The sequence below is a fragment of the Myroides albus genome (assembly GCF_009711045.1).
Lineage (GTDB): Bacteria > Bacteroidota > Bacteroidia > Flavobacteriales > Flavobacteriaceae > Flavobacterium > Flavobacterium album_A.
Map to the genome: position 1 here is coordinate 1 of NZ_WMJX01000015.1, position 57671 is coordinate 57671.

The 57671-nt window shown below is 34.1% G+C and carries 51 protein-coding genes (1 of these 51 running past the window's edge); 32 read left to right on the forward strand and 19 right to left on the reverse strand.

The genetic code is table 11. The annotated features are described in order from the left end of the window. Positions 1–1629: OmpA family protein (locus GJV76_RS08535; RefSeq protein ID WP_230381517.1), on the forward strand; the 1629-nt coding region annotated here is incomplete at its 5' end. Positions 1630–2391: 762 nt separating this feature from the next. Continuing rightward, the gene (locus GJV76_RS08540) at positions 2392–3972 is read left to right on the forward strand and encodes a calcineurin-like phosphoesterase C-terminal domain-containing protein (protein ID WP_155092203.1); all 1581 of its coding nucleotides are present in this window, start codon (positions 2392–2394) and stop codon (positions 3970–3972) included. A gap of 130 nt (positions 3973–4102) precedes the next feature. Here GJV76_RS08540 and GJV76_RS08545 read toward each other — a convergent pair whose 3' ends face one another. After that, on the reverse strand, positions 4103–4621 hold the full coding sequence (locus tag GJV76_RS08545; protein WP_155092204.1) for a hypothetical protein: 519 nt from the start codon (positions 4619–4621) through the stop codon (positions 4103–4105). Positions 4622–5078: 457 nt separating this feature from the next. On the opposite strand from GJV76_RS08545, the gene GJV76_RS08550 reads away from it, so the two are divergent. The 3 genes from GJV76_RS08550 to GJV76_RS16120 all read left to right on the forward strand — a co-directional run bounded on the left by GJV76_RS08550 (position 5079) and on the right by GJV76_RS16120 (position 8244). Further along, positions 5079–5735 (forward strand): hypothetical protein, encoded by a 657-nt coding sequence (locus tag GJV76_RS08550; RefSeq protein ID WP_155092205.1) that lies wholly within the window; start codon positions 5079–5081, stop codon positions 5733–5735. A 346-nt stretch (positions 5736–6081) separates the two neighbouring features. Then, entirely contained in the window at positions 6082–6216 is a 135-nt protein-coding gene (locus GJV76_RS16080) for a hypothetical protein (RefSeq protein ID WP_258204313.1), read from the forward strand. An 18-nt stretch (positions 6217–6234) separates the two neighbouring features. Next, entirely contained in the window at positions 6235–8244 is a 2010-nt protein-coding gene (locus GJV76_RS16120) for a S41 family peptidase (RefSeq protein WP_155092206.1), read from the forward strand. Between the two features lie 182 nt (positions 8245–8426). On the opposite strand, the gene GJV76_RS08560 is transcribed toward GJV76_RS16120, so the two are convergent. Next, a complete protein-coding gene (locus GJV76_RS08560) occupies positions 8427–8912 on the reverse strand; it encodes a hypothetical protein (RefSeq protein ID WP_155092207.1) in 486 nt (161 codons plus the stop codon). Positions 8913–9182: 270 nt separating this feature from the next. Between GJV76_RS08560 and GJV76_RS08565 the strand changes: the two genes are divergently transcribed. Then, a complete protein-coding gene (locus GJV76_RS08565) occupies positions 9183–9962 on the forward strand; it encodes an OmpA family protein (protein WP_155092208.1) in 780 nt (259 codons plus the stop codon). Positions 9963–10098: 136 nt separating this feature from the next. Continuing rightward, positions 10099–10782, forward strand: a complete 684-nt coding sequence (locus tag GJV76_RS08570; protein WP_155092209.1) for a phosphoribosylaminoimidazolesuccinocarboxamide synthase — start codon at positions 10099–10101, stop codon at positions 10780–10782. A 50-nt stretch (positions 10783–10832) separates the two neighbouring features. On the opposite strand, the gene GJV76_RS08575 is transcribed toward GJV76_RS08570, so the two are convergent. The 4 genes from GJV76_RS08575 to GJV76_RS08590 form a co-directional block, all read right to left on the reverse strand. Further along, complete coding sequence (locus GJV76_RS08575; RefSeq protein ID WP_155092210.1) at positions 10833–12359, reverse strand: AbgT family transporter; 1527 nt, start codon at positions 12357–12359, stop codon at positions 10833–10835. Between the two features lie 109 nt (positions 12360–12468). Further along, a complete protein-coding gene (locus GJV76_RS08580) occupies positions 12469–13134 on the reverse strand; it encodes a chloramphenicol acetyltransferase (RefSeq protein ID WP_155092211.1) in 666 nt (221 codons plus the stop codon). Between the two features lie 7 nt (positions 13135–13141). Next, positions 13142–13921 (reverse strand): enhanced serine sensitivity protein SseB C-terminal domain-containing protein, encoded by a 780-nt coding sequence (locus GJV76_RS08585; RefSeq protein ID WP_155092212.1) that lies wholly within the window; start codon positions 13919–13921, stop codon positions 13142–13144. 215 nt (positions 13922–14136) lie between these two features. Next, positions 14137–15228, reverse strand: a complete 1092-nt coding sequence (locus GJV76_RS08590) for a M42 family metallopeptidase (RefSeq protein WP_155092213.1) — start codon at positions 15226–15228, stop codon at positions 14137–14139. A 78-nt stretch (positions 15229–15306) separates the two neighbouring features. Between GJV76_RS08590 and GJV76_RS08595 the strand changes: the two genes are divergently transcribed. The 4 genes from GJV76_RS08595 to GJV76_RS08610 all read left to right on the forward strand — a co-directional run bounded on the left by GJV76_RS08595 (position 15307) and on the right by GJV76_RS08610 (position 18764). Next, positions 15307–16002, forward strand: a complete 696-nt coding sequence (locus tag GJV76_RS08595; RefSeq protein ID WP_155092214.1) for a DUF4294 domain-containing protein — start codon at positions 15307–15309, stop codon at positions 16000–16002. Positions 16003–16051: 49 nt separating this feature from the next. Further along, a complete protein-coding gene (gene dnaX, locus GJV76_RS08600; protein WP_155092258.1) occupies positions 16052–17134 on the forward strand; it encodes a DNA polymerase III subunit gamma/tau in 1083 nt (360 codons plus the stop codon). A gap of 62 nt (positions 17135–17196) precedes the next feature. Further along, the gene (locus GJV76_RS08605; protein WP_155092215.1) at positions 17197–17922 is read left to right on the forward strand and encodes a hypothetical protein; all 726 of its coding nucleotides are present in this window, start codon (positions 17197–17199) and stop codon (positions 17920–17922) included. An 11-nt stretch (positions 17923–17933) separates the two neighbouring features. Beyond that, positions 17934–18764, forward strand: coding sequence for a CvfB family protein (locus GJV76_RS08610; RefSeq protein WP_155092216.1), 831 nt, complete (start codon positions 17934–17936; stop codon positions 18762–18764). Between the two features lie 283 nt (positions 18765–19047). Here GJV76_RS08610 and GJV76_RS08615 read toward each other — a convergent pair whose 3' ends face one another. The 4 genes from GJV76_RS08615 to GJV76_RS08630 form a co-directional block, all read right to left on the reverse strand. Next, positions 19048–19932, reverse strand: a complete 885-nt coding sequence (locus GJV76_RS08615; protein WP_196216221.1) for a PepSY-like domain-containing protein — start codon at positions 19930–19932, stop codon at positions 19048–19050. A gap of 7 nt (positions 19933–19939) precedes the next feature. Beyond that, positions 19940–20392 carry a PepSY-like domain-containing protein gene (locus GJV76_RS08620; RefSeq protein ID WP_155092218.1) on the reverse strand — a complete coding sequence of 151 codons (453 nt, stop codon included), beginning with the start codon at positions 20390–20392 and terminating at the stop codon, positions 19940–19942. Between the two features lie 62 nt (positions 20393–20454). Beyond that, a complete protein-coding gene (locus GJV76_RS08625; RefSeq protein ID WP_155092219.1) occupies positions 20455–21732 on the reverse strand; it encodes a sensor histidine kinase in 1278 nt (425 codons plus the stop codon). A 2-nt stretch (positions 21733–21734) separates the two neighbouring features. Beyond that, on the reverse strand, positions 21735–22418 hold the full coding sequence (locus GJV76_RS08630) for a response regulator transcription factor (protein WP_155092220.1): 684 nt from the start codon (positions 22416–22418) through the stop codon (positions 21735–21737). Between the two features lie 405 nt (positions 22419–22823). On the opposite strand from GJV76_RS08630, the gene GJV76_RS08635 reads away from it, so the two are divergent. Then, on the forward strand, positions 22824–23711 hold the full coding sequence (locus tag GJV76_RS08635; protein WP_196216222.1) for a helix-turn-helix transcriptional regulator: 888 nt from the start codon (positions 22824–22826) through the stop codon (positions 23709–23711). 226 nt (positions 23712–23937) lie between these two features. On the opposite strand, the gene GJV76_RS08640 is transcribed toward GJV76_RS08635, so the two are convergent. From GJV76_RS08640 to GJV76_RS08655, 4 genes are all read right to left on the reverse strand, one after another. After that, entirely contained in the window at positions 23938–25227 is a 1290-nt protein-coding gene (locus GJV76_RS08640; protein WP_230381518.1) for a RagB/SusD family nutrient uptake outer membrane protein, read from the reverse strand. 97 nt (positions 25228–25324) lie between these two features. Beyond that, a complete protein-coding gene (locus GJV76_RS08645; protein WP_230381519.1) occupies positions 25325–28402 on the reverse strand; it encodes a SusC/RagA family TonB-linked outer membrane protein in 3078 nt (1025 codons plus the stop codon). Between the two features lie 79 nt (positions 28403–28481). Beyond that, positions 28482–29849, reverse strand: coding sequence for a sensor histidine kinase (locus tag GJV76_RS08650; RefSeq protein ID WP_155092223.1), 1368 nt, complete (start codon positions 29847–29849; stop codon positions 28482–28484). 2 nt (positions 29850–29851) lie between these two features. Continuing rightward, the gene (locus GJV76_RS08655; protein ID WP_155092224.1) at positions 29852–30529 is read right to left on the reverse strand and encodes a response regulator transcription factor; all 678 of its coding nucleotides are present in this window, start codon (positions 30527–30529) and stop codon (positions 29852–29854) included. Between the two features lie 671 nt (positions 30530–31200). On the opposite strand from GJV76_RS08655, the gene GJV76_RS08660 reads away from it, so the two are divergent. The 10 genes from GJV76_RS08660 (at position 31201) to GJV76_RS08705 (ending at position 41856) form a co-directional block, all read left to right on the forward strand. After that, a complete protein-coding gene (locus GJV76_RS08660) occupies positions 31201–32313 on the forward strand; it encodes a sensor histidine kinase (protein ID WP_230381520.1) in 1113 nt (370 codons plus the stop codon). Between the two features lie 11 nt (positions 32314–32324). Then, a complete protein-coding gene (locus tag GJV76_RS08665; RefSeq protein ID WP_155092225.1) occupies positions 32325–33083 on the forward strand; it encodes a LytR/AlgR family response regulator transcription factor in 759 nt (252 codons plus the stop codon). Positions 33084–33685: 602 nt separating this feature from the next. Continuing rightward, positions 33686–34249, forward strand: coding sequence for a transposase (locus tag GJV76_RS08670; RefSeq protein ID WP_230381521.1), 564 nt, complete (start codon positions 33686–33688; stop codon positions 34247–34249). Positions 34250–34545: 296 nt separating this feature from the next. Then, positions 34546–34746 (forward strand): hypothetical protein, encoded by a 201-nt coding sequence (locus GJV76_RS08675; protein WP_155092226.1) that lies wholly within the window; start codon positions 34546–34548, stop codon positions 34744–34746. Then, positions 34746–35156: a hypothetical protein gene (locus GJV76_RS08680; protein WP_155092227.1), complete on the forward strand. Its 411-nt coding sequence runs from the start codon at positions 34746–34748 to the stop codon at positions 35154–35156. Before GJV76_RS08675 ends, GJV76_RS08680 begins: the two co-directional genes overlap by 1 nt. 15 nt (positions 35157–35171) lie before the next feature. Continuing rightward, positions 35172–35876 (forward strand): putative phage abortive infection protein, encoded by a 705-nt coding sequence (locus GJV76_RS16125; RefSeq protein WP_155092228.1) that lies wholly within the window; start codon positions 35172–35174, stop codon positions 35874–35876. A gap of 341 nt (positions 35877–36217) precedes the next feature. After that, complete coding sequence (locus tag GJV76_RS08690; protein ID WP_155092229.1) at positions 36218–36736, forward strand: hypothetical protein; 519 nt, start codon at positions 36218–36220, stop codon at positions 36734–36736. A 2-nt stretch (positions 36737–36738) separates the two neighbouring features. Further along, positions 36739–37851: a PDDEXK-like family protein gene (locus tag GJV76_RS08695; protein WP_155092230.1), complete on the forward strand. Its 1113-nt coding sequence runs from the start codon at positions 36739–36741 to the stop codon at positions 37849–37851. A 6-nt stretch (positions 37852–37857) separates the two neighbouring features. Continuing rightward, positions 37858–40569, forward strand: coding sequence for an McrB family protein (locus tag GJV76_RS08700; protein WP_230381522.1), 2712 nt, complete (start codon positions 37858–37860; stop codon positions 40567–40569). Positions 40570–40575: 6 nt separating this feature from the next. Then, entirely contained in the window at positions 40576–41856 is a 1281-nt protein-coding gene (locus tag GJV76_RS08705; RefSeq protein ID WP_155092231.1) for an McrC family protein, read from the forward strand. Between the two features lie 207 nt (positions 41857–42063). Here the strand turns inward: GJV76_RS08705 and GJV76_RS08710 are convergent, their stop codons facing one another. From GJV76_RS08710 to GJV76_RS08725, 4 genes are read right to left on the reverse strand one after another with little or no spacing between them, the layout of a single operon-like run. Further along, the gene (locus tag GJV76_RS08710) at positions 42064–43128 is read right to left on the reverse strand and encodes an ankyrin repeat domain-containing protein (protein WP_155092232.1); all 1065 of its coding nucleotides are present in this window, start codon (positions 43126–43128) and stop codon (positions 42064–42066) included. Positions 43129–43162: 34 nt separating this feature from the next. Then, a complete protein-coding gene (locus GJV76_RS08715) occupies positions 43163–43555 on the reverse strand; it encodes a hypothetical protein (RefSeq protein WP_155092233.1) in 393 nt (130 codons plus the stop codon). 7 nt (positions 43556–43562) lie between these two features. Beyond that, positions 43563–44222 (reverse strand): J domain-containing protein, encoded by a 660-nt coding sequence (locus GJV76_RS08720; protein WP_155092234.1) that lies wholly within the window; start codon positions 44220–44222, stop codon positions 43563–43565. Between the two features lie 6 nt (positions 44223–44228). Further along, entirely contained in the window at positions 44229–44645 is a 417-nt protein-coding gene (locus GJV76_RS08725) for a hypothetical protein (protein WP_155092235.1), read from the reverse strand. A gap of 289 nt (positions 44646–44934) precedes the next feature. Here GJV76_RS08725 and GJV76_RS08730 point away from each other — a divergent pair, with 289 nt between their 5' ends. From GJV76_RS08730 to GJV76_RS08760, 7 genes are all read left to right on the forward strand, one after another. Beyond that, positions 44935–46392 carry a hypothetical protein gene (locus tag GJV76_RS08730; protein WP_155092236.1) on the forward strand — a complete coding sequence of 486 codons (1458 nt, stop codon included), beginning with the start codon at positions 44935–44937 and terminating at the stop codon, positions 46390–46392. 256 nt (positions 46393–46648) lie between these two features. Beyond that, positions 46649–47152 carry a hypothetical protein gene (locus tag GJV76_RS08735; protein ID WP_230381523.1) on the forward strand — a complete coding sequence of 168 codons (504 nt, stop codon included), beginning with the start codon at positions 46649–46651 and terminating at the stop codon, positions 47150–47152. Between the two features lie 9 nt (positions 47153–47161). Then, positions 47162–47743, forward strand: a complete 582-nt coding sequence (locus tag GJV76_RS08740; protein WP_155092238.1) for a DUF4303 domain-containing protein — start codon at positions 47162–47164, stop codon at positions 47741–47743. A gap of 28 nt (positions 47744–47771) precedes the next feature. Then, on the forward strand, positions 47772–48533 hold the full coding sequence (locus tag GJV76_RS08745; RefSeq protein WP_155092239.1) for a hypothetical protein: 762 nt from the start codon (positions 47772–47774) through the stop codon (positions 48531–48533). A gap of 38 nt (positions 48534–48571) precedes the next feature. Next, positions 48572–49162 carry a hypothetical protein gene (locus GJV76_RS08750; RefSeq protein ID WP_155092240.1) on the forward strand — a complete coding sequence of 197 codons (591 nt, stop codon included), beginning with the start codon at positions 48572–48574 and terminating at the stop codon, positions 49160–49162. Between the two features lie 12 nt (positions 49163–49174). After that, positions 49175–51433 carry an ATP-binding protein gene (locus GJV76_RS08755; protein WP_155092241.1) on the forward strand — a complete coding sequence of 753 codons (2259 nt, stop codon included), beginning with the start codon at positions 49175–49177 and terminating at the stop codon, positions 51431–51433. A 2-nt stretch (positions 51434–51435) separates the two neighbouring features. Then, positions 51436–52065: a response regulator transcription factor gene (locus tag GJV76_RS08760; protein WP_155092242.1), complete on the forward strand. Its 630-nt coding sequence runs from the start codon at positions 51436–51438 to the stop codon at positions 52063–52065. Between the two features lie 127 nt (positions 52066–52192). Here GJV76_RS08760 and GJV76_RS08765 read toward each other — a convergent pair whose 3' ends face one another. Next, entirely contained in the window at positions 52193–52765 is a 573-nt protein-coding gene (locus GJV76_RS08765) for a hypothetical protein (protein ID WP_155092243.1), read from the reverse strand. A 370-nt stretch (positions 52766–53135) separates the two neighbouring features. On the opposite strand from GJV76_RS08765, the gene GJV76_RS08770 reads away from it, so the two are divergent. The 3 genes in view from GJV76_RS08770 to GJV76_RS08780 are tightly spaced (at most 38 nt apart) and all read left to right on the forward strand, a layout consistent with a single transcriptional unit that may run on beyond the window. Continuing rightward, the gene (locus GJV76_RS08770) at positions 53136–54281 is read left to right on the forward strand and encodes an efflux RND transporter periplasmic adaptor subunit (RefSeq protein WP_155092244.1); all 1146 of its coding nucleotides are present in this window, start codon (positions 53136–53138) and stop codon (positions 54279–54281) included. Positions 54282–54319: 38 nt separating this feature from the next. Further along, a complete protein-coding gene (locus tag GJV76_RS08775; protein WP_155092245.1) occupies positions 54320–57475 on the forward strand; it encodes an efflux RND transporter permease subunit in 3156 nt (1051 codons plus the stop codon). A 33-nt stretch (positions 57476–57508) separates the two neighbouring features. Next, a protein-coding gene (locus GJV76_RS08780) for an efflux transporter outer membrane subunit (RefSeq protein ID WP_155092246.1) crosses the window boundary here: on the forward strand, positions 57509–57671 show its beginning. Its footprint extends 1235 nt past the window's final position; 163 of the gene's 1398 nt are visible here — the first part of the coding sequence; it begins with the start codon at positions 57509–57511; its stop codon lies beyond the right edge, outside the window.

Sequence of the window (57671 nt, forward strand, 5' to 3'; positions counted from 1 at the left end):
GACTATGAGAGTGCCGACAAGTACTTGGCTGAATTTGCTCGTATTGAGCAAGAGGATAGTCGAGGAAAGTTGTTTATAGCTGATAAGGATACTTACCTTGATGAAATAAACGCGACTATTAAGCGATATGACGTGAAGCCTTTACCAATCAATAGCGAGTACTCTGATTATGGGTCAGCATTGTTGGACAATAAGCTTGTATTTACCTCGGCAAGAGATACAGAAAGTACAAGAGAGGGAAAAAGACACAAATGGACCAATGAGGCCTTTACAAGTCTATACTTCTCCGAAGTAAACGAAAATGGTGAGTTTTCTGAACCGGAGTTATTTGACAAATCTGTCAAAACAAAGGTTAACGAAGCTTCTGCTGTTTTTACTAAAGATGGGCAAACCATGTACTTTACGCGTAATAACTTCAAAAAAGGCAAGAAAGTTCACAATGAACAGTACAGCATCTTACTCAAATTATACAAGGCAAGTAGGTTAAGTGATGGTACGTGGTCTGAAGCAGTGGAGTTGCCATTCAACTCAGATGATTTCAATACAGCTCATCCTGCGTTGTCTCCTGATGAAAAGCTCTTGTATTTTGTCTCAGATAGAAAAGAGAGCCTTGGGCAATCTGACCTTTTTAAAGTTGCAATCAACGATGACGGTTCATTTGGTGAGCCTGTTAATTTAGGAAGTCAAATAAATACAGAAGGAAGAGAAACATTCCCGTTTGTATCTCATGACAATTTCTTATACTTTTCTTCAGATGGCCGCCCTGGTCTTGGAGGATTGGATATTTATAAAGCTAAGATTAACGTAGATGGTAGCCTGTCTAAAGTTGTTAATGTTGGAGCACCAATTAATAGTCCTGGTGATGACTTCGCCTTTTTTATCAATGATAAAAACCGCAAAGGTTTCATTTCTTCTAATAGAGAAGCTGGTATGGGTGGAGATGATATTTACTTCTTTCAAGTAGTGGATTGTAAACAACAAATCAGAGGTAAGGTATTTGATAACAGTACAACTTTTGTTATCCCAACTGCCACTGTTGTTCTATATGACAATAACTACAAAGAAATCGGTCAGTATAACGTAGATGAGAATGGTGCTTATATCACTGAATCACTACCGTGTAACTTCAAGTTTAGATTAAAAGCAAGTGCACAGGGATATAACACCAATGAAGTTACAACAGTACTTGGCCGTGAATTTGACGCTTTTAATGAAGTGAATATCGGACTTGATCCGATTGTGGAGAAGATTGAAAAAGACGATGACTTGTTCAAGAAGTTGAAATTAGAGCCAATTTACTTTGATTTTGACAAGTCGAATATTCGTCCTGATGCAGCAATTGAATTAGCAAAAGTTGTGGAAGTCTTGCAAATGTACCCTCAACTTAAAATAGATGTTCGCTCGCATACCGATAGTCGTGGTAACGATGCTTATAATTTGAAACTATCAGATAGACGTGCCAAATCTACAATCAGCTGGATGGTTAAACAAGGTATTCAGAGTGATAGAATATCTGGTAAAGGATATGGTGAATCACAGTTAGTGAATAAGTGTAAGAACAATGTTCCTTGTACTAAAGCACAACATCAAGAGAACAGAAGAAGTGAATTTATTATTTTAGATATTTAACCACTTGATTATGCATAGTTAGGTCTTTGGATCTACTTTGTAAGGAAATAACCTAAAGGAGTTGCTGAATTATTTAGCAACTCCTTTTTTTGTACCCATTAGGGAGATGAAATAAGATAAAAAGTACCTAATTATCTTAATAAATATCTAAAAAGTACCAAATATGGAATATTTCGAAAAAAGAAAGCGAATTATACTTTAAAAAATTAAGGACTAACAAAAAAATATTATCAAAAAAGGCTATCATTTAAAATAGAGATTAACATCTATTTCTACATATTCGCAAAAAGACATTAGTTCATCATTTTTATAGACTTTTTAAGGAAAAAAATTAGCAGAGCCTAAGAGCTTTGTCTACTTTTGTAAAGTGATAAATGAATAAGAGGTAAATACTTAACTCTTTCGTTTATATCTATTTGAGTTTGTCTACATCTTATAAGACCTTACTCTTTTTTAATTTGAACTATTATAGAATCAATTTCTATTAAGTTATATGTTGTTTCCTTATAAAAGCTCTAAATCACTTAGAGCTTTTATTTTTTTATGATGTAATGAAGTATTGTCTTGCTCTTTTCATATCTCATCCTGATAAATCACCGTAATTTAATATACGCCCTCTAATCTTAACAATAGGGTAAAAGTCAGTTAATATTGCACATTTACTTTTGTGTATTGATTCAGTAGTGGTTTTGTACTATCTAATTTTCAGAATGCGAAGAAGGGATATACAAGCCATCATTACTCTTATAAACCAATAAAAAGATGAAAAAAAGATTTTACACTCTTGCTTTTGTATTGACTGCAGTTGTTGCAGTAGGACAAAATAGCGTAAAAGGGTATGTATTTGTAGACAAAAATCAAAATGGCAAAAAAGAAAGAAAAGAAGAAGTACTTTCGGGCGTTAGTGTATCAAACGGAGTTGATGTTGTACAAACAGATCATAAGGGGTTTTACGAATTACCTTTAACAGGCGATAACCAGATATTTGTGATTAAACCAAGTCAATATACTACAGCTGTTGATCAGTACAATTTACCGAAAACTTATGTAACTCATAAGCCGAAAGGATCGCCTAAAGGCACTCAGTACGAAGGGGTGGCTCCAACGGGTAAATTGCCAAAAGAAGTCAATTTTGCCATGATAGCACAAGAGGAGTCTGCTGAGTTTAAAGCTTTTATTTTTGGAGATCCACAACCTTATAGTTTACAAGAATTGGATTATTTTAAAAAGGCAATTGTCGATGAGGTCAAACACAAAACAAAGGGAATATCATTCGGGATTAGCTTAGGAGATTTAGTGGGAGATAAGTTAGACTTGCATACACCTTATAAGGATGTGATGAAGCAAGTGGGCTTACCGTGGTATAACGTCATGGGAAATCACGATATGAACTATGAGGCAACAGAAGATATATACTCTGACGAAACTTTCGAGAAAAACTTCGGACCGGCAAACTATGCTTTTAATTATGGAGAAGCACACTTTATCGTATTAGACGATATTCTATACCCACATCCTATCAAGAAGAAAGGATATTTAGGAGGTTTTAGAAAAGATCAAATAGCGTTTGTCAAGAATAATTTAAAGTACGTAGACAAGGATAAACTTGTCGTAATCTCTTTACATATTCCTTTGTTTATCGGAGGCGAAAAGCACTTTGATCAAGAATCAAGACAAGAGTTGTTAGATGTGTTAAGTGGTCATGAGAATATTTTGGTATTATCAGCTCATACGCATTATCAAATGCACCAATTCTATACCAAGGAGCATGGATGGTCAGGAGTTAAGCCGATTCACGAATACAATGTAGGAACTACCTCTGGAGATTGGTATTCTGGAGAGTTTAACGAGTTAGGGGTTCCTGCTTCTACCATGAGAGATGGTACGCCAAGAGGGTATGCTACTTTAGTTGTAAAGGGGAATGAGTATGCACTGGATTATAAGGTTTCTGGAGAATCTGAAGATTACAAGATGGAATTGTTCATGCCAAAGGTTATGGCAGACAAAAGAGCAGGTAACTATCGCGTTTATGCTAATGTCTTCATGGGAACAGAGCGCGATCAAGTGGAGTACAGAGTCAATGAAGGACAATGGAAGAAAATGAATAAAGAGAATGGGGTAGATCCAGCTTTTTATGCAGAAGTACAAAAATATGACTTGACAGATGAACTACTTGGAGGTAGAAAACCTTCAAATCCAATTAACTCATCACATCTATGGAGTGCTAAATTACCTTTCAATATTGGAGTTGGTGAGCATACGGTCGAAGTAAGAGTAAAAGACATGTTTGGTAGAGAGTACACAGAAAAGAAAACCTACAGAATAGAAAAGAGTAAGTATTAAATTTTTTCATAAGGTGTTATCTTTTAAAAAGTCTATTGGCTTTTAAAAGAATATGCCTACGCAAATTCGTTGTGTTAAAGTAGCCCAACAGCATCTGCTGTTGGGCTATTTGTTTAGGGTATAAAAGACTTTATTGTTTTTCGGCATTTGATTTAGCAAGTAGTTTTTGAACAAAACTGATCTTTTGTTTGCCATACATCGTACTGCTTAGGGTGTCTATCTCGGCCCACATTTCCAATTTTTCCATGCACATTAGAATATTGCACAGCAAGTAAAACCGAGTAATTTCAGTGAAGTGATTGACGTATAGTCTTGTCACTCCCTGCATGCACAGCGTTTCTAAATCTTCTCTTTCCTTGTTGTAAAAATGTTTTTCTATGTTCTCTTTACTCACCATACTCTCAGAGCTATCTCCTAGTAAATGAGCAATCGATGACAGTGCCTCTTTGAAGCAGGAAAGTGCAAGTTCATAGCCTTGGCAATAATAGTAAGCTATTCCTTTGTTGAAAAAGTTCTGTACTGAATCTTCTTCCTGTTCACAGAGTTTACACGCTTCAATGTATCTCTTTTGCAGAAGTAATAACACTATCAATTGCTCGTCAGAACTTGTAATTTGTTGCAATTCGTAACTTCTATTTTCGAGTTTCATAATTACAGTATTTAATGTTATTCTATTTTTTCTACTTTAAAGTTACTCCTTTTTTGAATTAATATCAATACCTGAACTTTGTTAAGCTTTGGTTTGAAAAGAGAGAATAATCTGTATTCAAGAAATTAGCAAGTAATGTAATAAGTGTCAAAAGGGTGTTTTCACTATATAGCTCAAAGTCGTGAGACTTTGCGCAGCAGTTTTTAGTTTTCAGTTCCCTAAATATCCACCACGCCTCCTGGCCCCTTCGCTAAAAATGTCCACCGGACATTTTCTTCACGCTTGGTCCTCCGTTCCCAGTTTTCGGTTTTCGGTTTTCAGTTCCCCGTTCCCAGTTCCCCAGACTTTGCCCGTCGGTCGCTGCGATCTTATTCAGATAATGATAGAGTTTACGGAAAACTATGAGAGCATAAAGGTATAATGTTATAAATTTGAGGTATATATTGAAGTATTGACTATGAGAAAGTTATTGTCTTTTGTTGTGATATTGTTTTTAGGAGGATCTGTTTATGCTCAAGATGTTACTTATGAACAAGTTGAGTTACCAAGTATAGGTACTATTCTGATCCCAAGTACAATGGAACTACAAAAAGGGAAGTACGAGGAGTTTAGTAAGAAGTTTGTTGAAGCAGGTACAAGAATGTTAGGAGAAGAAGTTTCTGAGAATCGCATTGTTTTCCAACCTAAGGGAATTAATGATTTTACAGAGGATGGTCTTGCTATGTATGCAAGAATTATCATAGAAACAGATATATCCGGCCCTGGAGATTATTTTAAGTTGAAGGATGTGGAAGATTTGCCTGAAAGTGAATTAGCTGAAATTAGTTCTCTTGCAGAGAATGAAATGAGGGATATGTTGTATGATACGAATTTGAAGATCGTAGAATGGTTAGGTGTTTCTATGGTGAAGATTAAAGGCTATACTATTTTCAAAATGTCTTACATCCGTCAGTTAGGCCAGAATCCCTTAGTGAAGGTTCACACATATATTTTTCAAAATTACGATAGGCAACATAGGTTGATTGTATCTTATCGCGTAAAAGATTCGGAACTATGGGAGTCATCATTTAATAAAGTGGCGAATAGTTTTCAGATCACTAACATCAGACAATAGATTATAAGTGTAAGGTCGACTAACTGTAAGTTGTCTTAATAAAGGCAAGATAGGGACGGATATAGGCGAGGTAAACATTAGGCTAAAAGCGGTCTGATGAGTATATTTACACTGAAAAAATACAAGAATTAAAATGGCAATAAAGAAGTCAGAGTTATATAGCTCAAAGTAGTGAGACTTTGGGCAGTGAAGGTTAGTGTAGTGTGCAGTTATATAGCTGAGAGTCTACAGACTTTGTACGGCGGGTTTTGTTTTTTAACTATTTGTAATTAACTTCCAAAGCTAAACCAACTTAAACACTATAGTGATGAAAAAAATAATACTTTGTATTATTACCATTTTGGCAATGATAAATTCTACTGCTCAATCTTTAGCAGACAATTTTGGGTTTGAATCTTCTAATGTAGATCTACCTACTAATTTATGGCAACAGATAGGAAGTAATAAATATACTTATACTGTTAGCGTTGATGTTGTTTAAGAAGGAAAACAGTCCCTTGTGATTAATAATCAAGACAAGCAATCATCATATGGAGATTTTGGAGGTGTGTATTTTGAGTTTCCAAATACCTATATAGGTAAGGAAATGGAACTCACTGTGTATTTAAAAACAAATGAAGTTACTGGTACAGCTGGAGTTTTTTATAAAACAGATGCTCGTATGCCTATCCAATATGCTGAGGTTAAAGGAGTCAAAGGTACTAATGATTGGCAGAAGATTAGTTTAAAGAAAGCAATTAAGCAGAGTCATATTGATCAAATAGGTATAGGCGTAATGTTGAAAGGTAGCGGTACTATTTGGGTAGATCAAGTAGAATTGAAAATTGATGGTCAAGATTATAAAAATAGTACAGTTTATACTAAACCTATCTATAAGGCAGACTTAGATAAGATGTTTGATAATGGCTCTGAAGTTGAGATACCAAGTAATTACAATGAAGAAGATTTGGATAAACTAGCTTTACTTGGACAGTTTTGGGGCTTTTTAAAGTATCATCATCCAATGATAGCTAAAGGTGAGTATAATTGGGATTATGAACTTTTTAGAATACTACCAAAGTATTTATCAGTTAAGACGAAGGAGCAAACACAGCAGATATTATTAAATTGGATTGATAGTTTGGGTACACTACCTCATTCTTCAAAAGAAATAGAAAACTCTATTGCTATGGATTGGATAAGTAAGTATGACCTGAACCATGAACTGCAAAGTAGATTAAAAACAATTGCAAATTTTCCATTAACAGAAGATCATTATTACCTTACTCAGGGTAGGTATGTTCCTATAGCAGATTATATAAATGAGCGACCATATGAGCAATTTGCATTGCCAGATACTGGTTTTAGATTACTAGCTTTATATCGTTATTGGAATATGGTAGAGTATTTCTATCCATATAAAAGTTTGATTGATAATAAGTGGTCAGAGGTATTAAGCACTCACTTAAGACCATTTATTGATGCTTCAACAGAATTAGCTTATGAATTAGCTTTAACAGCCTTGCTAACTGAATTGAATGATTCACATGCATTGTTATTAGCAGGTAATAATGCTATTGAACAATCATTAGGAGAATATCATGCACCTATACGTTTAAATAAGATAGAAGGTAAATGGATAGTCACAGAAATATACAATCCAGAATTATTGAATGGTATAGAAATTAAAGTTGGGGATGAGGTAACTCATATCAATCAAGAAACTTTAGCATCGATAGAGATTAGAAATAAGAATCGCTATCCAGCCTCTAATGATGCAGTGTATTATAGAGATTTACAACGAGACTTATTGCGCTCGCCAAAAGAGATTCTCAATATCACATACTTATCAGGAAATAAGTCTAAAAGTATTGATCTCAAATTATATAAACGCAAAGAATTAAATATATACTATACTTTCAAAGTAGATAGAACCAAAAAAGGCTATTATCTTTTAAATAATAATATAGGGTATATCACTTTAGCAAATGTAACTAATGAGGATATAGAGGAAGTAAAGAAGCAGTTTAGTGACACTAAAGGTATTATTATTGATGCTCGTAATTATCCATCTGCATTTGTACCTCATAGCCTAGGAAGCTATTTTGTCTGTAAACCGACTCCTTTTTTAAAAAATTTATTTCCTACTTTAAGCTTTCCAGGGGCTTTTGAATTTAGTAAGGAGTTAACTATAAAACCAGGAGAGACTAAGTATAAAGGAAAAGTAGTTGTTTTGATTAACGAAGTTAGTCAGAGTGCTTCAGAATACGCTATCATGGCTTTAAAAGCAGGTGATAATGTTACCTTAGTAGGAGCACATACAGCAGGAACCAATGGAGATACAGCTCAAGTAGTTTTGCCAGGTAATAGAGTGGCTCTAATAGGAGGTGCAGGAATTTATTACCCTAGTGGTAATGTTACACAACGTGAGGGGATTAAACCCGATGTAGAAGTAAATATTACTCGTAAAGGAATTATTGAGGGTAAAGATGAAGTATTAGAAAAAGCAAAAGAGCTATTGATGAGGTAGTTTTTTTATATTAAATCAACGATGAAATATTTTATCTATTGGATTTTTTCACTGTCAGAAACCTTGCTAGTATTTATTTTTATAATTTAAGGAGTCGACTTTGCGTTACAGTTTTGCTTAGCAAGTCCAGTCCTTTACCCTTTAATAATTCTTACAAATTAGAACCTCCTATTATTGATAGTTTATCTAATAGTAATATCTCTAACAAACTTTAGACAAGAGCTTTGTTTGTTGAGGCAAGTGAGCCCATCATCCTTTGGAAAACATAAACTTGTAAATGGATGTTGGTTAATGCAATGGTTCTTGCCAAGCATGAAAAAGGTTGCTTCACTACGGAGAATTGTAACAAGGTGTAATAAAGATACAATTGTATGAGTATTGGTTTGTAGAACGAGGTAATAAAGGTTTTGTTCGTTTTTTATTTCCATCTTCTTGATACTGGATAAAGTAGGAATATAGGATTGAAAGTAGGTCAGTAGCTCTTGTTTAAGCTTTCTCTCTTTCATTAGGTATTTGTAGTTATCATTACCTTCAAGAATATCGTCAATGCGAATAAGACTTTTTTCGTAGACAGGTACAATGCGATATGGTTTATTGTCATGGTTGTTCTTTTGACTGAATGCTAAAGCAACCTTGAAAAGGATAAGTAGTAGAAGTATTTGTCTCATTTTTTTTTGATAATGAATAACAATAATTGTTTGCTTTGTATAAAAACTAATTATTAAAATAAGCTTGTGTTTGTGTGGTTTTTAGTAAATATTATATTAAAGTGTTTGGTTTGTGAGTATAGTAAGGATGTTAACCTTATTTGATATTAATAATTTACACTACAGTGTATTATTTGATTAGTTGCTTTTATAAATAAAAAATGTTTCTTTATTGAAGTGTTAACTATTTTTGTATATTTGAGTGTAGTAGATTCTAGGAAAAAAGTAATTATGAAAAATTTGTATTTAATTGTATGTGGTGTATTGCTGATGGGAAGCACTACTGTCTCGGCTCAAAAAATTGAAGGAAAGATATTTGATAAGGAGCTGAATGTTCCAATTGCTGAAGGGGATATTACTTTTTATAGTAAGAAAGGAGATAGAATTGCGACTGTTTATACTAATACAAGTGGTCAATATGAGTTTGAACCTAAAGACTTGGCGTTAGTACATAAGATAGTGGGGACAGCAAAAGATTATACAAAGGCAGAAGTATTAGTTAATCAAATAGAAGATGGTGTTGTTGCTAATTTTGGTCTTTTAAAGGATAAAGGCGCTTTAAAAAATAACACGTCTTATACTGCTAAAGAAACTGAGGCGCGTGCAAGATTTAAAGAAGAGAGGGTAGATAATAGTAGGAGCTTAACAGTAAGTAGAACAGATTATAGCTTTGTGACTTTGCCTACTTTTTATTACGATTTTAATAGTTCGTATATGACGCCTGAGAATAAATCAGTTGTTGATCAAATTGTTAATTTGATGAGACAAGACAACTCTATTCGAATTCGAATTCACGTTTATAATGATACAAGAGGAAATTCGAAGTACAACGAATGGTTAACTGAACGAAGAGCAACTAGAGTGTACGACTATATGATTGCTAAGGGAATTTCAAGAGATCGATTAGGTACAAGAGTAGAAACTATTAACAGTGATATTCCAAGAAAATCAGATAGCTATGCAAGATCTTCTTCTCAAGAGAATAGAAGATGTGATTTTGAAATTATATAAAAATTTAGTTTGTTGAAATAGTATAAAGCTCCTTATTTGTAAATATTACAAATAAGGAGCTTTTTTTGTGCTTTTTAATGTGCAAGGTTGGTTGAATTATCTTATTTTTGGTCAATAATAACAACACAACAATTTTATGGAACTTAAGTACAAAGGAAAAACAAAAGATGTTTATTCAATTGGAGGTAATCAAGTATTATTAAAGTTTAAGGATGATGTAACTGGTGAGAATGGGGTGTTTGACCCTGGAGCAAATACTGTAGGACTTTCTATCGAAGGAGTTGGGAAGAGTGGACTTAGAATGACCAAACACTTTTTTGAATTATTAAAAACTAAGAAGGTACCCTCACATTATGTGTCAGCTGATATAGAAGATGTTTCAATGGTTGTCAAAGAAGCGATTCCATTTGGCAAAGGCTTAGAAGTCATTTGTCGATTTAGAGCTGTAGGGAGCTTTTATAGAAGATATGGGGCATATGTGCAAGTGGGAGATCACTTAGATAGTCTGGTTGAATTGACAATTAAAGATGATGAAAGAGGAGATCCTACTATTTCAAAAGATACTTTGAGTATGCTTGGCATTTTAACTGATGTAGAATATGAAGCATTAAAGCAATTAACAAAAACGATTTGTCGCTATATTAAAGAGGAATTAGCAACTAAAGGTTTGGAGTTATATGATATCAAGTTAGAGTTTGGACGTGATAAAGCTACAAATGATATTATCCTAATAGATGAAATATCTGGTGGGAATATGAGAGTTTATAAAGGAGATAAGTATATTGAACCATTAGAACTCGAAAAGGAGTTCTTTAAATAAAACAAAAGCCCTCACATTGTGTGAGGGCTTTTTTATATCTATAAGTAATTTTATTGTACTGCTATTTCTAATTGTGCTCCAGGACCAATTGGTATTCCAAACCATATCCAAATGATCAGCAAGATAGACCATCCAATAAAGAATACAATAGTGTATGGGAGCATAGTGGATACAATGGTTCCAATACCAGCTTTTTTATCATATCGCTGCATAAAGGCAACAATAAGAGCAAAATAACTCATCATCGGTGAGATTATATTAGTGACACTATCACCAATGCGATAAGCTACTTGTACTAACTCAGGTGAGTATCCCAATAGCATAAACATGGGTATAAAAACAGGTGCCATAATTGCCCATTTAGCAGATGCACTTCCCATAATCAAGTTAATCAATGCAGATACAATAACAAAAGCAAGCATCAATGGGATTGCACCCAAACCTGACTTTTGAAGTGTTTCAGCTCCTTCTATGGCAAATATTAAACCGAGGTTTGTCCAGTTAAAATAGGCTACGAATTGAGCAGCAAAGAAGACAAGAACAATATATGAGCCTAATGTTTGCATTGCCTTAGACATTCCCTTCATAACGTCTTCATCGTTCTTGATTGTCTTGGCACCAATTCCATAAGCAATACCTCCAATTGCTGAACCAATGAATAATAAGGCAACTATTCCTGACATAAAAGGAGATTTTAGTATTTGTCCATCTTCACTTCTTAAATATCCGTTCTCAGGAATTAAACCACCAAGAATAAAAGCAGTGAATAACAACCCGCCAATTAGCGCGTAAATAAGTCCTCTTTTTTCAAGTTTAGTTAATGGTTCAATAGATATAGCCTCTTCATCACCTTTATATTCTCCTAATCTTGGAACTACAATTCTTTCGGTAACCCAAGTACCTAAAATGGCAATAAGAAAGGTAGAGACAAATAAGAAGTAATAATTTGCAGCTGGGTTAACTACATACGTAGGATCAATAATTCGTGCCGCTTCTTCAGATAATCCAGCTAATAAAGGGTCGATAGTACCAAGTAATAAGTTAGCACTATAGCCTCCAGATACTCCCGCAAATGCTGCGGCTAACCCTGCTATTGGATGTCTTCCTGCTGCCAGGAATATAATAGCAGCTAAAGGAACAAGTAATACGTAACCAACTTCACTTGCAGTATTTGACAAAATACCAGCAAATACGATTACAAAGGTTAAAAGCTTTTTAGGTGAGGATAGAACTATTTTTTTAAGTACAGTCCCAATAAGTCCAGATCCCTCCGCAATACCGATTCCCAATAGGGAAACAAGTACTGTACCGAGTGGGGCAAAGTTGGTGAAGTTAGTCACCATCTTAGTCAGTATTAAATGAAGTCCTTCTGCACTGACAAGATTAAAAGATTGTATTTCTTCTTTTGTTCCAGGGTGTATTACCGATAAATTGAAAAAACTAGCTATCCAAGAAGCAACAATAACTAATAGTGCAAAACTTGCAAATAAGGTTGCTGGGTGGGGTAGTAGATTTCCGATTCGCTCTACCGAAGATAAAAACCGATCTACTAAACTTTTCTTTGTTTCTGTACTCATTCTATATTCTTAGTTAATTAAAAGTCGCAATATAGTACTTTTTCGTTATGTTAAGAATAATTATAATAAAACAGAAAACTTTCTTAATCGTTGCGCTAATGCCCAGTAATTAGGGAGTCATCCAATTCTCAACATTATCACATAGATTCTGGATATCTTGTAAAAACATAGATGTATGATAACCATCGGCAATAGCGTGATTGACATATATACTTAGGCTGATTTTAACTTTATTTCCTTCTGTGTAGTATTTGCCAAATCGAATAATAGGTTGAAGGAAATTAGAGTCTTGTATCGTGTCTTGGCTAATGGATTCAAAGTTTATCCAAGGTACACAAGATATGGGAATTAAGTTAGCAGGTTGATTCTCTCTTATTTTAATTCCCTTTTTATCTTTGTACGTGTTAATATCTTGAATGATTATATTATAAAACTCTTGGAAGTCTTCGTGATACTCGCTCCATAAATCCGAGAAGCTACAATCGTCTTTGTGAAATATTGTAAAAGATGGTTGCATAAAACTCCACTGTCCTAATTGTCCATTGTAAATAACAGTGCGAAAGGATTCGCTGTTATTAATGGCTCTGATAATCACATATAGGAAAATAGGGAAGAACTTGTAGTTACTATCCTTGTATTTGTGAAAAAGAGTAGTAATGTCAATTTTAATACTGACAGTATACTTTGATTTTAAATTATTGTGATAATACTCAAAGTAAGGTTTACGTGGCCAATTCTCAAGATCTATAGGGTGAAATATCGCTTTAGAGTGCATTTATAAATTATTTTTTCGAATAGAAAGGCGTGGACTGATTGTAAAAGAACTCACTAAAGTCACCTCCTTTTTCAAGTTTTACTATATCAATTACTTCATCTGCTTTTAAATGTTGTTGACAGATTGTAGAAGTGAGTTTTGCTATTTGGCTAAATGGCAATTCTCCTTCGGTTTCAATGGCAATAATATAATGAGCATTTGTATCAATTTGATCCATAAAAGTCCATCCTATATGAGCGTGGGTAATTGCAATAATGCTTTTAAACATATTTGACAAATCACTGAGTAACGCTGTAGGACTTTGTTCTGGTGCCCCAATCAGAGCATTCATTCTAGTGTGAATAACAGGACTGTGTTTTGGAGTAAATATTGATCCGTTTAGCATTTCAGAAATTTCTATCGGAATTAACTCTTTGTAGTATTTAGAGAAAGGGTTGACAATGATTTGATTCCCAATGGTCAATTCCAAGAAAGAACGGCCTCTAACCTTTATATAATCCATTTCTTGTGTAATTGCTCCTGAATCATAAATCCTGTCGGGATTTGTAAATACAGGGATTACACCATTGTCAAGGGCTATAATTGGAACATGAGGGTCAATACCAACTGTAAGTTCAGAATTAGTATAACCTTGTTCAACTAAAACATATATATAATCTTTAAGCATGCGTTCGTAGAACAATGCTCTGTATTCTGGCTTGGTTGCAGCTTCCTCAATAATTTGAGCTAAAGTCAAATTCTTATTGATTTTACCTGTGTTTTTTTTGCTTTTGTTGTAGAAAGACATTTTCTTAATTTGTTTTATTCAAAAGTACATTAATTAATTGGTTCAAGTCAAGAAATACAACGAAATTGAATGGGAATATATTGGATCAAACGCAGTAAGAAATGAGATTGACATTGATCTTATGCAGGAGTAATATTCGGTTTACTAATGGGCAATGGGCTTGATCAACTACAATTAAAAAAAGAGGCTGTTATTTAAAACAGCCTCCATATTTGTTATTTAAAGTAAGAGAAAGTATCGTTATTCTCTATCTTTAGTACTGATTCATAAATCAAGCGGATTGTATTTTCTACATCATCCTTGTGAACCATTTCAACAGTTGTATGCATATAACGCAATGCTAAGGAAATAAGTGCAGAGGCAACACCTCCATTGCTATAAGCAAAAGCATCCGTATCAGTTCCTGTAACGCGTGACATTGCATTACGCTGAAATGGAATATTGTTTGCTACAGCTGTATCTTCAATTAGCTCTCTTAGTTTATTTTGAATAGCAGGTGCATATCCGATAACAGGACCTCTACCGATTTTGTTATCTCCTTCGATGTTTTTCTCTACCATAGGAGTATTAGAATCGTGGCACACATCTGTGACTATAGCAACGTTTGGCTTAATGGTCTGGGTAATCATTTCAGCTCCGCGAAGACCAACTTCTTCTTGTACTGCATTGACGATATAAAGTCCAAAAGGCAATACTTTATTGTTCTCCTTTAAGAGTCTTGCCACTTGAGCAATCATAAAACCTCCAATTCTATTGTCAATTGCTCTACAGACAAATTTGTTGTTGTTTAACACTGTAAATGTATCAGGGTATGTGATAACACAGCCTACGTGAACACCAAGTGTTTCTACTTCAGCTTTTGTTTCACATCCTACATCGATAAAGTTTGTTTCAATTTTTGGAGCATCTTCTTTTCCAGCTCTATTTCTAATGTGGATTGCTGGCCAGCCAAATACACCTTCTACAATTCCCTTTTTAGTATGTATATGTACGCGTTTTGAAGGTGCAATCATATGATCACTACCACCGTTTCTTATCACGTGTATAAACCCATCATCAGTGATGTATTTTACATACCAAGAAATCTCATCAGCATGTCCTTCAATTACTACTTTATAAGGAGCATCAGGATTGATAACCCCGACAGCTGTTCCATAGGTATCCGTGATGAAGGTGTCTACATAAGGTTTAAGGTATTGCATCCATAACTTTTGTCCATTTACCTCGTGTCCTGTAGCAGAAGTATTGTTTAAATAAGCTTCTAAAAAAGCCATTGAATCCTCATTCAAAATCTTGTTTGTGCTCATGTTTAGTTTTTTCGCTAATTTAATTAGAAAAGTGTTATAACTCAATTAAAATAGCTAATTTTGGGTATATTTAACCTTATGAAACGATTTGTTTTGCTTATTGTTTGTTTCGCAATTTATCCATGTCTTGGACAGGAAAAAGAGCTATTGCCTACACCGGAAATTCCCTCTGAAGTGATTATTGATGGAGATACAATTCAAAGTGTATCTATGCCTGAAATATTTATTGGCGTAGACATGAAAGAAGAAAAGTATCGTAGAGATATGATAATTCTTCGCAATCGCATTCGCCGTGTTTATCCTTATGCTAAAGCTACAGCTCAGAATTTGATAATCTTGAACGAAAACCTAGAGAAGATAGAGTCAAAAAGAGATAAGAGAACCTATATCAAGCGATCTCAAAAGTATCTGGAAGGGCAGTTTAAAGAAAAACTGAAAAAGCTCTCGCGTAACGATGGTAAGATATTATTAAAACTGATTGACCGTGAAACAGGTCAAACTGCCTTTCAGCTAATCAAAGAGTTTAAAAGCGGTTGGACTGCCTTTTGGTCTAATACAACCGCGAGAACATTTAGCTTGAATCTCAAAAGTGAATATCATCCAGATATAGATTTAAACGACTTTTATCTTGAAACTCAACTCCAATATTTGTTCTATCGATATGAAATAGAATATAGTAGGGGAGCAAGAGAAATAAAGTTTAACGATTTGAGATTATTGTGGCAAGAGAAAATAACAGAAGATCAATTTTTCCCATTAGAGTTGCGCGAATAATTTTCGCAATATGAAAATTAAAATTACCTTTGCCCTAATATTTATGCTAATGGAACAATTTATCGTATCTGCCCGAAAATATAGACCACAAACATTTCAAGATGTTGTAGGCCAACAAGCTATTACCAATACTTTGCTAAATGCTATAGAGACCAATCACTTGGCTCAAGCTTTGCTTTTTACTGGTCCAAGGGGAGTTGGAAAGACTACTTGTGCCCGTATTTTAGCAAGAAAGATAAACCAACCAGGTTATGATGATCCTACAGAGGATTTTACTTTTAATGTCTTTGAGTTAGATGCCGCGTCAAACAACTCCGTTGATGATATACGTAATCTAATAGACCAAGTAAGAATACCTCCACAGACAGGAAAGTACAAAGTGTATATTATTGACGAGGTTCACATGCTATCTTCAGCAGCTTTTAACGCTTTTTTAAAGACGTTAGAAGAACCTCCAAGACATGCTATATTTATTTTAGCTACTACTGAGAAACACAAGATTATTCCTACGATTTTATCGCGTTGTCAAATTTTTGACTTCAAGAGAATCACGATTAACGATGCAGCAAATCACTTGGCACTTGTGGCAAGAAGTCAGGGAATTAATTATGAAGAAGACGCCTTGAGAATCATTGCTCAAAAGGCTGATGGAGCGATGAGAGATGCGCTTTCTATTTTTGATCGCGTAGTGTCTTATTGTGGTAGAAACCTAACTAGACAAGCAGTTGCTGAGAATTTAAACGTATTAGATTTTGAATACTATATTCGTGTAACAGACTTGATTTTATCAGGTAATATTCCGGCTTTATTGACTGCTTTTGATGACATCTTGGCAAAAGGTTTCGATGGTCATCATTTTGTTGCTGGTTTAGCTTCTCATTTTAGAAACCTGATGGTTGTTAAAACTCCTGAAACAGTATCATTACTGGAAGTAGGAGAACATGGAAAACAATTGTTTGTTCAACAGTCGCAAAGAGCACCTTTCCCTTTCTTATTGAGTGGAATTGAGTTAGCTAATGACTGTGACTTAAAGTACAAAGCCAGTCAGAATCAAAGATTATTAGTAGAGCTTTGCTTGATGCAGTTAGCTTCTTTAGCCATTGATGGCGAAAAAAAAAAGATGAATCAATAATTGTTTCTCCAGATCGATTAAAAGAAATCTTACAGCAATTACCACCCGTAAATGTTGAAGGGATGCTTTATCCTCTTAGTGCAGCTGTTGATCTGAATCAGTCATTTGACAATAATCAACTGCAGCAAGGTGGCGCTCCAATGCAAAACCAGTCATTTGATAACAACCAAATGCAGCAAGGTGGCGCTCCAATGCAGAATGGACCATTTGATAACAACCAAATTCAGCAAGGTGGTGCTTCAATTCAAAACCAGCCCGTTGATAATAATCAACTGCAGCAAGATACTACTCAACAGAATCTTCAAGGTTCATTTGCTCAAAACAATAAACGCGTAAATGCTTTATCACTTTCAAGTATCAGAAAGAAACGGGAGTTAGAGTCGTCTTTAGAAAAGAATATTGTCGATCCTGAAGATTTGCCAAGGCTGTTGTTTTCATTCGAGCAAATGATGAACGAATGGCAGTTATATATGCAGAAGTTAAGTCGAACTGGTTATATGTTGATGTCTTCGTTGATGGGAATGACTCAACCAAGGTTGGAAAAACACATAATTTATTTGGAATTGCCAAATCATGGTTCGAAACTGAGCTTTGATGAGAATAAATATGAGTTAGTAAATCACTTAAGAAAAAAACTGAGCAACTATGATATTGAAATTATCATAGAAGTGAATGAAGAAATAAAATTAGTAAAGAAAGTATTTGATAATAAGGATAAATTAGATCATTTTATTAAGTTGAATGAGAATGTTCGTTTGCTTAAAGAAACATTTGATTTAGAATTTTAATATATAAGTATATGATTAAGATAGGAGATGACAATACGCTAAAGATAGCCAGAACAACGAGTGTAGGTTTATACTTAACAGATGGAGAGAAAGATATTTTACTTCCAAATAAATATGTACCAAAGAAATTTGAGATAGGAGATGAAATTGTAGTATTTGTTTATTTAGATCAAGAGGAGCGATTAATTGCTACTACATTAGAACCGTATATCTACATCAATGAGTTTGCTCTTTTACAAGTTAGCTATATCAACGAGTATGGTGCATTTATGGATATGGGCTTAGAGAAGGATTTATTTGTTCCTTTCAGAGAACAAGCAAGACCTATGAAAGAAGGACACAGATACTTAGTATATATGTCATTAGATGAAAAGTCAAATCGCTTGGTAGGATCAAGTCGTTTGAATCAGTTCTTGGACAATTCTGAATTAACTGTAAATGAAGGTGATGAAGTTGAACTGGTAGTTTCACATATTACGGAATTAGGGATTAATGTCATTATCAATGACAAGCACAAAGGGTTAATCTATAAAAACGAGGTATTTGAAGATTTGCGTACAGGAGATCGAGTAATAGGATATATTAAATCCATCCGACCTGACGGCAAAATAGATGTAACAAGAAGTAAGGTAGGATATGACGGGGTGTTGGATAGTGCAGGTATAATCTTAGCTGAATTAGAAGGCAATAATGGCTTTTTAGGATTAACAGACAACAGTCATCCAGAAGACATTAAAACAGTGCTTAATATGAGTAAAAAGACATTTAAGAAAGCGGTTGGTACGCTGTATAAAGAAAAGAAAATAGTTATTACAGATAAGGGAATTGAACTTGTCAAGTAATAAGAATGAAAAGGCCTTGTAAAATGAATTACAAGGCCTTTTCTTTTGTATGTGTATTTGGAATAGTGTAAAAGTCGCATTTAGTATTATATGGTATTATTTTTACTCAAAAAACACGAAGGTTTAACTAATTTAATTCTCATTTTGTGAAATAAAAGAGTAGCTTGCGGGTATAATTTTTCTTTTTACACAGTGTCGACAATTGAGTCCCCAAAAACCAATTTGATTGGTTGTCAATTGTTGAAATACAAAAAGCAGGTAGTCCCAACTACCTGCTTTTCTATTAATAATCTATTCTTAAGAACTTACCACTTAAATTGAATTCAAGATCTATTTCTTGTCTTCCTTTTTCAAGTTCCACTTTGTATTTATTGTAATCTTTTTCAACAGATGCTAATTTATACTCTTTGTAATGGCTAGTTACGTACTGTACTAATTCTGCTGGTAAGAACGCTGTTGGTAAAGTTGCTTGTCTTCCTGCTTCGATTTCTCTCCAATCTCCTTGTTGGTTAAACTCAATTGATGTTCCTGAAGATAAATAGATGTCAAATTCTACTCGGTTGTCATCTATTTCTTTTTTCACGAATGTAATTTCTTCATTTGCAAAATTAGCACTTACAAAGTCTTTTGCCTTTTGTGGTAACTCATTTGCAGAAACTACTTGCTCGTTGTCGTGTTTGTCAATATCTAAGGCAATGAAGTTTTGGTTTATATCGAAGAACATCTCTAATCCATTGTTCAATTCAATCTCGTATCCTCTTTTATAATCTCTATCAATTTCAATGATGAAATTGTTTGGATAATTAGTCTTTACGTATTGGTTGATTTTAGCAACTTCTTGCTCTAAGAAAGCTTCAGGAATAGCTGTTTTATTTATTGTTTCTACTTCAGTCCAATCTCCATTTTTATTAAAGTCGATCTTTACGTTATTATCCAAAGTAGTAGTGTACTTTGAACCATAGTAGTTCTCATGATTTACTTTTCCACTTTGCTTAACCAAACTTGCAGGAAATACTCCTTTTAAAAAATTTTTGGTTGTAGCAGGTAGTTGTTCTTGATCTATTGTTTCGAATCTATTAGAATCGTTGCTGTTGTCATCTGATGAGCATGCTGTGAAGTTTAAACCTAATAAGCATACGGTTGCTAATAATAAAATTCTCTTTTTCATAGTGTTATTAATCATCAATTCTTGTAAAATTTCCTTTTAAGTTAAAAACAAGCTCTAAGCTATTAGATAGTTTTACATCGTACTTGTTGCTGTCTTTCTCAATTTTAATGATTTGAGTATTAGGAAAGTTTGTTGTAACGTACTTAGAAATAATTGGCAAGATAAAATCTGTAGGAATTCCCTTTGCTTTATTCTCAACCTCTTCCCAGTTACCATTTTTGTCAAAATCGATTTTAGTTTGATCTTCTAATACAACAGTGTAATCTGTACTGAACCACTCTTTCTCTTGAGTGATATAAGAGATCGTTTGCTTAGTAAAGTTTTTGTCTAAAAACTCAATTGCGTTCTTTGGAAGTTCTTGTTTTTGAATTTGAACTGTTTGTGCTTGCGTAGTGTTAATACTTAATAAAGCAATAGCTATAAAACTTGCACTCACGAATAATCTTTTTAATTTTCTCATAACATTGTTTTTGTTTATTTGATAGCAAAGTAAAAACAAGAATCTGTAAAGAATTGGGAATTTTAAAAAGAATAAGAAATTTTAAAACAATGATAATTTTGATGATAATAATAGTCGATAGACAATCCACTTGTTTCCTTGATAATCGTTTGAACAAGAGCAAGTCCAAGCCCAGTGGACTGTTCATTTGTAGTAGATCTATAGAATCTATTATAAATAAGGGTGGGATCTAATGCTGGTGAATAACTGGTGTTTTTAATTAAAAAATAATCTGAATTTATCTCAATCTCAATCTTTCCAGATTCAAAATTGTGGTTAATAGCATTTTTGAATAAATTATTAAATAAGGTAATTGCCAGCCCTTTATCCATAGTGATAATTAGTGGATTGGGACTAATCTTATTTACTGCGACACTTATTTCTTTGAATTCATAGATGTCTTCAAATTCTTCAATAGTTCGTTGTATTAAATCATTAAAGTTAATTGATTCAACCTGTGTGTATTGATGATTCTCAATCTTACTGAGCATCAATAGTGATCGATTTAGTTTAATCAAGCGATTTAAACTTTGGTGTACACTGACTAACTGCTCGATTTGCTTGTCTGTCAAATTTGTATCCTCAAATAGTAGCTCAAGTTTGTTAGTAGCAATTGCCAAAGGGGTTTGGGTTTCATGGGCTGCATTAGAGATAAACATCTTTTGTTGGGTAAATGTATTCTCTATGTTGTGGATCATTCGCTTAAGTTCATCTTCTAATGCTTTAAACTCTGTTATTTTATTGGTTGTTTCGGGCTTGAAGTCATTACCTACTCGGTATGCTTTTAATTTACTAAGCAAACTGTGGAAAGGCTTCCAAACTCTTCTTAAAACGATATAGTTGATTAAAAAAATACTGAGCAATAGCATAAAGTAAAGTGCTAATACAGCAAGTCCAAAATCTTGTAGTAATTCATCTGCTTCGATTGTAGAGGTTCTTATCTCTAACTTGTAATTATTCTCATTGCTATCTTGAAAAAAGGTGGTTAAAATACGCATTGGTTGTTCTTCATCGTCATAAGGGAGGAAGACCATTTTTGTAACAAAGGAATTTTTCGTTGAATATTCTCCAGGTGGAAGAGCAGTGATGCGAAAGTTATTTAGCCCAAACTGTGGCTTATTCCTAATTTCGGGGTTATCATAAGCTTTCTTGATAATTTCAATTTTGGTATTCTTTAAACCATCGTCGATATTATCGTAAACCTCATCAAGTAAAATTGTATAGAAAAGTGCTACCCAAATAGATAAGACTATGAGTATTCCTATAGTTAGATACTTTTGAGTATGGTGATGCAGTTTCATTGTTATTCCCCTTCAGTTGTTAATTTATACCCCATGCCATAAATAGATTTAATCTCTAAATCGGCTTGGTATTGCTTTAGTTTTTTGCGCAAGTTCTTTACTTGAGAATAAACAAAGTCGTAACTGTCTACTTCATCCATATAATCACCCCATATATTTTCAGCAATTGCAGCTTTGGTTAACAATCGATTCTTGTTGATTACTAAATATTGTAATAAAGCAAATTCTTTATTGTTCATCTCCATTTCTTTGCCATTGACAAGAACTGTAAATTCGTCTGGAAATAGCTCTAAATTATTTATTTTAATACTGTTGTTTCCATTTTGATTCTTTCTTCTTAAGACTGACTTTATCCTTGCGTGAAGTTCTGATAGGTGAAATGGCTTTGTCAAATAATCGTCTGCTCCCAACTCTAATCCACTTACTTTGTCGTCAATGGAGTCTTTGGCAGAAACAATAATTACTGAATCGCTTCTTTCTATTTCTTTTATTTCTTTGAGTAAGTCAATGCCATTGCCATCAGGTAACATGATGTCAAGTAAAATACAATCGTAATCAAAAGACGATATCTTGTGTAGTGCATCTTTGTAAGTATTAGCTACTTCGATTACATACATTTCCTTTTGTAGCGACTCTTGAATCGTTCTCTGTAATTCTTTTTCGTCTTCTATTATTAATACCTTCATATTTTGATGCAATTTGTTATAAAAGTAAGTTTTTTATCATTTACATAAAAATGAATAGGCTAAATAAAAGTATCAAATCAATTGTGAACTCAGGGGCAAAATTTGCCCTTATAGTGCTTAAAGTATAAGTATTCTCCAATTGCGACATAAAATAATTTAACAAATTTTGGCACGCCTCTTAAATTGTTGCGTTTTTACCTGTAAATCAAGATATTGTTACTTTTAATATGTGTAATTCTTGTCTGGTATAGTACATTTATTCGCAAAACGAACTTTTAAAAAGCGTTGTTTACTCATAAAATCGCTTACTTCACTAAATACTTTTGTTAATTCTATTCTTAAAAACTTATTTTCGCATTCCAATATAGGTTTTTAATGTTCAAACAACACAACTTAATTGGAACTATGAAAAAATTGCGCTACTACTTTCTAATTTTAAATTTCTTACAAAAAAATCAATATCCTTCGCGGGAGCAATTATTAGCACATTTACAAAAGTACGATATCGAAATTAGCGAAAGAACTTTATATCGAGCATTAAGTGAATTGAGTACTGATTTTGGTGTAGATGTCAAATTAGATAATAGACAAAAAGGATATTATATCCCAACAAAATATCAATTAGAAACTGAAATAGTTCTCAATTGTTTAAAGAATGCGGTTACGGCTGATATTTTAGCTACCACACCCAAAAAGAGAACCTCTATTACACCATATGTTGAGTTTTCTGATAGAGCAGGAACTGTTCCTATTGAGTTAATTCAGTTGCTATTTAGAGCTATGTTAAGGAATTACAAGGTTAAATTTACCTATCATACTTTGTATGAGAACAAAGAAGAAGAACATTTAGTTTCTCCTTTGTTCTTTAAGCAACATCATGGAACGTGGTTTGTGGTTACCAAAGAAGACAAAGAGTTGAAGTGTTTTGATCTTGAGAGAATGACTGATATTTCGATGACTAAGGATAGGTTTAGAGACAATGTAGAAAAGATTCGCTTACAGTACTCTGAAGTGATAGGGTTGCACCTTGTAGAAGAAGAGTTACAAAAGATTGTATTGTCATTTGATAGAAATCACAAGCACTATTTAGAATCCCTTCCATTGCACCATTCCCAAGAAGTGATAGAGGAGCAGCAGAATGGTCGACTTAGAGTGAATTTAATGGTTAGACCGAATGACGATTTAAAACAAATAATTTTAAAGTTTGGCAAAGCTGTAAAAATTGAAGAGCCAGTAGCTTTAAAGGAAGAAATTATACGTGAACTGCGCCAAGCCATTGATGTCCATGCGTAAGCACTTACAATACATTAATTGGGGAATTAATGTTTATATTACTTGTACTATGGGTGTTTTTCAATGTTAAGCAAGTAATATGGTTAGTTTGTTTCTATAAATAGCAGGCGGGGGCCTGCTATTTATTTTCACTACCACATGGGTAATCTGATTCAAAGTAACTATTCAAAAAAAGGGATTGACCATCGCTGATCAATCCCCAATCACTATATAATGAAAAATTCAATTACTTTAAATTTGGATTCGCTTGTATTTCTTTTTGCGGAATAGGCAACAGGTAGTGCTCATCACTATTGCTCAATAGGTTGGAATCCATGGGACTTACTAAGTCGTTTTGGTTGCGTTGAATATCTTTTCCCAATCTTTTTAAATCAAAGTAGCGATGCCCTTCATAGGCAAATTCAAGTAAGCGTTGTTGTTCAATTACTTGCTGATTGATTGATTCTATTTGCTTTTTACTTAGGTATCTGTTTGTCAAAATTGTGTTGACATCACTTAGCGCCTTGTCAGATTGACCAATTGCTAAATAAGCTTCGGCGCGAATAAGATAAGCTTCACTTGTTCGGAAAACCTTATAGTCGTTTATTCTATTATTGCTTTGATTTCCTCCGTATTTGACAATGTATTTGTTGTTTTCTTGTCCAAGAAAACAAGTGTTTCTCACATCATTTTGATCGTAGGATTCCCTTATTTTTTCAGAGCTGTAGAACAAGGTTTTACCTGTGGCATAGTTATACCATAAGGTATTGGGTCTGACTTTGTCCTGGGCGTTTCTCTTTAGTTTAAAGAGGACTTCATCTTCATTGCTATCTGTCCAGATGTTTGCATAGTTTTTTACAGTAGCCAAAGCTTGATGTTCAATTATCCAACTACTGTAATGTATAGCTTTTAGGTAATCTCTTTCATATAAAGCTATTCTTGCAGATAGTGCAGCAATAGCACCTTGGCTTAATCTGTTGTTGGTAGAATGGGTTAGTTGATCAGTTTGATCAATATCTGACCACAAGTTATCATAGAAGGTTTGTAGCGTAATTTTACCAGGCTTGTAGAAAACATCTGTTGTGGTGATATAAGGAATGGTTAGGGCTTGTTTGGATTGATAATCCCCAGCGCCGAAAATCCTGTGCAGTTCAAAGTGAATTAAGGCGCGAAGACCGTGTAACTCAGCAAGCATAGAGTTCAAAGCTGCTTGATCTGACGCTCTTTCTACGGGTACTTTATGGGCATTGATTAGTAAATTGTTGATGCGGTAAATGTGATTGTAGTAATTACTCCATATTTCGGAAAGTATTTCGTCATCTGAGGAGTAAGTCCATCGATGTAGATTAACTCCATATCCATCAACGCCATTATTCTCAGGCGATAGTCTACATTCATCAGCTAATATGGAACCAATCAACGCGTTGTATTCTAAGTGTAAATCTGCATAGGTTCCCAATACAGCATATTCAAAATTCTTGACAGACTTGAAGATGTGCTCTGAATCTACATTGTCCTTTGAATCTATATCAAGCATCTTGTCACAACTTGTAAATGTTAGTAGAGACAGTAAACTCAATATAGATTGTACAAATAATTTATAGGTATTTTTCATTTTTACTTTTGTGTATGTATTAGAAAATAACTCTTACCCCTGCTGTGAAAGTACGAGGTAGGGGATACTCGTATTCGTACCAATTGTTGTCGTCTTCTGGATCTTGTCCTTTCCATTTGGTCCATGTAACTAAATTTTGACCTTGTGCAAATACATTGATTTCTTTGATAAACTTATTGTACTTTCCAAAGTCTTTGAACTTATAGTTAACAGTTAAGTTTCGAAGTTTGAGGTAGTCTGCTCTTTGAAGTTCTCTATCAGTCATATATCGAGCATAGTTGGCCCCTGGATTTTTACTTTGATCCCCTGGCTTTTGCCACATATCTAACATGGAAGTAGATTGGTTGTATATGCGGTAGTTTGGATCAGCTGCAGTGCGATAAAACTCTCCTGTATTGAGTCTATACATACCGTGAATGAAAGAGAACAAAGCACTTACTTCTATGTTCTTATATCTAATGTTAGTAGTGAATCCTCCTTTGATGGCTGGGTCATAGGAACCTTTGACCAATACGGCATTATCAGGATCATAGGTTGTTGTGATATTGCCCTGTTTGTCTAAATATTGAGCAGCGCCCGTTTGTGAATCTACACCTGCCCATCGCACCATGTAGAAGTATCCCAACGGTTTACCCACTTGATGAATAGAGTAGTCCTCTGTGATTATTTCATCTTCCTCTCCTAAGCTTAATATTTTGTTCTTATTGTAGGCAAAGTTTACTCCTATATTCACATTCCAATCTGACTCTTTAATAAGATCTCCTGAAAGGCGGATTTCTATCCCTCGATTTCTAATCTTTCCCATATTGTCTGATATGGATTCAAATCCAGAGGTCATCGATAGGCTTCTGTCTATAAACAAGTCGCTGGTAATTCGGTTGTAGAAGTCAATCTCACCGACTAAGCGATTTTTGAATAAACCAAATTCTACACCTATGTCCAATATTCTATTCATCTCCCAGTTGTAATGAGGGTTACCGGGTGTTGTGGGTACCAGACTTGTTTGCCCATTATATTGTCCAGGTCCGTATAGACGTCTATATCCAAAATCACTGGCAAATCCATTGGCATTTCCCGTTAGACCATAGCTCGTGCGAATTCTTGCCATAGAGAGTACATCAATATCTTCAAGGAAACTTTCTTGTTTGATATTCCAGCTTGCTCCAAAAGCATAGAAGTATTTGTAGCGATTATTTGAAGGAACACGTGATGAACCGTCGCGTCTAATACTACCCGAGATGGTAAATCGGTTTTCAAACGAGTATCTGACCAGTGCTAACTGGGAGAGTAATAGATTCTCTGTAGCGCTACCACTGACTTTGGGAATAAAGTCATTCTCTGGAGTACCAGGAGTTATACCTCCTGCGGTGTGATCTAACCCATCTATTAGACCATAACCAGTGAATCCATGGTAGTTGTACTTCTGTCTATTGATCTCTACCAAAGCCATCGTTTCGATTTCATGTGCATCCCAGCGGTATTTATAGTTAACCCCGAAGTTGGCCATCAGACCTATATTGGTTTGATCTCCTTGACTAAACATTCCCTTGCCGCCTTCTTCGACCAAATCTCCAAAGTATGTATCTGGTTTTATAATATGAGTATTGGCTATTTTGGAGTAGTCAACACCTATTGTACTGGTTAACTTTAAGTCATCTGTTAGCTCGAAACTAAAGTTTCCTGCCAAGACTCCTCTTTGTTGTTTCTCCTTTCTCTTTACATCTTGGTACATTTGCAAGGCATTGGTTCCAAATCGATTCACTCCAGGAGTTAGATTGCCATATTGATCATAAGGATTTTCATAGGGCAAGGCAAAGTAAAGTGACGCAACAGGATTTGTTTCACTTACGTCAAAGTCCGATTCAGACACTTGACTATTGATATTGGCAAGGTTGATAAAAAAGTTGGAATTAAATCTTCCAGATTGATGGTGTATATTGCTATTGACATTGAATTTTTCAATGCCTGAATTGTACAGTACACCTTCTTGTTTGTAGTAGTTTAAAGAAGTGTAGTGTTGTGTATTGCTGTTTCCCCCATCGAAAGTTAGATTATGTGATTGTGTAATGCCTTTTCGCATCAACTTTTTTCGCCAATTGGTATTTGTGTTTCTCAGTGCAGCTAATTTTTGATCTCCTTCAATATAATCTTGTTCTGTTTTCAGCACTTCTTGAGCGTTGACTATTTTATAGGGATTTTGTCTTGAGTATGCCCAGCCTGGCATATCTTGGTCTTGTAACATTTCTTCAAATTGCAGGCGCTGGTCTGTATTCATCATGTCCCATTTAGAATTGTTGACATTGGAGAATCCGTATTGCGTTTGGTAGGTTACTCGCATAGAATCACTTTCGCGATCTCCGCGTTTAGTTGTAATGACAATGACTCCATTGGCACCTCTTGAACCATATTGTGCCGTAGCTGCAGCATCTTTTAGGACAGTTAAGTCTTCAAAGTCATCAGGGTTTAGCGCAGTGAAGGTAGCTGCCGAGATAGGCATGCCATTTAGAATGTACAGCGGCGTTGTTTGCTCGTCTTGTAAAGAGCCTATTCCCCTTATAGTTACGCGACCAGGTGTTCCGGGTTGACCAGAAGGAGAGGCAACGTATAAGCCTGGAACTTGTCCTTGCAACGCTTGATCCATAGAGCTTACTTGTACCTTATTGATACTTGCTGCCGCTATTTTTCCGACTGATCCTGTTGTTCTTGCTTTGGATTGTTTGGTGTATCCTGTGATGATAATACTCTCTAAGAGATTATCCTCTACATCCAAGTCTATAATGGTTGGTATATTGTTATCTGATAAGGTTATCTCTTTGGTTAAATAACCCAAATAAGTAATTCTAAGTTTTACTTCATCCGTGTTCTGATCAGCGATTTGGAAGGTTCCATCTTCCGTGGTGAACAAATATTGGTTGTGAGTGATGTCTTCAATAGTAACCCCTACAAGAGGTAACTGGGTTTCTGCATCTCTAACCAAAATAGGTTTTCGCTGGTCATTAGCATAGATAGGGCTCTGTAACCCAATGCACAGTATAGCGATCCATAAAGTTGTTTTAATTCTACGCATATAATAAGTCTTATAAGTATTTCGATTCATACTTGGCAAACTTACGCGCACCTAATTAGAGGGAGTTAAAGAAGACTTTAGAGAGTGATTAAAAAGAGATTAAAAAGTTTTAATCTCTTTTTATAAGCGGCACCGAAATTGTCACTATCGTATAGTGGTTTAACTGAGATTCTATCTTCATATCGCCTTTGTGTAGGTTTATAATTTTTGAGGAAAGAGATAAACCTAATCCCGTTCCCTTAATTCCAAAGGCGTTGCTTGAGCGAAAGAAGGGCAAAGTCAGTTTATCTAAGTCTTCTTTCTTAATCCCTATTCCGTAGTCTTTTACTGTTATGACAATATGGGTTGGGGTTGTATGCAAGGTTAGATCAATAGTTTTATTATTCGAAAACTTATCAGCATTCAAGATGATATTAGAAATGGCTAATTCTAATAATTGACTATTTCCTTGAAAGTATAAGTTGTGTAAGTCTTCTTTGGTGTGAATAGAAAGGTTGATATTTATATCCGTCTTATGAGCAATTAAGTGATCTATGGTGGACCACCAAAATTCTTCAAAACAGACTTTGTTCAGTGGATATACGCTACTGTCTATTTGCGATAGAGCCAGCAGATTGCTAATAATCTTATCCATGTGTATGGCATCTTTGACAATACCTTGAAGGACTTGTTGATACTCTTGTGTATCTCTTTTCTGACGCAGGGTTATTTCTGCATTGCCAAGTACAGAGGCAATAGGTGTCTTTAGTTCATGAGAGGCATGGGAGACGAAAGCTTGTTGGTTTTCGAAGGTTTCGTGTAAGCGTTTGAACAGGGAATTGATAGTGATACTAAGGGTGTGAATCTCATCTTTAGACATATCCTCTGTTGGAATGGGTCTTTCGAGGGTCTGTACATTTTTATCCTGGATGTGATTAATGATATTGGTAATGGGGGCAAGGAGGTATTGGGCAAACAAACGCGATAAGAAAAAAGTGATTAATAGCGCGATGATTAAGCTAATTAACATGACTGTTTGCAATTGGCTTAGGGCTGCTGTCCCCACTTCATCCCTGGCTTTTGCAATGATTATAAAATTGCCTTCGTTATCCTTATAGTAAATTCCAACGATGTACTCATCGCCATTTTTAATGTAAAGTTTGTGTTTGTCATTAATCGTTTCTAAGGTTGCTCTGTCCCATTTAAGTTGTCCTTCTTGGATAAAAGTAGGAGAGTAATCTTCAGCATTGTATATCCTAATTTGCTCTTGGGGAAGTGTACGCGGAAACTTCATCAAGACTTCACTGTATTGTTCGGTTGTAAAATTGTCTTCTGCTAAGTAGTTATGCCCAACAGTAAATGCGCGTTCTTCTAATTGGCGAAAAAAGTTGTTTTGCCAATGAGAGGAGACAAGCATATAGATTGTGGCTAATACTCCAAGAAGTAAAATGGCAAATAACCCAAGAAATTGCAAGGATAAACGGGTGCGTATTTTCATTTTTAATCGGCGTCTTTAAGTATATATCCCATTCCGATAACCGTGTGAATTAAAGCTGTAGGGAAGTCCCTGTCTATCTTAGTTCTCAGGTAATTGACATATACATCTATTAGATTTGTTCCTCTGTTGAAACCAATTCCCCAAACTGCTTCTGCTATCTGAGTTCTGGTTAAAACTCTGTTTTTGTTAACCAAAAAGTATTCCAATAAGGTGTACTCTTTTTGGGTAAGGCTAATTTCTGTATCTCCACGAGTTACTATTTTCTTATAGCAATCCATTTTTAGATCTCTTGCTGTATAACTCAAGGTAGGCATAGCCATTTGATTCCTTCTTGTGATAGCTTTAATTCTCACCAGCAGTTCTTCAAAGTGAAAAGGTTTTGTCAAGTAGTCATCTGCTCCTTGGTTAAAACCGTTGATTTTATCTTTAATAGTTGATAAAGCTGTCAACATCAGAATAGGGATGTCTGATTTGTATTTTTTTACGTGGTGACAGATTTCAAAACCATTCATATTAGGCAGTATGACATCCATGATAATTAAATCAAACTCCTGTTCCATGGCAAGTTTTAACCCCATTGTACCTTCATAGGCTAAGGTCACACAGTGTTGGCTTTCTTCAAGGCCTTTGCGAATGAAGTTCGATACGCTTACTTCGTCTTCAATTAATAAGATATTCATAGCAACTGTTGTTTCTCAAAAGCAAAAATAAAATATATAAATACTTGTTTTTCAGCATTAAAGAAATTTAATGTAGTATTAGAGTTAGATTAGAATACTTGCTTTAAGCCTTGATTATTAGTTGTTTTTGTGATCTGTAGTGTTTGTTTACAAGGTAGTTTTATGCGTTTTGGGTATTATTTTTTTACTTGAGAAGTTGAAAAAAGGCAATTTATTATCTATTGATTTTAAAAATGGAAAGGTTTTTGTATTTACAAGAAAGAATTAATTACAAATTGTAATTTTTTGTTTTGGTTTGTCGGATAGAGGGCGGCTCCCTCTATCCACTTTCAAATCAGAAATTTCTTCATAGGTTTTGTTAAAAGTGTTCTAGGTTTAAGTAGAGCCATTGCTAAAAGTGATGGCTCTTTTTTCTTACCCTATACCCCAAGATGAGAAGGCGTGCTTATCGCAGTAAAATACAAACTATTTGATAAAGAGAAGTTTATCTGTTTTTTAGTAGGAGAAAGTATATACTGTCACTGGATAATTGTACGTTTGGCTTATAAGTTAAAATTACTTTGTATTTTGGCGGCTTATTTTTACGTTTCATCTTGTGAAATTTCAGTTTGAGTTAAAGTTTTGTATGATTAAAGCCAAACAACTATTATTTTTGTATCAAAATAGAAACAATGGCTAAGAACAAGAAAGTTGAAGAATCCATGTTCATCAAACACTATCGTTTGATGGTGATTCCTTTGGTATTAGTTCTATACCTATTTTCTCACTTTCTTTTGAATCCTTACGATCCAGAGTGGTATTACATAGAGGGAGAAAGCGAGATATTTGAATCGATTCTCTTTTTGATAGCCTATTGTGCTATTATTACGGAGATTAGCTTATGGGTAAGTAGAGTACTTAATAAGTGGATCCCCTGGGATAAGTCGGCGGCTCTTCGTGCCATTGTACAAGTACTGGCTCTAATAGGCTTGATATTTATCGTGTACTTCGGGATTAATTTGGCTTTTTTGGTCTGGATACCTATAGATAGAAGTAACGGTTTGGCTTTAGAGGACAAAATTGACTTGTGGCAATCTTTGATTATCAGCATTAATACGGCTATTTTTATCAGTGCAGTTCACACAGGGTATTTCTTGATAAAGAATTGGAGGGATTCTATGATGAAAGCGGCTGAGCTACAACTAAAAGCCGAAAAGCTTGAGCGCATCGCCAGTCAAGCTGAACTTGAATCTTTGCGCATGCAGTTAGATCCTCATTTTTTGTTTAACAACTTTAGCACGCTTTCTGAGTTGGTGGTTGAAGATCAGGCTATAGCTATCAAATTTATCGATAATTTGTCTTTAGTTTACCGCTATATGTTATCCAACATACGAAAGAACGTGGTTAGCCTAAAGGAGGAATTGACTTTTGTCGAATCATATTTTTATTTGATTCACGAGCGAATGGGAGCAAAGGTGCAATTGCACATTAATATAGATAAAGAACTTAGTCAGCAGTTTTATGTTGCACCAATCTCACTGCAACTATTGGTTGAAAATGCTGTAAAGCACAATAGAGCATCAAAAGAATGTCCATTAGTGATAGATATTTACATTGATGGCAATTTTGTAATCGTTGAGAACAATATACAGCCCTTGGTGGTTTCTATTCCTTCTTCGAAAGTAGGATTGAGCAATATTGATGATCGCTATAGACTGCTCAGTGAGGCTAAAGTGATTGTAGAGCAAACAGAAGTTTATTTTAAAGTAAAATTGCCTCTGTTATTAAACAGACAGGCAAAGTAAAAAAGGATAGTATGAGGGCATTAATTATTGAAGATGAAATTAGAAATGCAAATAAATTAACTCGTTTATTGCAAAGTATAGATAGTCAAATAGAGGTTATTACCGTACTGGAAAGTGTGAAGGAGAGTGTAGCGTGGTTAAAACAGTCAGAAGCTCCTGATTTGATATTTATGGATATTCGATTAGAAGATGGTTTGTGTTTCGAAATATTTGAGGAGATAGATATTCAAGTACCAGTTATTTTTACTACTTCCTACGATGAGTACGCGCTAAAAGCGTTTAAAGTCAACAGCATTGACTATATCATGAAACCCGTACAAGAGGAAGATCTAGAGAGAGCCTTGAACAAGTTCAAGTCAAGACAAGTTGTCCCGTCATTTACTGATTCTATCAAGGATATCCTGGGACATCTACACAAGAAAGAGGTCACGCATCGCTCTCGTTTTTTGATACCTTACAAAGATGGATTTAAAACCGTAAAGGTAGAGGACGTAGATTTTATTTATTCAGAACAAAAAATTACGCATTTGTGTTTAAGTGATAAGTCTGAAATGATTGTAAGTCAAACGATGGATGAATTAGAAGAAGAACTTGACTCTACCGTTTTTTTTAGGGCAAATAGACAACATATTTTACACATTGACAGCATAGGGAGTATCCACAATTACTTTAATGGAAAATTAAAAGTAGTACTTGTAAATGATCCCGATAGAGAAATTATTGTGAGTCGTGAGAAGGCGCCTCTATTCAAAAATTGGCTTAATTCCTAAGCCAATTTTTTTATTGTAACTTTATTCAATGATTTTGCAATTAACTTCGTTAGAAGTAGTGTATCCAAATTTTGGATATAACACATTTCTTTGGTTGTATCTTCCCTTTTTTTCTACTTGGTAAAAACCGACATAAATAAGCCAAAATCAGCTTATTTCACCCCTTCGTTATTGAAACATAACTACCACTGAAACCAGTAATAGCCTTACTTTCGTTGATTTAACTAATTTGATGCAGCGGCTTTTGTTCGGATATTGGTGCGACAATGTACGGTATTTACTGGGAATGAAGGCGTTTCTCCGAATCATCCTCCCACTATCTCCGAACAAACCCCCTATCAGCTTGATATTGACTACCGATATCGTGTCTAATTCTTATAAGTAGTTTTGCTTTTAGCTTTATGATTGTCTTAAAAAGTTTCCAAACTTTGCAGTGGTAGTTCTGCAACCTCTTTTGAACCATATTGATAGGTTTAAAATATTGATTCTTAATGAAAAAGCTCGTCTGTGAAGATGGGCTTTTTCTTGTTTTTGAGGGTAGTAGGAAAAGTGGTATATTTAAAATCAATGTATTAGGTGATGTAGGTAACAACTAACTGGCTATGTATAACTATAAGATGACCTATCAACAACGAGAATCTATACGCTTAAAAGGGTATGATTATGCACCTGAGGGATTATACTTTATCACGCTATGTGTACAGGATAGGGAGAATATCTTCGGATCTATCAAAGACGGGGTGTTAACATTGAATGAGATAGGTGAGATCGCAAGGGATGAATGGCTGAATATAGCAAATGTGAGAGATAATGTGATTTTGCATGAGTTTATCATTATGCCTAATCATATACATGCGATAATCGAGATTGTGAAGAATAAAGCAAAGGCAGGTGATAATAAAGGTTTTAAATCTCCGTCTCAAACGATCGGGGCTATCGTCAGAGGTTATAAAATAGCCACAATAAAAAGAATAAAGGCAGGGACGAATTGCAATTCGTTTTGTGTGGGCGAATTGCCATTCGCCCCAACACCCCCAACCGGGCGTACCATCTGGCAGAGAAATTACTATGAGCATATTATAAGAGACGAGAGAAGTTATCAGTATATATCGAATTATATCATCACCAACCCTGAACGATGGCACGATGATAAATTTCACAGGTAGGGGCGAATTGCAATTCGCCTGTTTATAATTGGAAAAACAATTCACGATGCGGGCATTCATTGTGTGGGCGAATTGCAATTTGCCCGTACGACGCACAATTGGTAATACGTTGTGTCTGTAAATTACTTGATATAGGGCATTCGTGATGTAGGTATTCGTGGTGCGGACAAATTGCAATTCGTTTTGTGTTTTTTTGTTTTACTCAATAATTCGCATGCTTTTACGGATTTCCTCTTTTACTATAAAGTACTTGGTGGTATATTTACAATATCAAATAAATTAGAAAGAATAGTTTTATGAGTGTGTCCATAGCTGAAATAGAGAATAACTTAGAAAAGGTGTTTGTTAATATTGATAAAGAAAGCTTTATCTATGAGTTTATATTAGCGCTTGGTGTGCCATTAAATGTAATAGAGCAAGTAATCGACTTGATTATTAGTGAAGAAATTGTGAATTATAAGTATGATAGTAAAAATCAAAAGATAATTAAAGGGTAATGAGGGGTAAGTATTATTTATTGTTTTCAAGATTTTTACTAATACTTGCATTAGTATTAGTCGTTTTTGTTGTATTTCATATTGTAGCTTCTGGTAAAGTAGGTGCAGGATATTCTGATTTAGGATCTGCTGTAGATGGACTTACAGCACCATTTATAGGAATAGCAGCTGCTGTTTTAACCTTTTTAGCATTTAAGATGCAAGTGATAGCAAATGAACAAGTTCAAAAGCAGTTTGAATTACAGCAGTTTGAAAGTCAGTTTTATGAGTTACTTCGTTTGCATAAGGAGAATGTAAATGAAATGGTTATTCAAGGGTATGTTTATGAAGATGGAAAAAAGATTGAAAGAGAGATTATTGGGCGAAAAATATTTGTAAGTAATGTTACTGAGTTTATGAGCTTAGTTTAGATAATTAAAGGATATGTGAATCATAAGAGAGACAAAAAGGAATTGTTATTTAATATTAGGGATAAATATATTATTACTATTGCATATCATATTTTCTTTTTTGGATTAGATTCTTTTGAAAGACAAGTTAAGACTAATAAGCATCCAGTAACTAAAGAAAATCTTTCGGCTAAGGACAAAGGTTGTTTGAAAGAAATGGTAAAATGGTTAAGGGCATTCAGGAAAGTACATAAGGATTTCGGAGATAAGGAACCAATATGTACGATGATACCAAATGTTAAATTATACTTTAACTATAAACCATATTTAGGTCACTTATCCCGATATGGTCATTATTATAGAAATCTAATATTAATAGTGAAGCATGTTGTTGATAATAAGGAGTTAGGATTGACTTATGAAAAGAAGAGAGAGTATTTACGCATTCTTAGAGCTCAATTAACTTCCCATGAACAGTTTTTACTTTTCCTTAACTGGTATAGTGGTATAGGTACACAATGGGAGGAAGTGGGGATAGGGGGAAATAAATTCTTTACTGATTATCGTATGATTCACAATATCAATGCAGATGTTATAGAAGATACTTCTTTTAATTGGGAGGGAATTATTGGAAGTAAATTTGAGAATAGATTAGATTTTAAGTATTTAAATAATAGGGATAAAGAATTATTTGAGGTTATAGAAGGTTTTATATCAACTCAAGAGAAAAAAACAGAGTAATGTTACAAGACTAAAAAATAGATTTAGTGTCTCGATTTTATCCATTATCTATAGATGAGGTTAAAACTAATATAGATAGATTGAATTTTGATGGGTATCATTATTTGATGTGTCTAATCATTGGTTTGCTTACTTGAATTTTGATATTGAGTTTGTAGAGGAATATGAAGATCAGATTAACTGGGGTATCTAATCTTTTAATGAGTTTCTACAGTGGAATGAGGATTTTATTATTAAGTATAGTAATAGGTTAGATTTCATAAAATTGTCATGGAATAAAATTGTTTATTTAGGATTGGGATTAGATAAAAGGGGAGTTGAGTTTTTAAAATAAAGGAAATATGAATAGAGTGCAGAGTTATTGGAAAATGAACATATGGAGAATATCTGTAGGAATAATGGTAATGTTTTTCTTAGGGCTTACTATTTATTGTTTTGAATTAGATGATAAATTTTCAATAGCGTTAATTGCAACAACTATAACAATTTATATAGGTCTGATTAAGCAGAATTTAGATGATGATAAACTTTTTCAAGATCTTTTTCAAGATTTCAACTCACGATATGATGATAAAGTAAATGATCTTTTTAACAAGTTACGAGAGGAAGTTGATAATGAGAATGATTTAGGTGAACAAGATAAATTATTAGTTATTGACTATTTGAATCTTTGTAGCGAAGAGTATTTATGGTATTCAAAAGGAAGATTACTTCCTGAAGTTTGGAAAGCTTGGGAGCAAGGTATTATCGCTAATTTAAAAATACCTAAAGTTAAAGAGTTATTTGATAAAGAATGTTTGAACGAAAACTCCAAAAAATCATATTATGGTTTTATTGAATATATCGAAAAGAAAATATAATTATGGATTTTACTGAAAAGGTAAATAGGCTTTGTAATAAGTATAAGCTAAATGAATACGGTTGTTTTAATTTATTGAAGGTGATGCATCATCTTACAGATGAAAGACGTCTGCATTCAAGGTTTATAACTTTCTTATTAAATCCTAACGGAAGTCATGAACAAGGGACAAAGTTTTTAGAATTGTTTTTAAATAACACATCTATTAAGTCTTTTGAATTACAAGAAGTGTCTGTCTATCCACATGAAGTAGAAAAGAAAGAAGATGAGAATATCGATATATTCATTCAGAATAGTAAAGGACAAGCTATTATTATAGAAAATAAGATATTTGCTGGAGATAGTAATAAAAAAGAAGGAGAAACAATTAAAGCTCAACTTCTAAATTATTATGATAAAAAGAAAATTGAGTTTAGTGATATTACTTTAGTCTATCTGACTTTAAATGGAAAAGAACCTTCGTTTTATGAACAGTTTAAAGATAAACAACCTGAGTTAATTAGACTTGATTATATTGGTTTTATTACTAAATGGTTAGAACAGTGTTTAGAACAAACTATATCAAATAGGGATTTGCAAAGTAGTATACTACAGTATTTAAGTATAGTAAAAGAAATAACAAATGACTTTGAATTAGCTGTTGCGTTAAAAGAGGAAACAGCTAAAGATTTAGAATTTGGATACAAGTATTGGATTATTGATAAAGATATTAATAATCACATCGTACAAGATCAGTTTAAGCATGTAAAATGGCATACTGTACATGAGTTTATGGATACATTGCGTATTGCTATCACGAGTAAGTTTAATACAGAGGTTTCAAGGCTAAATGAAGATCATATTACAGCTTGTACTCATAGAAATAGCGTAAAGGCTAAAGTTGTTATAGCTTTTTTATATGAAGATACTACATACTATGTGTGCAATGATAATAAGGGATTTACTATTGGTTGTATTGGAGATAATTGCCCAAAAGAATATAAAGTTCTCTTTGAAGGTAAATATAACTTTAATGATTTCAGTATTAGGGAAACATTTGATCTTATAAATGAAGATAAAACTAAGATGTTAATTAGTAGAATCGTAGACGAGATTAACAAGTACATAGTAAAATAATCATTGATGGAAGAAGTGAATAAAAAAGCTTGGAAGGAGGCATTAGAATATGCTTTTGAAACATTAGATAAGAAGGGATGGAATACGAAGAATAATGGTAGGTATTATTTCGTAGTGAATAATGGTGTCGAATATCCTAATAAGAAGGTATTAGAATGTGTTGAAAAGTACTTTCTTAAGAATAAATTAGAGTTAATAATACCTAGTACAGCTAATAATGGTGAAAGACTAAATGCTTATTTGGAAAGTAATGGAGCTAAGGTAGTTAGTAAAAAAGAGTCTTTTATTAGTGGATGTATTCGAGAACAATCTGATGAGATATTAAAACTATTAAAAGAGTATAAACAGAGGATTAAACAAGGTGATTTAAAGCAAGAAGAATATAAATGGTTACTATTTGCTACTCAACATAATAAACCAAGTTTAAATAAAGATACAATAGTAGATGAGTTACTAGAAATGAAATTTAGTAATTTATTGTATTATAACTCAATATCAACAATGAAGCACTTAAATAAGGCAAGAAATCGCCAGTATGCTGAATTGTTATTGAATTTATATGATGAAGAAATATCTTTAGAAACGAGAATTAAGAACTTTAGTGAGGAAATAACTAACCTTTATCACGAAGTAGAAGATAAATTACAGCATCATCATGATGAACGTACAATCTCTACTTTATTGAGTTTTAAGTATCCTGAAAAGTATTTGTTATTTAAAGACTCATTTTATCAGAAGTTATGTTTGTTATTGAATATTGAATCATTAACAAAAGGAGAAAAGTATTCGGATTATCTTGAAATAGCAAGGGAGATTAGAGATAAATATATAAAAGAAGATGAGGAACTATTGTTTTTGGTACAACAGCATTTGCCAGAGGGAAGTTATAATGATCCAGCGCTTAATCTTCTAACTCAAGATTTTTTATATACTATGTTAGAGAAGAGTAATGATTATTATGACATATTTAAAAAAGTTAAAACGGCATTTAATGCTAAATTGAAGAGTTTAGAAGGCTGTTCTGTTTGTTTTAATCGGCACAATGGTAAAGAGTTTCAATGGATACAGGATAAATATTCTATAATTGGAAATGATTATGTTCACTATGAATTGTATTGTGATAAATCATCTATTTATATAGATCTTCATCTAGAAGATGATGAACAACCTGAAGAAATTACTAAGTTAGTAAAAGATTTATATGTTTATTTATTAGATAAAGAATATAGTACTGATTTTATTTCTTGGTTTAATTGGGCTAAAAAAGTAAATAGTAAAGATTACTTTCAATCTATTAGATTTCATAGAGCATTTTCGTTAGATGAAGAAGATATTCTTTCAGAAGAAAGTATTAATGAAATGATTCAAAGCTTTGTTGACTTAGATAATATTATTGGTGATGATATACGCGAATTTCTTATTAAGAATAAACAGGTAAAAGAAGAAATTGCAATTAAATATGTAGCAGAAAAAAACATGAAGCATCCACTAAACCAAATACTATATGGTCCTCCAGGAACAGGGAAGACGTATCATACGATTAATAAAGCATTAGCTATAGTGGCTCCTGACTTTGATTTGAGCCAAGAGAGAGAGTTGGTTAAAGAGGAGTTTGATAAGTATTTAGAGAATGGACAGATCGTGTTCACAACCTTTCATCAGAGTATGACATACGAGGACTTTGTGGAGGGGATAAAGCCTAAAGAAATTGAAGGTAAGGTTACTTATGAAATAAAAAACGGTTTTTTAAAATTGTTATGTAACACTATTATTCAAAATAGTTTTTCTGTAGGAGACTTAATAGGAGATTATGAGATAAACAAAATAGGCTATGAAATAATTTATCTTAAAAAACCTAGAGCTGAAAGCATTGTACCAATCCCTAAATATTTAATTAATGAATTATCTCAGCTAGTGATTGAGGGTAAGATAGATTATGAAAGTATAAAAAATAAGGATGCAGTTAATATGATGTCACCAACCACTGAAAAGTATATTGTTAATGGATATCCTAATATACTTGCAATGCTGGTTGAAAAAAACAATCGTGATTATCCAATTTGCAAAAAAAATAAGGTCCTTATCATCGACGAAATCAACCGTGGGAATGTATCTGCCATCTTTGGGGAGTTGATTACCTTGATAGAAGAGAGTAAACGATTAGGAAATGAGGAGGCATTAGAGGTTACCTTGCCTTACTCAAAAGAGAAGTTCGGTGTACCGAATAATTTATACATCATCGGTACGATGAATACAGCAGATAGAAGTGTAGAGGCTCTGGATACAGCGCTTAGACGTCGTTTTACCTTCGAAGAGATGATGCCTGATTATGAGGTAATCGAGTCAGATAACAGCTTTGGTATTGATTTAAAAGAGGTGTTAGAGGTTATTAATAAGCGTATAGAGGTGCTGTTAGATAGAGATCACTTGATCGGGCATAGTTACTTTTTAAATGTGGATTCTGTGGAGACATTACAATCGCGATTTATGAATAATATTATTCCCTTGTTGCAAGAGTATTTCTATGGAGATTATGGCAAGATAGGATTGGTACTTGGTAAGGGTTTTGTTGAAAAATCAGAAGGGAATAAGGTTGTATTTGCGTCTTTTGACTATGATAGCGAGATGTATCAAGACAAGGTTATTTATTCATTAAAATCTATTGAGGATGAAGGGGAGTTTAAGGTAGCTATAGATAATTTGTTAGGTAAAAAATAGTAATAAGTGAGTAAACTAAAGATTACAGTTTTTGAGCATAATACATTAAGAATAGGGGATGTGTTATCTAAAGATAAAGTGTTTGAAGAAAAACATTTAGCTCTATTAGAAGCTTTCTATGGTACGAATGGCTTACCTTATTATTCTCTGATTCACAAAGGAGTGAAGTTTAATCAATATGTAGGGGTGTTACAGTTGGGTAACTTGACTATCGAGGTATTGCCTAAAGTGGATAATAATGAGGAAGATGAGAAAACTTGGCGTAAGTTATTGATAGAGATGATTTGGCGTGTAGGTACTTTTACTACTCATGCTCCTACATCAAGTAATCTGTCTTTAAAAACAAATGCGATTTTAGATGTTTATATCGCGATGTATCTACAGGAGTTAAAGCGTTTAGTTCATCAAGGATTAATAAAGAAATATAGAACACAAGAAGGGAATACGTTGGCTCTAAAAGGGAGTTTGGTGTTTAGTAAACACATTCAACAGAACTTGGTACATCAAGAGCGTTTTTATACTCGCCATAGTGTATATGATGAACAGCATCTATTACATCAAGTGCTGTATAAGGCATTGAAATTACTAAAACGCATTAATGTAAATATTGCGTTGGATAGTGAGATTAATCAATTGTTGTTTAGTTTTCCTGAAATGGAGGATATCAAGGTGTCTGAGAGTACTTTTGATAAGATATCGATCAATAGAAAGACAGCTTCTTATGAAACAGCGTTAGGTATAGCTAAACTATTACTTCTAAATTATCACCCTGATATTAGAGGAGGTAGTAGTGATGTGTTGGCTTTATTGTTTGATATGAATGCACTGTGGGAACGCTTTGTTTTTGTGACTTTGAGAAAACATTTAAAAAACTCACATGAGGTTAGAGAACAGGTAAAGAAAGACTTTTGGCTTTCGCATACAGAAACAAACCGAAGTGTGAAGATGTTTGCAGATATTGTGATAACAGAGAAAAGGGAGGAATCAAGAGTCTTTGTGATTGATACGAAATGGAAGAATCTGAATGGGAAGCCGTACCCATCTGTAGAAGATCTGCGACAGATGTATGTATATCACCACTTCTACAAGGCGAATAAGGTGGCATTGGTTTATCCGAGTCTGGAGTCTAAAGAACATAAAGGGAAATATCTGAATAGCCAGAATGATGATATGTGTTATTTAATTCACCTTGGAGTGAAAGATGATATTGCTAATTTTGAAAAGCAGGTAGTTAACGTTGTTAAGGAATGGTTTACTGTTTCGAATTCAGAAATTCACATTAATTAAAATACTGCTGTTCGAGTGGGCTTTGTTATTTATAAATAACTACGAAGTTGGGAGACTTCGCAGAGAGAGAATAACAGAATAACGCAAAGTCAATAGACTATTGTGTAGTTGTATTTAAGCCACATATTCAAGAATTTACAAAAATTAAAATATTGAAAAAGCTAGCTTACGGTAACCTTTTTTGATGGGTATTTAACTCTATTCTTTCTAATTAAAGTACTTATCTAACTGATCTACAGGACTTGTAATAAATTCTTCGAAAGTACTCAGATCTGTAAGTTCTTGGTGTTCTAAATCATAACAAGCTATTTTCTTAGCCTTTGGATTCCAAACAATAATAGTATCTGTGTAATCTCCAGTTTCTTTGGAAATGCGAAGTAGCTTCTGCCTTGCAAATTTGAACGCAACTGTCTCAAGTAAGGTAAAGAATTCAAGATACTCAAAGTCTGAATCAGGTAAGTCAATGCGCAAATTATCTCCTTGTAAGAACTCTAAAAGAACTTTAGGTAGCTTATAGGCTTTTAACTCATCGAGTTTATTGCTTAGATTGTGGAAATCTACGGGTTCTATAGACTTAAAGTACTCAGCCATTTCACTATCTGCTTTCTCTAAGGCAATACTGTATGGACGCATGCCATCTTTCTCAGCGAGTGTTACATCTGCACCGTGTTGGACAAGGTATTTACACATGTGAAGATCTACATATCTTGCAGCTACACACAGCGCAGTAGGCTTAAAGGGATACACCATATCGGCTTTATTGTAATTGATGTCAACATTAAAAGAAATAAAGAAGTCTAATACTTTATAGTTACGATCGCTAACTGCTTGACGAAAGGCTAGACCACCATATTTCTCTACTGTATGTCCTAAGCTGTGGATAAGAGCTAAATTATCATAAGACTTGCCATATAAAGCTTGCTGAAAAGCATCAGATTTGAGGTGATTTACTACATTTACTTTAGCTCCATGTGCTACCAGGTAATTGATAATATCCGCCTTGCAATAGCGAACAGCACTTAAAAAGCTGGGATTGTCTTTTGCATTTAGGTTTACCCCTTTACTAATAAGCCATTTAAGAGTATCGAAGTTTTCCATAATTAGAGCTAAATCTAAAGGAGACTCATCGGTATGTTTTCCAATAGAAATCTGTTTCTCAATATCCCAACCTTCAGCATAATACTGATCTAATAGAGTAATATCTCCTGATATAATTGCATTGACAATAGGGGGAACGGTTTTAAATGTCCCAATATCTTTTAAGCTTACCATGATTTATGGTGTTTTAAGTATAAATAATATTTTTTTAATCAGATATTTGTTTATCAATTAGATAGGTTTGATATAAGTTATTGAAAAAACGAAATATACCATATAAATAAGAACCAATAACTAGGGATAAAGCTATTTTTATAAATAAATAAATAACCCAACCTATAATAGGTAAAAATAAAAAGAATTTAGCAGTAAAATTATGTAGTAATTTCCAACCAGCTACAAAAGAAAAGCCAATATAAAAAGCCATAGCATAAAGCGATAAAAGATTGTTCCATGTAAAAGAATCTTTCGAGGGGTAGGATGGACTTGTTATCATAAAATATGCTAATAGAACACCGATTATTCCAGCGATTAACATATCTCTATTATCTTTTTTTAGACGTTCTTTTTTTTGTAAAAGATTGTAATATTTTTCATTCATAGTCTTTTTATTTACTTATTTTTCGTTTTAAGACATAGCCAGTTTGTATATTATCTGCATTGAGAACTTGAACCTTAAAAAAATACTTAGTAGCGCCTATACTATCTAAAGGTTGTCCTTGTGCTAATTCACCTATAGGGTGTGTTTGACTATCAGGAGAAGGATATAAACTAGTTTTAGAAGTTGTTTTCCATTTTGTAGTTTTTATATCTTTGGGCTTAGCAGTTACTTTCTCTACTGTGTAAGGGTTGAAGACAATAGCAATTAGTAATGCAATTCCTACAAGTTTTAAGATATTAGCTAACGATAAAGCTCTTTTTGTCTTTCTATTTTTTAAATAGTCTAGTTGCCTTTTTGAATAGTCAATAAAATCAAATAGTTGATGACGTTTTTCAATCCAATTATCAACATTAGGATTGAGAATAACTCTTTTATGTTTGGTGTTTTCTTGGGAAGAGTGTGTTTTATAGTTGTAATTTAGGTCATGGTTAGAGAGTAGATTCTCATATGCTTGATTAATTTTCCTAAACATATTAGTAAAAAACTCATCTCCACCGGTTCTATCAGGATGATATTGTTTTGCTAATTTTCTATAAGCTAGTTTAATTTCATCAATAGAAGCATTTTCTTCAAGGCCTAATATAGTATATGATTCTTTTTTATTCATTTGCTTTTAATTTATTTGTTGCCAAGTAGTGATCTGCTCATCCCATATATTGATAAGCAACTTATATTCTTGTTTAGAATCATATTTCCAAACTTGCCCTTGTGATCCATTAAAAACGATATCTTTGGGTGTTCCTAAAGCAACTTTAAGTAGTATTATAGGCATACCTTTATAAATTTGTCCGTTGAATGCACTCTCAACCCAATCAACAGGATAGTATTTAGTCAATTCATCTTTTAATAATTGATTATTGCTTAAGTAATTCTGTTTTGCTTTGAGTATTTTATTTTCTAAAGACTCTATTTTCTTAGCACTATTTCTTTTTTGTTTAGTATCTAAAAAGTACAAATAGATGAAATAAATTAAGACTATTAATAGTCCTATATAGAAAAGAGGTTCTTCAGGTTTTACTGCTTTCTCCATGATATATTTGCTAATAACATTTGCAAAATTACATTAATTTATCAAAAAGACTATTTTTGTTTAGTTGTATGCAGTAATTCAATCCTTAAATTAGTTTAAATATTTATGTTTTTATTAAGCTTTTTTAGACCATATCTACTGACTATATGAATCTTAGTTTAATACTAAAGTTGTTTGTTTTAGAAAATAACAGAACTATTAAATATTAAAAACCTCCCCACTAATAGGGATTGTCTCCTTCTACTTATCTCTTTAATATTGTTACTTACCAAATACAAAAATGTAAAGTATGAAACTAGCAGTGTTAAGTACCCTTTTGATATTGATCTCTATCATAACTTATGCTCAAGTAAGAAAAGACAAATCCTCTTTCAATATGCCTCAAGTAGAACCTACTCAACTTATTGCGTTTTTAACTAAGCAAAATGACTTTATTTATGTAGATAGGGATAGTTTAAAGCCTATTAATGGGATAAAGTATAAAAGTGCGTCTATGTATACTTCGACAGGTTATGCGATGGTTATAAATAATAAGGGAGCTTTTGTTGTTATAGATACCAATGGAAAAGAAGTACTTGAAGTAGGAGAGAGTGAGATAGAGATAGAAGTTGTAAATGGATTGACACTCTATAAGAAAAGTAGAGAATACCAGAGAAAGATGCCTATCTGGAATTGGGAGTGGAATATCTTAGGAGGAGCTATTAAAAAAGAACAAACCTATCATAGCATTGAGATTGGGGTGATTGAAACCAAGCAGGTCTTACTGCAAAAACAAGTCCCTTATTTAGAAGATAGTTACACTCTAAATCCAGTGGCAGTAGATGATGAGCATATTTATTGGAACAAGACACTTTATGTAGTTAAGAATCAATACTTAAAGAAAAAGGATGTTGATGTGATAACAACCTTAGACAATAAGCGATTTATAAAGGGATTTAAAGACTCTTTTTCTATTTATGATGTACAGCAGAAGGAAGCAATACATCAAGACTTAGAAGGTGTTAATACGTTTAGTATAAAGTATGGTAATGAAGACCTTATACTGGATCAGTTGATGCAAGAACGCTTTGAGCCTATTGTACCAAAGTTGTTAAAGGATGTTACTACTGGGAGTGTCTATCCATATCCTCAGTATGACAAGGCTTTTCCTAAAGAGATTAAAACAGCAACGCCTGAGCAAGCAGCCTTTATAAAGAATGCCTCTTTGATTTATTCTATTGCTAATTCTCCTTATTTTTTAATAGGTGTTTTTAACTATGATCACGATATTTGGGCTTATGATTGGCTTTATCTAGATATACATGGTCAGGTGGTAGAACAGTTTGATTTGGATAGTTTTAAGGTGTCAGATCAAATAGGCAGGCTTGTATGGCCTTCTAAAGAAATGGTTATACCTTATCAGAAAGTTACCTCTGTAAAGTATTATACAGGTAGTGATGAATTGTATCTTGTCAACATAGAGGGCAAAGAAGGTGATAGTGAGTATGGGGTCTGGGATAGAAAAGCTCAACTATGGAGTATAGAACCAGAGTATACTTCTATACTTGCTTTGGATATTTCGAAAGGTATTTATGCCTTGCAGAAAGAGGAAAACTATACACTCTATGACAGTAAAAAGCAAGAGAAGCTAGGTGTGAAGGCTTATCAATACATTCGTTCAGACGGTTTAGTTCAAGTAAAACTTGAAGATAAAACAGTAAGTTATTATATCGATATTTATACTGGTAGAGCGTATTTAGAACAATAAAGAGATGAAAGAGAATACTCAGCTAGTTAGTGAGGCTGACTAACTGAAATTAATAGCTGTGAATGGTAAAGGGTATAGAGTAGATGTACTGGATTATCAAAGCAATAGGTTTATATCTAAGTTCTCTTTATTATTAATAAAGATGCCTTGTTACTTCATACATATTGTAGTAAAATTAGAAAACCACTACTATCAGTGAGACGTTTTTAAGACAAGAAGCAGTACTTTTAACCAAAATATAGCAATGAAATACCTTATGATTTTAGTGTCAATATTTGCTTTGTTTGGCTGTCAGACTAAGGCTCAAACACTGGAAATAACAACTATACATATTGAGCCAAAACGAGTAACTCAACAAGTACCCGATAGGGGTAAACAACATACTTATACCACTTATCAGGAGGTTACAAAGAGATCTGTACCTGCTGTTTCTTTAGTGTCTAAAGAGGATAATGTATTGCGATTTAGCATACAAGGAAATATTAGTTCTAGAGGGTTACAGATTCGCAAAGTTTCTAAGATACGCTTTGAACAAGCAGAGCAATTAGGCAATGGTATAACGCTTAAGTACTATGTAAATATTAAACACATACCTGGTAAAGAAGGAGCTACTATAGCAGGTTACAATTATAGCAAGGAAGAGAAATATAAGATACCTCATGATGTAAAAGTAATCCATATAGAAGTATATGAAGAACATCCAAATCAAGAACCTAAGTTAATTGCAAAGAATAAGTTTGACTTTTTTGCGAAGATATAAATTATAGAAATGAATATAGATTTTAAGGCATTAGCTATCCAAATAGAAGCAGCTACACGTAAGGCTTTTCAAGAAATAGTAACGGTTCATGGTAGCGAAGATATCTATGGTTTCGCTCTATATAGTGATGAGGGAGCGATGACGGTTTGTCCTTCTACCAACACGCAAGATTATTTAGAGACCAAGCCAAAACAAGATTATGTGTACTATAAGTATGAACCGGCTGAGTGGTGTTATGAAGGAGATGGAGCAGATGAAGATTTCTCGGCTATCTGTAATACACTTTACAATGCTCTGGAAGGTGACTTTTGGGCTGAAGAAGAAGATTTTAAAGAAGAGGAATACGAAGAAATAGATGATGAAGAGTTTGAGGCATTTCAACAAACACTATATCAGACTTGTATTGCTGTTTTGGTCAAGTTAAAACAAGAAGAATTCTTTAAGCAGATAGTTGGAAAAGACATCTTTTTGATGTTTTCTGTAACAGATTATGAGTATGATCGTCAAGAATTAGAGGAGATGATCATTACTTTAAATGACAATCCTTATCAACAAGAATATCTAGACTGGATGAAAACTTGGCGCAAATAGAATAACAAATAAAAAGTAGAGTATATAAATGAACCCATTAATAAAAATATTCCCTGAATACGAAGAGGTATTTTATGATGATATAGAAAATCACAAGAAGTATTTCTTGCCGATCTGTTCTTTTAATTTAAAACTAATAGATACCACTAAAGATACGTGGTTGCACATCGTGTCTGTCAAAGAGATTTATGATGGCCGTGTAGGAGAAGATACAACAGATTATCACACCACATTTACTAAAGCAGATATGTTTGGTTTTGATGTAATAGATGGTAAATATAAGTTTGATGCTGATTGGAACTACTTCTCAGTAGATACTGTAATAACAGCAGAAGATTATGCCCAAGACTATTCGGGATTAGAGATAGAATACAATAAGAACGAGACCATCTATCAGCTTAAAAAAGCGTATTATCAAAAGTATGGTAAGTTATGTGATAAAGATTATGATCGTCCAGGCTTACACGTAGAAGACATCCGCAGTTTAGAGCGTATGCGTCAACTTACGGTAGAGGATATGGATAATGGAAAACATTCAGATTACTATATAGAGCGTTTAGAACGGAAGATTTACGGTCTTTTCGAAGAGTTAAATACAGCAGGCCTTCCTTTAGAAGACTGTAAATACGGCGGAGAAAACATAACAGAAAAGCCTTGTCACAATGGTGAAGTACTGCCTCACATCGCTACGATAGAAGGATATGACTTTCAACAGAGTGCTGCTGATATGTTATTCTTATTCTATGACCCAACTATAAATAAAGCGGTGATTTGCTTAGAATATACCTAAAACTAAAATAATAAGCTGTTGTGCTAAAGTAATAATAAATGAATATAGAACAATTAAAAGAGAAAGCGCAGACTTTGATTAGAGAAGCACACCTTTTTGTGAAAGCAATAACAGGTGATGAGCCAGCCGCTTATGTTAATGAAGAAGAAAGTATTAGCTTTATAGTCAAATGTATGAATCAATGGATGGCTTTAATAGAGAAGGATGAGGTATTCTCGTTTGACCCCATTGATATCCAATTAATAGATTTAACGAAATACACAGCTCTAACGACTAAAACTCAACAAATATACCCAAACTTCGAGCATCTAATGCATTTTGGAGATGTTGAAGTTCAGCAGTGGATTAAAGATAATGATTGTAATAGCAATGATCTATCTGATTTACAATCTATCTATAACGACAATTATATAGACTTATGGATGCAGAGCCATCCGATGTATAATAATGAGGAAGTATATGGATATGCAGAAGGCTGGGCTATGATCTGGCCAGAAGAAGATACTCCAATGCAATGGGATGAAAACTTAACGTTTAAATATCAGATAGGATTACAGTATGAACCTTTTATAGATATTTATTTCAATAAGAAACAGAATAAATATATTTGCATTGAGCGTAACACCTAATCCCTTTATTTTTTGAAGATATTTCGAATCCTTATTGTGTCTGTAAGGCCTTATTTAATTGGTATCGCGGTTGTAGTAGTGTGTACATTATCTACGTCGTCTGCGTACGCACAGTCCTTACAATATTGGGAGAAACAATATAAGGCAATTCAAGACAAAAATAAAGCACAGAGCAACATCGTTATCTCTTATCTATCTGCTCTTTATGCCAATAAAGAGTTTGAACAGGCAGAACGTGTGCTTACCCGAAGTATCGATACAGCATTAAAAAGCGAAAACTATAGTGATGTCAGTATTCTGTACTGCATTCAGGCGATGAATTTGCGCATTATGGAGAATACTATAGGAACAGAGAAGAGTCTTGACTTAGCTAAGCAGTACAGTATAAAAGCAAATGATGCTGAGACTAAGGGATACCTAGCGTATAGCGAGGGATGGTTAAGTAGTCGTAATGGTTATCATGAGAAGGCTGTAGAGTACATCATTACAGCGATCAAGCACTACGAATCAGCACCTAACTCAAATACGCTGAACAAGAGAAAGTCTGTTGCTAATAGCGAGCTAAGTGTTATCTATAACCGTTTAGGTGAAGAGGAGTTGAATGAAAAATATGCCAAGGCTTCTCTTAGCTACGCTTTATTACAACACGAGCCGCAGACTAAGTTTTCGGCTTTTATGCAAATGGGTAATTTATATGATCGATTGTATAGTACTCATCCTGATCATGTGAATTATAGAGATTTATCGGAGCGCTACTTTTTACAGTCCATAGATATCTTTAATCAGAATAAAGAGGTCATGTATAATCTCTCTGATTTGTCTTTTGCCAATAATAATTTAGCTAGTTTATACCTGTATTCTTTTGCTGACACCTATCGCTCTAAAGCTTTAGAATATGCTAAAAAGGCTAATGCTATTGCACTAAAAACACAGCGGGCAGATCACATAGCATCATCTTATGGGATTATATCTTCTGTCTTCTTAGCAGAGGGGGATGCTAAGGCAGCTATTTCTTACTTGTTAGAAGCAAAACAAGCTCTAGAAAAATCAAGTATTGCAGATCGCAATATAGAATTAAATATATATGAATCTCTTGTAGAAATATACGCAGAGTATGGCAATTATAAAGAGGCTTTTCACTATCAACAGGAGTACTTGGAGTTATTCAAGAAGTTGTATAACCAAGACAAATTAGAAATAGTAAGAAAGTTAGAAGCTCAGTTTGACAAGGAGAGACAACAGCAAAGGTTGGTCAAACTTCAATATGAATCAGAGAAGAATAAACAACAGATTGCGCTAATGCACATTTTAGCTCAGCAGAGAGAACAGCTGTTGAGCAATCTAAAGTTGATAGAGGAGAATCAACGTAGCAGGCTGAAGTTCTCTGAGCTAGAAGCACAGAAGAATGCTCAACAGCTACGTCTATCACAGTTAGAAACAGAACAAAAGAATAAAGATTTATTGACATATAAGAGTATTGTGGCTTATAAGGATAAGCTCAACACTTTTTATGTAGCTTCTATGATATTCTTTATAGTAGTGGTTGTTCTATTATTATATGCCTATAGACAACGTCTAAAGACTATGAAACAGAGAGATACACTACATCACTTAGCCATCGAGAAGGAAAAACAGAACTCTAAAATATCGACTTTAACAGCTCTTTTACAAGGGCAAGAACAAGAGAGAGGGCGTTTGGCTCGTGATTTACACGATGGTTTGGGAGGACTACTCTCAGGTACCAAATTACACCTTACACAATTAAATAAGAAAGTAGGTGAGTCAGCACAAGAGGGATTGAATAAGTCTGTGGAGCAAATAGATGCTGCAGTCACAGAGCTGCGCAAAGTAGCGCATAATCTGATGCCTGATCTATTAGTTAATTACGGACTCAAAGAAGCGTTAGACGAATTTGGAATTCGTATGTCTAATGAGACTTTAGATATTCATATCGAATTTCTGAGCTATACGAGTTTTCTATCCCAAGACAAACAATTGTTGGTTTATCGCATTATTCAAGAGTTAGTAAACAACGCTATTAAGCATGCAGAGGCCTCTCAGATTATTATTCAATTGGTAGAAGAAGAACACGAAATTATTGTCACAGTTGAAGATGACGGAAAAGGCTTTGATACTAATAAATTAGATTTGAAGAAGTCAGCTGGTTTTCACAATATACAATCGCGCATACAGTTTATGAAAGGAACACTAGCTGTGCACTCAGAAGAAAATATAGGAACAAGTGTAGAATTTAAATTTCCTAAAAAGTAATTATGATAAAAGTAGCTATTACAGATGATCATCCTTTGTTATTAGAAGGATTAAAGAATATATTGAGCAACCAAATAGAAATAGAGGTAGTCGCATGTTTTTCCGATAAAGAAAGTATGATGCAAGGGCTGCTAACTATAGACGCTGATATTATACTGTTAGATATCAATTTAGCAGATATTAATACCCTAGAATTAATAAAACCGCTTAAACAGAGATTTCCACACTTGGAGATTATCATGTTGAGTGTACACAACGAATATGCTGTTATCAATAGTAGCTTAGCAGAAGGAGCCAAGGGATATATTCAGAAGAATGCTTCAGTAGAAGAAATAATCCACGGTATACAGGCTGTACACACAGGTCAGAAGTATCTGTGTTCTCAGTCCACTATTGTATTGGATAAGAAAGAAGAAGTGGGTTTAAAACAAATCCCAAAACTGACTCGTCGTGAGAAAGAGATCTTAATAGAGGCTGCATCAGGTCTAACAACCAATCAAATAGCAGAGAAGTTATTTATAAGTCACCATACGGTAGAGAGTCACCGCAAAAACTTAATCGAGAAGTTTCAAACTTCTAATCTGAGTACAGCTATTAAAATGGCAATAGAGTATAATTTGATTAAAAATTAGGCTTGTAAAGTTACCATGTATGAATATGGCAATACATGTTCACAGTGGATTAATATAGAGCTGATTATATAACAAAAGCCAGATTCATTTGAATCTGGCTTTTTAGTAATCTATCATTTTCTTTTTCTTACTTAAATTTTAATGCTGCGTGATATAAAATGATCGCCTCTGTAAGGTTGTACTGTTCATCATATACAGGAGAATAGAAATATACATATACTGTATCTTTAAATTTAGACAAGGGAACTGTTTCATAACTGGATAAGTTATTGAGTACTTCTATTGTTCTTTGTCCCACCCATTCTTCTGCATTTCCTTTAGGAGCACTATCAAAGCGGTGTTCTATAGCGTTCTTATAAAACCAATAGGTAGGCACTTCATCCGAAATGATTAATTCTTTATTGGGATTGTGGTTCTCATCAGCAATGGCAAATGAATTAAACCAAGGCACTTCTAAGTCTGCTTCTCCTATAGCAGAGCGGTACAAATCTTTATCATAAGTAGCACCTATTAAGAATCCCTCAATGTTATTAGAAGTAATTTCAAATGTAAATGCATCACTTTTTAGGTTGATGATACCGTTGTCCATTGGAATTACTTTTCCCTTCTGGATTACCTCTACCTGTAGATTTTCTTCTTGAGCCCAACTGCTTATTTGTACGAAAAACAGCAATAGTATGCTCAGACCAATTCTTTTCATAATTTTTTTCTTTGTGAACTTTGTTATTGCAAAGATAAGATAGTTAAAGTATTAAAGTAGTCGCTGTAATTGGTGATATTTCAGTGATAGAGGCTTAAGTGTGTTGAATACGATTTCACGCTTGATAAATTAAATGCGTGATAGCTCTTCTCTTTTTGTAAAATACAGACTTGGTAGATTGTTTAGTTCACAACTTCATCGGCTCTATAGCTTTCATTCTTAGTAATTTATTTACCAAATAGAATTTCCAATAAAATTCAGGTTAGCGACTTCATTTTACGTTTCAGTCGTTAATTTTTACGTTTCAAATTAATATCTCAAAAAACTGCATAGTTATTGTAGACTTTTGTACTTGTAAAAAAGATAAATAATGAGAAAAATTTATAGAACCGTAAAGTTTTTGATTATTGGAGGATTGTTACTTGGGACAACATTATTAACTGTAAGTTGTAATAAACAAGCTGATGCAGGTGGATTTGATATGACACCTGAGGTTAAGACGACATTGATTAAAAAACAGGATGCTACTGTTGTTCAAAAGTACACAGCAGCATTGGAAGGTAAAGTTAATGTTGAGGTTAGAGCTCAAGCAGCTGGATATATAGAGAAAATATTAGTTGAAGAAGGATCATTTGTCAAAAAAGGACAAGCTTTAATCTTGATTGATTCAGAGCCATATCGCATTCAACTACAAAATACAGAAGCTACATTGAAAGCGGCAAAAGCAGCTTTAGTTACGGCGGAGTTAGAGCGCAATAAAGTAGCTTCATTACTTGAGAATTCATTTGTATCACCTATACAACTTCAATCGGCTGATGCAGCTTTAGATAATGCAAAAGCAGTTGTAAGTCAGGCGCAAGCAGCTGTTAACGAGGCAAGATTAAATTTAAGTTATACGACAGTAAAGGCTCCTGTAGATGGTTTTCTTGGAAGAATCAATAAGCGTGTAGGGAACCTTGTAGCAGCAGGAGAGCCATTGCCGCTAACTACACTTTCAGATATCTCTCAAATGTATGCTTACTTTTCAATTGGTGAGGCTGATTACTATGATCTGATTAAAGAGAATGGAAGTGCGGAGAATGTATTGAAGATTCCTGTTGAATTAGAATTATCCAATGGAGATAAATATGGTCAAAATGGTAAAGTAGATGTAATCAATGGGGAGTTTGACAAAGTAACAAATGCTTTGACTGTTCGCGCTACGTTTCCAAATCCTGACCGTGTACTACGCAATGGGGCAACGGGAATTGTTTACTTGAATGTAGTTCATAAGGATGCAATTCAAGTACCTATTTCAGCGACTATTGATTTGCAAGAAAAAGTGTTTGTGTTTGTACTGACAAAAGAGAATACAGTAGAGCAACGACAATTAAAAATTCTAGGTAGAGATTTACATACGTACTTTGTTGAGAGTGGTGTAGAAGCAGGAGAAGTAATTGCTGCAACGGCAGTAGATAAATTACAAGATGGTGCGGCAGTAAAAGTATTAGAGCAACAACAAACTGCGTCTAATTAATACTGTCAATAGAATTATAAATTAGAATTAAGAAGATTATGCTTAAAAAGATAATACATAGACCTGTTTTAGCAACTGTAATCTCTGTTATCCTGGTAATTCTTGGAGGGGTTGGATTGATGCAGTTACCTATTGCACAGTTCCCGGATATTGCACCACCAAGTGTAACGGTAATGGCAAATTACCCAGGAGGTAACTCTGAAACAGTTTTAAAATCGGTAATTACTCCATTAGAGGAGGTAATTAACGGGGTAGAGAATATGACTCATATCGAGTCGACAGCCAGTAACGATGGTACTGCAGCGATTAATGTTTACTTTACTTTAGAAACAGACCCTGACCAGGCAGCAGTAAACGTGCAAAACCGCGTTGCTCAAGTAATGGGTATTTTACCGGAGGAAGTTGTAAAAGCTGGGGTAATTACTCAAAAGGAACAAAGAGGAATGATCATGGTTGTGGATCTTATTAGTGAAGATGCAGAACTATATGATGAAACCTTCGTGCAGAACTATGCACGTATTAACCTTGTACGTGCTTTAAAGCGTATTAAAGGGGTTGGTAACGTTCAGACTTTTGGGGAAAAAGAATATGCTATGCGCGTATGGCTTGATCCACATAAAATGGCTAATAGAGGTTTGACACCTGATAATGTAGCAGCTGCTATTGCAAGTCAAAGTAAGGAGGTTGCCGCTGGTAACCTTGGACAAAATGCAGGAGGCTCTGTTCAATATACGTTAACCTATCCAGGGAAATACAATACACCAGAGCAATTTGAAAAGATTGTTATTCAAGCAGATGAAAGTGGAAATGTACTTTATCTAAAAGATATTGCACGTATTGAGTTTGGTTCTATTTCATACGATGAGGAAACGGCAATTAATGGATTACCTGCAACTACTTTAGCGGTATTTCAAACTAAAGGATCAAACGCGAACCAAATTCAAGAGGAAGTATATAAAGTGTTAGATGAGTTAACACCACAATTGCCAAAAGGATTGCGATATAATGTAACTTTTGCCAATAAAACACAATTAGATGAATCTATTAATCAAGTTAAGACTACTTTAATTGAGGCTTTTATCTTGGTGTTTATTATCGTATATATTTTCTTACAAGATTTTCGTTCTACACTTATTCCGGCAATTGCGGTACCAGTATCCCTGATAGGAACATTCTTTTTCTTAAACCTTCTTGGTTTCTCGATTAATATGTTGACACTGTTTGCTCTGGTACTGGCCATAGGTATTGTTGTGGATGATGCCATTGTAGTGGTGGAAGCCGTCCACAGTACAATGGAGCACGAAGGGCTTGATGCCAAAGCGGCTACGACAAAGGCAATGAGTGAAATTACAGGAGCTATTATTTCAATTACGCTTGTAATGTCTGCGGTATTCTTCCCTGTAGGTTTCATGGAAGGTGCAGTGGGGTTATTCTACCAGCAGTTTGCATTCACCTTGGCGATAGCTATTTTGATCTCTGCTGTTAATGCCTTGACTTTGAGTCCAGCCTTGTGTGCGTTATTGTTAAAGAATCACCACCACAATTTGGAACATGCTCCAGAGCAAAAGAAACAAGGATTCAAGACGCGTTTCTTCCGTTCTTTTAATGCTGGGTTTACAGCGATGACTAATAAGTATATCAATGGAGTGTCGTTCTTTATCAGAAATAAGGTTGTTAGTATAGGTATTCTAATGGGTTCAATCGTACTGACTGTATTTTTAATGAATACTACACCAAAGGGATTTATTCCGAATGAGGACCAAGGTTTTGCCATGTTTGCATTATCTCTTCCTCCAGGTTCAAGTATTGATAGAACGAAGAAGACCTTAGAAGAAGGAGTAGAAGTTATACGTCAGAATCCTGCTATTGAAACAGTGACGAGTATTTCTGGATTTAATATTTTGGGGAATGCTGCCAGTCCAGCTTATGCAATGGGATTCATTAAGTTTAAAGAGCGTACACAGCGCGGTGAAGAACAAGATATCAATAAACTTCTTGAAATTATCAACGGTAGTTTAACGACTATTAAGGAAGGAGATTTCTTTGTTTTTGCTATTCCGACAGTACCTGGATTTGGTGATTTTGATGGCTTAGAACTTGTAGTTCAAGATAGACGAGGAGGAAGTATTCCAGAATTTGCGGAAGTTGTGAATCAGTTTAATGCAGATTTAAGTGCAACAGAAGAGGTTGCAGCTGCCTTCACGATGTTTAAAGCAGACTTCCCTCAGTACACTATTCAAGTTGATCCTATTAAGGCAAAGATGTATGGTGTAGAAGTAGGAGATTTACTCAATACAATACAACTATTCTATGGTAGTGCTCAAGTAAATGACTTTAACCGTTTTGGAAAACAGTTTAAGGTATTTATGCAAGGAGATGCGATGTTTAGAGCAGATGAGCAATCATTTAAAACATTGTATTTACACGGAAAAGACGGTAAGATGATCCCGTTAAGTTCGTTTGCTAAGTTGGAAAAAACGTATGGACCACAAGCTATTAGCCGACATAATCTATTCAATGCGATTAGTGTCAATGGTATTGTAGCTCCTGGTATTAGTACAGGACAAGCTATGGCAAAAGTAGAGCAAGTAGCGGCAGAGAAATTACCAGCAGGTTATGGTATTGAATGGAAGGGATTGAGTAAAGAAGAAAAAGAATCTGGAGGACAAATGGTATTTATATTCGCTTTGTCAATCTTATTTGTGTATTTCATTCTTGCGGCTCAGTATGAGAGTTATATTCTACCATTAGCAGTGTTGTTATCCTTGCCAGTTGGTATAATTGGAGTATTCTTAGCAATTGGCTTTGTCGGAATTTCCAATAATATTTATGTACAGGTAGGACTTATCATGTTAATCGGACTTCTGGCCAAGAACGCGATTCTAATTGTAGAATTTGCTGTACAACGTCGCGGATTAGGATATTCAATTGTTGATTCAGCTATAGAAGCAGCTCGTTTGCGTCTAAGACCAATCTTAATGACTTCATTTGCCTTTGTTGCAGGTTTAGTGCCCTTAATGTTTGTTCAAGGACCATCAGCACAAGGTAACCACTCTATCAGTGTGGGGACAGCAGGAGGAATGGTTTTAGGTGTGGTATTGGGTATTTTTATTATTCCAGTATTATACGTTCTCTTCCAGTACTTACAGGAAAAGATATCAGGTCCAAGATTTGTTGAAGATCAAGAAGCATAAGCCGTTATAGGCAAGTATAAAAACGATATTCAAATGAAAAAAATTGTATATATATTGATTGGTTCAAGTTTATTTACAGCATGTAAAGTAGGTAAGAACTATGAAAGACCAACAGTTGAAGTTCCAGAGCAGTTTTCAAAACAAACTGCTCAAAATACTGATACGATTGCAAATAAGTTAGCAAAAGTCTCTTGGC

Bases quoted from the DNA above. Each gene is read 5' to 3' on its own strand.
- GJV76_RS08540 (WP_155092203.1), top strand. From the start codon at position 2,392: ATGAAAAAAAGATTTTACACTCTTGCTTTTGTATTGACTGCAGTTGTT.
- GJV76_RS08545 (WP_155092204.1), bottom strand. From the start codon at position 4,621: ATGAAACTCGAAAATAGAAGTTACGAATTGCAACAAATTACAAGTTCT.
- GJV76_RS08550 (WP_155092205.1), top strand. From the start codon at position 5,079: ATGAGAAAGTTATTGTCTTTTGTTGTGATATTGTTTTTAGGAGGATCT.
- GJV76_RS16080 (WP_258204313.1), top strand. From the start codon at position 6,082: ATGATAAATTCTACTGCTCAATCTTTAGCAGACAATTTTGGGTTTGAA.
- GJV76_RS08560 (WP_155092207.1), bottom strand. From the start codon at position 8,912: ATGAGACAAATACTTCTACTACTTATCCTTTTCAAGGTTGCTTTAGCA.
- GJV76_RS08565 (WP_155092208.1), top strand. From the start codon at position 9,183: ATGAAAAATTTGTATTTAATTGTATGTGGTGTATTGCTGATGGGAAGC.
- GJV76_RS08570 (WP_155092209.1), top strand. From the start codon at position 10,099: ATGGAACTTAAGTACAAAGGAAAAACAAAAGATGTTTATTCAATTGGA.
- GJV76_RS08575 (WP_155092210.1), bottom strand. From the start codon at position 12,359: ATGAGTACAGAAACAAAGAAAAGTTTAGTAGATCGGTTTTTATCTTCG.
- GJV76_RS08580 (WP_155092211.1), bottom strand. From the start codon at position 13,134: ATGCACTCTAAAGCGATATTTCACCCTATAGATCTTGAGAATTGGCCA.
- GJV76_RS08585 (WP_155092212.1), bottom strand. From the start codon at position 13,921: ATGTCTTTCTACAACAAAAGCAAAAAAAACACAGGTAAAATCAATAAG.
- GJV76_RS08590 (WP_155092213.1), bottom strand. From the start codon at position 15,228: ATGAGCACAAACAAGATTTTGAATGAGGATTCAATGGCTTTTTTAGAA.
- GJV76_RS08595 (WP_155092214.1), top strand. From the start codon at position 15,307: ATGAAACGATTTGTTTTGCTTATTGTTTGTTTCGCAATTTATCCATGT.
- dnaX (WP_155092258.1), top strand. From the start codon at position 16,052: ATGGAACAATTTATCGTATCTGCCCGAAAATATAGACCACAAACATTT.
- GJV76_RS08605 (WP_155092215.1), top strand. From the start codon at position 17,197: ATGCTTTATCCTCTTAGTGCAGCTGTTGATCTGAATCAGTCATTTGAC.
- GJV76_RS08610 (WP_155092216.1), top strand. From the start codon at position 17,934: ATGATTAAGATAGGAGATGACAATACGCTAAAGATAGCCAGAACAACG.
- GJV76_RS08615 (WP_196216221.1), bottom strand. From the start codon at position 19,932: ATGAAAAAGAGAATTTTATTATTAGCAACCGTATGCTTATTAGGTTTA.
- GJV76_RS08620 (WP_155092218.1), bottom strand. From the start codon at position 20,392: ATGAGAAAATTAAAAAGATTATTCGTGAGTGCAAGTTTTATAGCTATT.
- GJV76_RS08625 (WP_155092219.1), bottom strand. From the start codon at position 21,732: ATGAAACTGCATCACCATACTCAAAAGTATCTAACTATAGGAATACTC.
- GJV76_RS08630 (WP_155092220.1), bottom strand. From the start codon at position 22,418: ATGAAGGTATTAATAATAGAAGACGAAAAAGAATTACAGAGAACGATT.
- GJV76_RS08635 (WP_196216222.1), top strand. From the start codon at position 22,824: ATGAAAAAATTGCGCTACTACTTTCTAATTTTAAATTTCTTACAAAAA.
- GJV76_RS08640 (WP_230381518.1), bottom strand. From the start codon at position 25,227: ATGCTTGATATAGATTCAAAGGACAATGTAGATTCAGAGCACATCTTC.
- GJV76_RS08645 (WP_230381519.1), bottom strand. From the start codon at position 28,402: ATGAATCGAAATACTTATAAGACTTATTATATGCGTAGAATTAAAACA.
- GJV76_RS08650 (WP_155092223.1), bottom strand. From the start codon at position 29,849: ATGAAAATACGCACCCGTTTATCCTTGCAATTTCTTGGGTTATTTGCC.
- GJV76_RS08655 (WP_155092224.1), bottom strand. From the start codon at position 30,529: ATGAATATCTTATTAATTGAAGACGAAGTAAGCGTATCGAACTTCATT.
- GJV76_RS08660 (WP_230381520.1), top strand. From the start codon at position 31,201: ATGGCTAAGAACAAGAAAGTTGAAGAATCCATGTTCATCAAACACTAT.
- GJV76_RS08665 (WP_155092225.1), top strand. From the start codon at position 32,325: ATGAGGGCATTAATTATTGAAGATGAAATTAGAAATGCAAATAAATTA.
- GJV76_RS08670 (WP_230381521.1), top strand. From the start codon at position 33,686: ATGTATAACTATAAGATGACCTATCAACAACGAGAATCTATACGCTTA.
- GJV76_RS08675 (WP_155092226.1), top strand. From the start codon at position 34,546: ATGAGTGTGTCCATAGCTGAAATAGAGAATAACTTAGAAAAGGTGTTT.
- GJV76_RS08680 (WP_155092227.1), top strand. From the start codon at position 34,746: ATGAGGGGTAAGTATTATTTATTGTTTTCAAGATTTTTACTAATACTT.
- GJV76_RS08690 (WP_155092229.1), top strand. From the start codon at position 36,218: ATGAATAGAGTGCAGAGTTATTGGAAAATGAACATATGGAGAATATCT.
- GJV76_RS08695 (WP_155092230.1), top strand. From the start codon at position 36,739: ATGGATTTTACTGAAAAGGTAAATAGGCTTTGTAATAAGTATAAGCTA.
- GJV76_RS08700 (WP_230381522.1), top strand. From the start codon at position 37,858: ATGGAAGAAGTGAATAAAAAAGCTTGGAAGGAGGCATTAGAATATGCT.
- GJV76_RS08710 (WP_155092232.1), bottom strand. From the start codon at position 43,128: ATGGTAAGCTTAAAAGATATTGGGACATTTAAAACCGTTCCCCCTATT.
- GJV76_RS08715 (WP_155092233.1), bottom strand. From the start codon at position 43,555: ATGAATGAAAAATATTACAATCTTTTACAAAAAAAAGAACGTCTAAAA.
- GJV76_RS08720 (WP_155092234.1), bottom strand. From the start codon at position 44,222: ATGAATAAAAAAGAATCATATACTATATTAGGCCTTGAAGAAAATGCT.
- GJV76_RS08725 (WP_155092235.1), bottom strand. From the start codon at position 44,645: ATGGAGAAAGCAGTAAAACCTGAAGAACCTCTTTTCTATATAGGACTA.
- GJV76_RS08730 (WP_155092236.1), top strand. From the start codon at position 44,935: ATGAAACTAGCAGTGTTAAGTACCCTTTTGATATTGATCTCTATCATA.
- GJV76_RS08735 (WP_230381523.1), top strand. From the start codon at position 46,649: ATGATTTTAGTGTCAATATTTGCTTTGTTTGGCTGTCAGACTAAGGCT.
- GJV76_RS08740 (WP_155092238.1), top strand. From the start codon at position 47,162: ATGAATATAGATTTTAAGGCATTAGCTATCCAAATAGAAGCAGCTACA.
- GJV76_RS08745 (WP_155092239.1), top strand. From the start codon at position 47,772: ATGAACCCATTAATAAAAATATTCCCTGAATACGAAGAGGTATTTTAT.
- GJV76_RS08750 (WP_155092240.1), top strand. From the start codon at position 48,572: ATGAATATAGAACAATTAAAAGAGAAAGCGCAGACTTTGATTAGAGAA.
- GJV76_RS08760 (WP_155092242.1), top strand. From the start codon at position 51,436: ATGATAAAAGTAGCTATTACAGATGATCATCCTTTGTTATTAGAAGGA.
- GJV76_RS08765 (WP_155092243.1), bottom strand. From the start codon at position 52,765: ATGAAAAGAATTGGTCTGAGCATACTATTGCTGTTTTTCGTACAAATA.
- GJV76_RS08770 (WP_155092244.1), top strand. From the start codon at position 53,136: ATGAGAAAAATTTATAGAACCGTAAAGTTTTTGATTATTGGAGGATTG.
- GJV76_RS08775 (WP_155092245.1), top strand. From the start codon at position 54,320: ATGCTTAAAAAGATAATACATAGACCTGTTTTAGCAACTGTAATCTCT.